This is a genomic window from Mycobacterium sp. E1715 (genome assembly GCF_001667625.1).
Classification (GTDB): domain Bacteria; phylum Actinomycetota; class Actinomycetes; order Mycobacteriales; family Mycobacteriaceae; genus Mycobacterium.
On the sequence record NZ_LZJJ01000450.1, the window covers coordinates 1 to 48,689 of the forward strand.

Here is a 48,689-nt window from a genome sequence, read left to right on the forward strand (position 1 = left end):
CGCCGCAACTCGGCCGCCTCGCGCCGCCCGAGGCGGCGAATGGGTGCACCGCAGGTAACCGGTTGGAGACCGACAGGTCACGCCAGATCACACAATGCTTCCATTTCGGCGTGGCTCGGCAGGTAATCACCGGTCAGGGCGGCATTATTGCGATCATGCCTGACCTGACCCGCCGGGCGGTGCTGCGGATGGGAGCCAGCGCCGGCCTGGGAGCCGCCGGCGTGTTCGCCTTGAGTGGCCTGCTCGATCCGGTCAGGCCGCAGGCCGCGACGCTGCCGCAGGCTCCGGCCCCGTTCGAGCCGTCCGCGGCGAGCAGCAACCTGCCGACGAAGCTCACCGGTTCGTTCGTCTCCGCCGCCCGCGGCGGCGTGAAGACGAACTACGTGATCGCCCTGCCACCCGGCCATACCGGGACACTGCGCCCCGTGATCGCCCTGCACGGCAAGGACGGCGACGCGAACATGATGCTCGACTGCGGTGTCGAGCAAGGCCTGGCCCAACTGGTCAAGGAGGGCAAGCCGCCGTTCGCGGTGGTGGGCGTCGACGGCGGCAGCGATTCCTATTGGCACAAACGGGCCGACGGCACCGACGCCGGCGCAATGGTGCTCGACGAGCTGTTGCCGATGCTGTCCACGATGGGTTTCGACACCTCCCGGGTGGGTTTCATGGGCTGGTCGATGGGGGGCTACGGGGCGCTGCACCTGGGCGCCAAGCTGGGGCCGGCGCGGACCGCGGGGATCTGCGCGATCAGCCCGGCGCTGTACAGCTCGTTCGCCGACAGCGCCCCCAAGGCGTTCGACAGCAACGACGACTGGACGCAGAACAGCGTGCTGGGCGTGCCGGCGCTGTCGCAGATTCCGCTACGGGTGGACTGCGGCACCTTCGACCGCTTCTATCCCGCCACCCGCCAATTCGTCAGCCAACTCAAAACGCCACCGGTAGTCAGCTTCACGGTCGGCGGACACGACATGACCTGGTGGCGTCTCATGTTGCCCGGCGAGCTCGCCTGGATGGCGACCTAGCGGAGACCCCATGAGCGTCCGGCCCAGCGAACTCACCACCCGCCAAGTGGAGCGGGCGGTGAAGCGGACCGGATTTCGACCCGACATCGAGGGACTGCGGGCGGTCGCGGTCATCGCGGTGGTGCTCTATCACGCGGGCATCCCTGGCGTCAGCGGCGGATACATCGGCGTGGACGTGTTCTTCGTCATCTCCGGCTACCTCATCACCGGCCTGTTGTTCCGGGAGGCGTCCTCCACCAACACCGTTGCGCTGGGCCGCTTCTACGGCGCGCGGGCTCGTCGCCTGCTGCCGGCCGCCGCGGTCGTCGGCGTCCTCACCGCCCTCGGCGCGGCCGTCGTGCTGCCGCCGCTGCAAGCGCGCAGCGTGTTCCTCGACGGCATCGCCAGCGCCCTGTACGTCGGCAACTACCGGTTCGCCACCCAGGGCACCGATTACCTGACCCCGCACCTGGAATCGCCCTTCCAGCACTACTGGTCGCTCGGCGTGGAGGAACAGTTCTATCTGGTGTGGCCGGTGCTGATCATCGGCACCGCCTGGCTGGCGCGGCGCCTTCCGGCGCTGCGGGGCGCCACACCGTATGCGGTGGTCCTGGGCCTGGTGGGGGCGGCGTCGCTGACGGCGGCCGTGCTGTGCAGCCGCACGTCGCCGTCCTGGGCGTTCTTCTCCCTGCCGACCCGCGCCTGGGAACTGGCGGCGGGTGGCCTGCTGGCCCTGTCGATTCAGCAGTGGCACCACCTGTCACTGCGCACCGCGTCGATCGCCGGCTGGGGCGGCCTGGCGCTGATCCTGCTCACCTGCACGCAATTGGACGCGCACACCCCCTACCCCGGCACCGCCGCGCTGCTGCCCGTGCTGGGCACCGCGCTCGTCATCGGCGGCGGCAGCGTCAGCCGCGGCCTGGGGGCCGGCCGGCTGCTGTGCCGGCCTGCGATGCGCGCGATCGGCCGGATCTCCTATTCCTGGTACCTGTGGCACTGGCCGGTGCTGTTGCTGATGCCCGCACTGCTGGGTGAGCCCGCAGGCCTGCCCGCCCGGCTGACCGCGACGGCGGTGTCCGCCGGGCTCGCCATCATCACCTTGCACCTGGTCGAAAACCCGGGCCGGTTCGCCGCCGCCCTGCGCCGGTCGGCGAGGACCAGCCTCGCCGTCGCCGGGGCCGCCAGCGCGGTCGCGGCCTGCGCCTGCGTGCTGTTGCTGAACGCGGTGCCGGTGCCCGTCGGTCATGGGGCGGCCGCCCCGCGGGCCAACATCGTCGCGGTTCCGCCCAGCTCCGCCCCCACCGTCAGCGCACAAGAGGCGGCGGTCCGAGCGGCGTTCGCTCAGGCGCGCGCGGCGGTCGCCGCGTCGGCGAACCTGAAAGCCGTGCCCGCCAATCTCGACCCCCCGCTCGCCAAGGCGTCCGCCGACAAGGCCGCGGTCTTCGTCAACGGGTGCGTGCGCTCCTGGCGCGAGGTCGGGCAAAACGAGTGCGCGACGGGCGATCTCGCGTCGCCGACGACGGTCACCCTGATCGGCGACTCACACGCCGCCATGTGGGACCCGGCCTTTGCGCAGGTCGCCGAGCAGCGCCACTGGCGGTTGGAGACGCTGGCCAAGGTGACCTGCCCCATCCAGGACCTGCACATCGTCAGCCCGTACCTGGGCCGCGAGTACACCGAGTGCGAACAGTGGCGCGGCCAGGTCGTGGCCCGGGTGGCCGCCGAACATCCGCGCCTGGTGGTGGTGGACATGAGCCGGCGTTACGCCGCGGACTTCGGTTTCACCTCCTACGACCCGGCGTGGATCGACACCCTGGGCCGCACCGTCACGCAATTGCGCGGCACCGGCGCTGCGGTGTTGATCCTCGGGCCCGCCCCGGATCCCCATTCGTCGCTGCCCGCCTGCCTTTCCGCGCACCTCGACGACGCCGGCGCCTGCGCGCCGACGCGGTCCGCCGCGGTCAACGACGACGGCATCGCCGCCGAGCGTGCGGCAACCACGGCCGGCGGCGGCCAGTACGCGGATCTCACCGACCTGTTCTGCACCCCCGAGCGCTGCCCGATGATCGTCGGCAACACCCTGGTGTTCCGCGACGACAACCACGTGACGACCGAGTACGCGCAGTTGCTGGCGCCGGTGATCGGCGCGCTCGCGGACCGGGCCCTGGCGGGTGGGTGAGCGGAAATGAACTTCTGGTGGTTGACGAACGTCATATCAGCGAAGGGTTTTGGGAGGTTGTAGGGGATGACTCCGCTGCTGCTGGCCTGCATTGCGGCCGCCGCTCCAGTCGCCGGGTTCGGCTTGCTGAATTTGCAAGCCCGCCTGGAGCGATGGGACTACGAGCGCCACGCCGAGGACTGAACCCCAGTCGTAAATCCGCGTGGCCGCGCCCGGACTCTGCGCGCTTTTGCTGATGTTTTGCCGCTCACCGCGGCCGCATGCTGGCTAACATGATCGACATCGATTCGTCGGCGGACATGCCGCTGCTGGACTGGAGCGAGCAGAGCTTGAGCGAGCTGCCCACTGGGACGGTGACGTTGCTGCTTGCCGACGTCGAAGGCTCGACCCGGCTGTGGGAAACCCAGTCCGACACCATGACGGCGGCCCTCGAGCAACTGAACCAGACCGTCAACGGCCTGGTCGCCGCCCACGGCGGGGTGCGGCCGGTCGAGCAGGGCGAGGGCGACAGCTTCGTGATCGCCTTCGCCCGCGCCAGCGACGCCGTCGCTTGCGCCCTGCAGATCCAACTGTCCGTACTCCCGCCGATCCGGATCCGAATAGGCGTGCACACCGGCGAGGTCCAACTGCGCGATGCCGGCAACTACGCCGGGCCCACGATCAACCGGACGGCGCGGCTGCGCGACCTCGCCCACGGCGGGCAGACGGTGCTGTCCGGGGCCACCGAACCGCTGGTCGTCGACCGGCTACCGGCCGACGCCTGGCTGATAGACCTGGGCGTGTACCCCTTGCGGGATCTGCCGCGCCCCGAACGCGTCGTGCAACTCAACCATCCCGGCCTGCGTGCGGAATTCCCGCCGTTACGCACCACGAACGCCGTTGCGGCGTCTCATCTTCCGGTCCAATTGACCAGCTTCGTCGGCCGTGGCGACCAGATCAGCGACATCGGACAGATCCTGCGGGACAACAGGGTGGTCACCCTGACCGGCGCGGGCGGAGTCGGAAAGACACGGTTGGCGGTGCAGGTCGCGGCGCGGGTGTCCGACGAGTTCCCCGGCGGGGCCTGGTTTGTCGATCTCGCCCCGGTCACCAACCCCCTCGTCGTGCCCGTCACCGTGGCGCGCACCCTGGGCCTTGCCGATCAGCCGGGCCGCTCCACGATGGAAACGGTGGCGAAATTCGTCCGGGACCGCAAAATGCTACTGCTGCTGGACAATTGCGAACACCTGCTGGATGCGAGTGCCGAGCTGATCGTCGCCCTGCTCGATGCCGGGCCGGGCGTCACCGTGTTGGCGACCAGCAGGGAACCGATCGGCATGGCCGGGGAACTGACCTGGCGGGTGCCGTCGCTGACGGTCGACGGCGAGGCCCTCGAGTTGTTCGCCGATCGTGCCCGCCGCACGAGACCGGATTTTCAACTCACCGAAGACAATTCGTCCGCGATCGCTGAGATCTGTCAGCGCCTGGACGGCATGCCGCTGGCGATCGAGCTGGCCGCCGCGCGGACCCGCACGCTGTCGCTGACCCAGATCGTCGACGGGTTGCACCACAACTTCCGCCTGCTGGCCGGGGGCGCGCGCACCGCGGTCCGCCGCCAGCAGACGCTGCGCGCATCCATCGACTGGTCCCACGCCATGCTCACCGAGCCGGAACGCATACTGTTTCGCCGGCTGGCGGTGTTCATGGGAGGGTTCGACCTGGATGCCGCGCACGCCGTGGGCGCCGACGCCGGGGTCGAGCACTTTCAGCTCATCGACCTGCTCGGGCTCCTGGTCGACAAGTCGCTGATCGTCACCGAGGAAATCGACGGCATGATGCGCTACCGGCTGCTGGAGACCGTCCGGCAGTACGGCCTGGAAAAGCTGGCCGAGTCGGGTGAAGCCGAGGCCGTGCGCATTCGCCACCGCGACCACTACACCGCCGCCGCGGCGGAGCTGGAATCGCGGATGCGTGGTGACGGCTCCCCGCTGGTCCCCTGGGCCGAACTCGAGATGGCCAACCTGCGGGCGGCCCACGCCTGGAGTTGCGACGCCGGGGAGTTCGACCCGGCGCTGCGGCTGGTGTCGGCGCTGCAGCGGGTCTGGCTGACGCGTGGCCGGTTTCGCGAGGGCGTGACGGGGTTCGATGCCATCTTCAGCGACGAGCGGTACCGCGACGCGGACGTCGCGCCCCAGGTCTGGGTGCGGGGGGTCGCCGACGCCGGGCTGCTCGGGGTCTGGTCCTCGGTCCCGTTCAGCCTGCAGCGCGCGCAACAGGCCCTGGCTACCGCGCGCCAGCTCGGCGACGAGGCGCTCGTCGTGCACAGCTTGATGACCTGCGGCATGTTGGCGGTGGGCAACCCCACGTTGGCCGAACCGTACTTCACCGAGGCGGCGGATCTCGCACGCACATCGGGTGACCTCGCCGCGCTGGCGCAGCTGCGCGCCTACCAAAGTTTCACGTGTGCCGTCGGGGGTGACATCATCGCCGCGCAGGCGGCGGGCGAGGAGGGACGAGACCTCGGCGACGCGCTCGGCGACAGCTTCGCGTCCCGTTACAGTCGTACGTTCCTCGGCAGCACGCTGGCAATGCGAGGCAGGCTGACCGAGGGCCTCGAGATGTCGCGTTCGCTGGTCGAGGAGGCGCGAGCGGCCGGGGACCGCCCCATGGAGGTCTTCGGTCAGATCATCTGCGCGCAAGCGCTCGCGTCGATCGGCGATGCCGTTGCGGCGCGCACCGCAGCGCACACCGCCCTGGAAATCGGCGCCGCGCTGGGCGGTTTCCACGAGGACTCGGCCTATACGTTCCTGGCCATCGCCGAACTGGCCGCCGGTGACGCCGCGGCGGCCAGACAGGCCTGCGACGCGGCCTGGCGGTCCACGTATCCGTTGAAGGAACTTCTCAACCGGTGCACGGTGCCCATTGCCGACGCGGCGCTGGGCTGTGGCGACCTGGCCGCCGCCCGACGCTGGGCGGACGACACCGTCGCGGTCGCGCCGGGATCGCAACGGATGCTGGCGCTGACGTCGCGCGCCCGGGTCGCCGTCGCCCAGGGCGAGCCGCAGCAGGCCGAAACCGATCTGCACGACGCCGTCGCGGTCGCCGAGCGCACCGGCGGACACGTGTTACTTCCGGACGCCCTGGAGGGTCTCGCGGCGCTGGCCGCCGACTCCAACCCCGAGCACGCGGCCCGGCTTTTCGGTGCGGCAAATGGCATGCGGCAACGCCATGGCTCGGTGCGCTTCAAGGCTTTTCAACCGGCTTACGACGCGGCGCTGTCAACGGTTCGGGAAACCCTGGGGCAGGACGACTTTGAAGCCGCGTGGTCAGCGGGGCGTGCCCTGTCCACCGCGGAGGCCATCGGTTACGCGCAGCGGGGTCGCGGCGCGCGCGGGCGACCGGCCAGCGGTTGGGAGTCATTGACGCCGACCGAGATCGACGTGGTTCGCCTCGTCAGCGAAGGGCTGCCCAACAAGGACATCGCCGCGCGAATGTTCATCTCCGCGCGCACCGTCCAATCTCATCTGACGCACGTCTACGCCAAACTCGCCGTGTCGTCGCGGGTGCAGCTCGCTCAGGAAGCCGCCCGCCACACCTAGGCCGACAGCTGGGTCCGGATGAGCGGCGCGATCTTGTCCGCCATGTATTGGTGCCCGGCGTCGTTCGGGTGCACGCCGTCCGCGCCGATCAGGTCGGGCCTGCCGACGAACCAGTGTTCGGCGATCGGGTCCACCCACGTCGCCCCCGCGGACCCGGCCGCCGCGGCGAGCGCGTCGCGAATCAGCAGGATCGGGAGGGGCACGTCTGCCGTCGGCCACGGCGGCCCGATCACCAGAAACCGCGCGGACGGCGCCAGACGCCGGGCCAAATCGAATGTGCTGCGGGCTTTTTGACCGATCACACCCGGATCGATCGGCTCGTCGTTGCGCGAGCCGAAAAAAACCACCAGGACATCGTCGGCCTGCACGGCCCGGGAGGTCAGGTCCTCGAACACGCTGCCGTGGTCACCCGGCATGCCGTAACCGGCCCGGCCCTCGGCCGCCACGTCGGCCGAGATCCGCTCGCCCCGCGCGGCGAGCCCGTCCCACGCGCGGGCGGGCCACGACCTCGAGCCCAACCCGCCCTCGCCGGTGCCGGTGGTGTAGGAATCCCCGACGACCGCCAGATGGTTCAACCGGAAATCCAGGGTCAGCGTGTCGTAGGTGCGCACCTGGGCGGGATAGGCGATGCCGACGCCGACCAGAAAGGTCAAACCGATGACGAAGGTGGCCAGACGACTCACTACTACCTCCCTCCCCCGTCAACGGCATCGTCATGTGCCACTGCGTTCCATCGATTATCGCCCGCGATTCGCGGCGGGGCGCTAAGACAACCCTCACACGGCGCGGGCTGAAACCTTTTCCAGCGAACGGTCGATCGGATGGACCTTGCCACCCGCGGCCTCTTCGGGTTCGCTTCTCGCGGTGACGGCTTTGACATCCACCATCTTGCGCATCCAACGACGCGCGGGCTCTTCGACGAAGTGATACATCGCGATCGAGATCAACACGGCGATCGCGAGCAGGCCGATGACGTTCCACTTCCACGGATTGTCCTGTGGCCTCAGCTCGAATTGCTCGACGGACCAGCCCCAGGCGGTGTGCACCAGCTCGTGAACCATGTACAGGCAGAACGAGATCTGCCCGCCGTACACCATCAACCGCGTTGAGAGCGCCCTCGGCAGGCTCCCGACGCCGATCGCCAGCGTGATCACCAACGGAATGAACAGGATGTCGACCACGCCGCCGCTGTCGTTCTCCACGACGCCGGAGATCGGGTGCGCGTCAAACCAATACAGGACGCCCACCATGGCGGCCAGGAGAAACAGGGACAGGTACCCGGCGACGCGGCGGCCGCGATCGGTCAGCCGCAGCCTGCGCACCGCGGCGCACGCCAGCGCGCCGGCGACGAATTGCGTGACGATCCGCGGCAGCCAGCTCCACGGGGTGTAGAAGTGGCCGCTCGCCAGCAACATGACCACGGGCGGCAGCGCCGCCGCGAACGCGAGCACCATCAGGCTGCGCGCCCGCGTGGCCTGCTTCATCCGCAGGATGACCAGCACCAGGAGGCCGAAGAGCAGGTACGCCAGCCATTCGGCGCTGATCGACCAGGCCGGCCCGTCCCAGCTGGAGTCGTCGAAGAACGGGACGAACCACAGCTGCACCAGCAGGATCTGGCGGACGTAGCTGATCGCGGTGAGCTGACCGGCGTCGGGCGACGGCACATGGCCGACGTGCAGCGTGAAGATCACCCACAGGGCGGCGAGGTGCAGGGTGACCAGGTACACCGGCCACACCCGGGCCAGCCGCAGCCACAGGAAGTGCAGGGTGGCGCGCGTCGACCACGACCGGCCCATCCGGTCCAGGTAGTTCCAGGTCAGCACGAACCCGCTGAGGATGAAGAAAAGGTCGACGCCCTGGGCGCCGCAGTTGAGCACGGGCGCGAGGGCGTCGCGGAAGTCGGGCCCCACGTCGCCCAGCATCGGCCGGAAGTGGAAGAGCACTACCCAGAGCGCGGCGACGATGCGAAGTCCCGTCAGGGCCTTGATCTCTCCCCTGATCTCTGCGCCGCGCACGATGCTCTTTCCGCCTGGACTTCACGTTCGCCTGGTAGCTCGGCTGACCGGGCGACCTCGCGCTGTCACAAGTCCCCGCCTCGCAACCGGTAGCCCTGGCAGCCTAGCAGCGCAACCGCCGTGACGCCCGGACGGTTGTGGTGTGGCACGCGGACTTTCGCGGCGAATCGGCCCCGGACCAACTTTGCTCGTATCGGCGCGGAATGGCGGCGAAAATCGCTTCTTAACAAAACGTTAGATGCGGCTTTCACCCTCCTTAAGCTTGCGGTTTAGCGTCAAAGCCATAGCGAGCGCCACGGAGAGTGAGGGGTGCCCATGACGATCGCCGATGTCCTGACACGGGATCAGAACGGCATCTTCCAGTGCGGCGGCGCATGGGTTCGGGCTCACCGCCGCCAATTGGCGACCGTGGTGACGATCCGGGGGGAAATAAGCGCCTGCAATGCGGATCAGGTCGGCGAGCACATTCGGCGTTTCATCCTCGGAGAGGACCGCGTGGTGCTCGACATGGGCGACGTAAGCGAATTTGCTACGGCGGGCATTTCACTTCTGGAAACCTTCGATGACGCGTGCCGCGCCGAGGGGGTGCAGTGGACCTTGGTGGCAAGCCCGGCGGTCGCCGAACTGGTGGCTGACGGCGGGTTCTCCGGCAATTACTCGGTGCCCGAGGCGCTGCACGACCTGGCCGACGCGATCGCCAGCCGCCGTCGCATGGCGTTGCCGCTGGTCAGGATGTCTTAGCGCGCCGCTCACGGCGCTGCCTGGAGATTCCCACCACCGCCAGCACCCCTGCGCTGGTCAGCAGCAGCAGGGCCAGCAAGAGCAGCTGCGGGTCATACACCGTCGACGTGGTGAACGGCTGCCCGTCCGCGATCGGCGCCACCGCCACGGTGTGGTGCGACCGCGCCCAGCTGACTCCCGCGCCGATCAGCGCCGCGCAGGCCAGGGCGAGTTCGACCAACGCCCTGTTGCTCCGGTAGCGGGCGCTCACTGCGCGGACCCGGCGTCGTCGTCACGGTCGAAGTCGGTCACGTCGGCAGGCTCGACCCGCTCCTGGACCAACGGGGTCAGGGCCGCGCGGAGCTCACGGTGCCGGCGCGCCCACGCCTGCGCGTAGCGCGCGCCGGTCAGCTTCAGGCCGATGCCGATGCGGCCGCGCGGCACCCCGACCAATTCGCCGAGGGCCCGCGCCGACTGCCACCGCGCCAACTCCTTGCCGGAGGCTTCGTGGTTCTCCGGTTCCGGGTACACCTTGAGGATCTCGCGCACCAGGATGGTTTCGGTGCCCTGGCGCAGGGCGTCCTCGGTGAGTTCGACCGAGACGTGGATCCGGGCCGCCTTCACCTGCAACCCGACGAACCCCGATACCAGGACCAAGAAGATCAGCGGGATCAGGAACGACACGGGCGCACCGCTCCAGATTTCGATCAGGATCATCGCGCCCGCGGCCACCGGGCCCCACAGCACCCAGATCCAGCTGGCGCCCGGTTCGTAGAACAGCGGCTTGCGTTCCGCGGCCGTCGACTCGGAATTCACAGCAAGCCCCATCTCACGAAAGCCAACCCGCCACGTCGGCGGCCCAGTAGGTCAGCACAATATCGGCTCCGGCCCGGCGAATGCTCGTCAATGACTCGAGAGCCGCGACCCGCTCGTCGATCCAATTGTTGGCGGCCGCAGCGCAAATCATGGCGTACTCCCCCGAGACCTGGTAGGCCGCCACCGGCACCGGCGACACCTCCGCCGCGGCGGCCACCACGTCGAGGTAACCCAGCGCGGGCTTGACCATCAGGATGTCCGCGCCCTCGTCGAGGTCCAGCCGGATCTCGCGCAGCGCTTCGCGGAAGTTGCCCGACTCCTGCTGATAGGTGCGCCGGTCGCCGGACAGGCTGGAGCTGACCGCCTCGCGGAACGGGCCGTAGAACGCCGAGGCGAACTTCGCGGCGTAGGCGAGGATGACCACGTCGGTGTGGCCCGCGGCGTCCAGGCCGTCGCGTATCGCGGCCACCTGGCCGTCCATCATCCCGCTCGGGCCCACCACGTGCGCGCCCGATTCCGCCTGCGCCACAGCAAGTTTCACGTAGCGAGCCAACGTGGCGTCGTTGTCCACCCGGCCCCTGGCGTCCAGGACGCCGCAGTGGCCGTGGTCGGTGAATTCGTCCAGGCAGGTGTCGGCCATCAACACCGTCGCATCGCCGAGATCCTTGGCCAGGTCGCGCAGGGCGAGGTTGAGGATGCCGTCGGGATCGGTGCCCGCCGACCCCGTCGCATCCTTGTCTTCGTCCCGGGGCACCCCGAACAGCATCAGCCCGCCCACCCCGGCTGCGACGGCGTCGGCCGCCGCGCTGCGCAGCGAGTCGCGGGTGTGTTGCACCACGCCCGGCATCGACGCGATCGGCCGTGGTTCGTCGATACCGTCGGCGACGAACATCGGCAGCACCAAATGCCTTGGCTCCAAAGATGTTTGCGCCACCAGGCGACGCATCGCGGGGGTGGAGCGGAGCCGGCGCGGACGCTGCCGCGGGTAGGCCATGGGCTAGCTCCTCTGGTGGCGGCCCACTAGCGCCTGCGGCTCTTCTTACGCGGCGGTGGCAGCGCGCCCTCGGCGCGCAACCGGGCGGCGTGCTCGGCCAGGGCATCGACCAGCGGGCCGACGGCGGCCGTCTCGGGCTGCACGTCCACCCGCAGCCCGAATTCCGCGGCGGTCTCGGCCGTCTTGGGACCGATGCAGGCGATGATCGTCCGCGCGTGCGGCTTGCCGGCGATGCCGACCAGGTTGCGCACGGTGGAGCTGGAGGTGAAGCACACCGCGTCGAAGCCGCCGGTCTTGATCATCTCCCGCGTCTCCGCCGGCGGCGGCGCGGCCCGCACCGTCCGGTAGGCGGTGACATCCTCGATCTCCCAGCCGCGCTCGCGCAGTCCCTCGGCCAGCGTCTCGGTGGCGATGTCGGCCCGCGGCAGCAGCACCCGGTTCACCGGGTCGAAAATGCTGTCGTAGTCCGGGAAGTCGTCCAGCAGGCCGAGTGAGGACTGTTCGCCCGCAGGCACCAGCTCGGGGCTGATGCCGAACGCCCGGACCCGGTCGGCCGTCGACTCGCCGACACAGGCGATCTTGACGCCCGAGAACGCCCGCGCGTCCAGACCGAACTCGCCGAACTTCTCCCACACCGCGCGCACCGCATTGGTGGAGGTGAACACCACCCACTGGAAGCGGCCGTCGACCAGACCCTTGACGGCCCGCTCCATCTGGGCGGGGCTGCGGGGCGGCTCGACGGCGATGGTCGGCACCTCGATCGGCAGCGCGCCGTAGGACGTCAGCCGCTCGCTCATCTCGCCGGCCTGGTCCTTGGTGCGCGGCACCAGCACCGTCCAGCCGTACAGCGCCCGGCTCTCCCACCAGTTCAGCTTCGCCCGGCTGGCCACCGTCTTGCCGATGGTCACCACCAGCGGCCCGGTCAACGGGCCCGCCGGGTCCGTCCCGCCCAGGACGGCCGAGTCGGTCAGACCGCCCAGCGTGGTCTCGATCGACCGCTGCTGGCAGGTGGTGCCGTGCGCGGTCACCACGCACGGGGTGCTCTCGGAGAGCTCGTGCTCGATCAGGGTGCGCGCCGCGTCGGCCAGATGCGACGTGGTGGCCTGCAGGATCAGCGGGCCGGGCGCGGCGGCCAGAGCGTCCCAATCCACGTTCGGGTCGCGCACGTCGGCGACCGTGTGCGACGAGCCCAGCGGCAGACCCGCGTAGCTGGGCACGGCGCCGGTCGGCGCCAGGCCGGGCACGATCTCGATGTGCAGGTGGCTCCGCGCGACGGCGTTCACCTCGGTGATCACCGCGTCGACCGTCAGCGGGTCGCCGGCCACCAGCCGCACCACGTCGGCGCCGGCACGGGCCTCGGCGGTCAGCGTCTTGGCCACCTCGGTCGGCTCGCCGAGCGCCGGGCGGACATCCGGACCGGCCGATATCACCGCGGGCTGCTCCGCTCCGCCGGTGGGCGCGTCACCGTTGCCGGCGGCGGCCTCGGCCGGCGCCGGGCCGGAGACGGGTGGTAGGTCCTTGCCGATCAGCGCCAGCACCGGCTCCGGCACGTCGGGGTCGGTGAACACCAGGGCGGCGTTCGCCAATACCGTCGCGGCCCGGGTGGTCAACAGACCCGGATCGCCGGGTCCGGAACCCACGTACGTGATGCGGCCGGGTCTCGGCTTACGCCCTCGCGTCGTCATTGTCGCTCCCACGTCACTCGCAATTAATTTCCTCGGTTCGGGTCCTGCCGCGCTTCGGCCATCAGCTCTCGGGCGCCGAGTTCGAACAACTCCGCGGCGACCGATACCCCCAGCTCGCGCGCCCGGTCGGCGGTGCCGATGCCGGACGCGCGTATCACGTCGGACCCGTCCAGCGCCGCCACGCAACCGCGCAGCGACAGCTCTTCGAAGACGCGGCCGTCCTCATCGATGGACTCGACCACCTCGGCGATCGCGCCCACCGGTGCGGAGCAACCCGCCTCCAGTTCGGCCAGCAGGGCTCGCTCCGCGGTGACCGACGCGCGCGTGTCGGCGTCGTCCAACTCCGCCAGCACCGCCGCCAATTCATCACCCGCGCGGCATTCGACGGCGAGCGCGCCCTGAGCCGGTGCTGGCAACATCTGCACCGGCTCTAACGTCTCGGTGACATCGTCGAGGCGACCGAGCCGGGCCAGTCCGGCCCGAGCCACCACGATCGCGTCGAGATCACCATTGCTTACCCTGTTCAACCTGGTATCTAGGTTGCCTCGTAGGGGGCGGATTTCCAAACCGAGACCCAATGCCCTAAGCTGCGCGGCCCTGCGCGGGGACGACGTGCCCACCAGCGAACCCGGCGGCAACTCCCCGAGCACCAGCCCGTCGCGGGCCACCACCACGTCGCGGGGGTCGTTGCGGGGCGGTATCGCCGCGATCGTGAACCGCGGGTCGTCCGCCGTGGGCAAATCCTTGTGCGAGTGCACCGCGGCGTCCACCCGGCCGTCGTCCATGGCCTCGCGCAGTGCGGTGGTGAAGGCGCCGACGCCCAGGGTTTCGATGGGCGCCGACGAGCGGTCGCCGGCGGTGGTGATGATCACCAACTCCGCGGGGTGACCGTTGGCGATCAGGGCGTCCCTGACGACGCCGGCCTGGGTGGTGGCCAACAGACTGCCCCGGGTGCCTATCCGGATCACATTCGCCAATCGGCTACTCGGCGGTGGGTTCTTGCGTTCCGGCGTCGAATCCCGTTGCTATGACGGGCAATTCGCCCGCAGCGACGGCGTCGACGGCGGTCTGGTCGAGTTCGAAGAGTTCGCGCAGCGCTTCGGCGTAGCTATCGCCGCCGGGGGCGCTGGCGAGTTGTTTGATCCGCACGGTCGGCGCGTGCAGCAGCTTGTCCACCACCCGCCGCACGGTGCGCGCCACCTCCTCGCGGTGGGCGCTCTGAAGGCCGGGCAGCCGGTTGTCCAGGCGCAGCAGCTCCGCCTCCACCACGTCGGCGGCGCGCTGGCGCAGCGCGGTCACCGTCGGGGTGACCTCGGCCATCCGCTGGCCGGCCAGGTAGGCGGCCACTTCGGCGGCCACGATGTGGCGCGCGGCGTGCACGTCGGACGCGGCGGCGTGCGCCGACGGCTCGTGCTGCACGCGGTCCACGTCGACGACCCACACACCGGGCAGGCCGGCGACCGCCGGATCCACGTCGCGCGGCATGCCCAGGTCGCAGATCACCAGCGGACGCGTCGACTCGTCGCGGCGGGCGGCGGCCAGCGCGTGGTGCACGTCGGCCAGTGTGATCACCGGGCTCACCGCGCCGGTGCAGCTGACCACGACGTCGGCGTCGGCGACCGCGTCGGCCAGCCGGTCGAGGGCCATCGCGTCGGCCTGCACACCGGATTCGCGGATCTTGCGGGCCAGCCGCTGCCCCCGGGACAACGACCGATTCAGGACGTGCACCCGCCGGACACCGGAGCGGGTCAGGTGGGCCGCGGCCAGGGCGCCCATCGCGCCGGCGCCGACCAGCGCGGCGGTCTTGCCCTCCAGGCCGCCCAGCCGGCGCTCGGCCATGTCGAGGGCGACCGACACCACCGAGGCGCCGGCCGCATCGATCGCGGTCTCGGAATGCACCCGCTTGCCCACCGACAGCGCCCGTTGGGCCAGCTCGTGCAGCACCCGCCCGACGGTCCGATTGCCTTCCGCGGTGGCATACGCGCGGCGCACCTGGCCGAGCACCTGCTGCTCACCCACCACGGCGGAGTCCAGCCCGCTGGCCACCGCGAACAGGTGCTCGACGGCGGCCTCGCTGTACCGGACGTACGCGTATTTGGTCAGGTCCCCCATCGACATTCCGGAGTGATCCGACAGCACCTGCCCAATGGCCGCCAACCCGCCGTGGAACGCGTCCACCACTGCATAGACCTCGACCCGGTTGCATGTCGACAGCACCATCGCCTCGGTCACCAGCGGCGACTGCAACACTCGGTCGACGATCTTGCCCTGATCGGATTCGTCGATGCTGAGTTGTTCCAGGACGGAGACCGGCGCACTGCGGTGCGAAACCCCGAAGAGCAAGACGCTCACGGCAGCATCACCTGGCCAGCTCCCTTGCTTCCTCCAGTAACTGAACTGGTTTCCAAGGTAATCGTTTATCAGGTGGGCTACCAAATAATTGCCCGGTGGTCCTCATCTCCCCAGATCCGCGCGCAGCCGCGGCTCGTCGAGGTCCCAGTAGCTGTGCTCGCGGCCGTCGAGCAGGATCACGGGCAGCCGGTCACCGAATTCGGCCCGCAGCGCCGGGTTGCCGGCGGCCGCGGCGGCGTCGACGTCGGTCGTCGACAGGTCGAAGCCCAGCTCGGACGCCAGTTCCTCGAGCCGGTCGTGCACCCGCACGCAGAGGGTGCAGCCGTCGCGAGTCAGCAGTTCCACCTGCGGCCGTCGGGGGGCGTCGGTCATGGCCATCAGTCTGGCACCGGTGACTTGTGGGGACATCTGGCCGGCGTTACTTTCCGGTCATGGCCCTGCGAGTTGACCCGGCGGTGATGCAGAGTCACGCCGTTTCCACCGCCGGCGCGGCAGAGCACCTTTCGAGCCGCCTCGCTCAGCTGGACGATCAGGTGGGGCAGATGCTGGGCGGCTGGCAAGGCGCGTCCGGGACGGCGTATTCCTCCGCGTGGGAACTCTGGCATCGGGGCGCTCGCGAGGTTCAGCTGGGGCTGTCGATGTTGGCGCGCCTCGTGGGTGAGGCCGGCGAGGGCTATCAGGCCAACGAGGCCGGGTCCGCCGCGGCGGAGCGAGCGGTGCGCGGTGGCTGAGGCGTTTCGGGTGGATCCGCAGGCGTTGGCCGACTCGGTGCAGCGGATGGCCGACTTTCAGCGCTACGCCGAGGACATGATCACCGAAATCGATTCCCGCGTAACGCGTTTGCACACCACGTGGACGGGTGAGGCCGCGGCCGCGCACGCCGAGTCGCATCAGCACTGGGTGCGCGGCGAGGCGATGATGCGCGAGGCGCTGGCGCAGTTGAAGAAGGTTGCCGCGACCGCGCACGGCAACTACACCGGGGCGATGTCGACGAATCTCGGCATGTGGTCGTGACCAGATGGCGCCGCTGGCGTGTGACGCGACTGCGCTAGACCGCGCCGGTGCCACGGTGCTGGCCACCGGCGAGTCCATGGGATCGGTGATTTCGGCGTTGACGGCGGCGCTGGCCTGCAGCGCGGGCACGAGCTTCATGGCCACCGAGACCGCCGCGGGCGGCGGCACCATGGCAATGCTGTTGGCGGAGGCCACGCCAACACTCGACGATCAACGCGAGCAAAGCTCTCAGGAAGTCGACTCCGCCTACACCACAGATGCGAGCGGACATTGTCGAGTGTGCAGCTAGCTTCACGCTCGGCGCCGAGTGTGCGGCTAGCTTCACACTCGACAGCGCGGCATAGCCGACGCCCCGCGGCACAACCGCCGGATAGGGTTGGATACCGGGACCCACTGGGTCGCCAGGCAACACAGCGATCTAGGAGGTTTGGCGATGACTTCCTCTGACCCCGTCGACGGAGACGTCAGTCGCGCTGACCTGGAGTCGCTGGCCGCCGACGCCAGCGCGGCCCGTGCGCTGGAGGACCTGCAAGCCGAAAAGGCCGCCACCGACGAGGACCGGCCCCAGCCGCCGATCGACCTGACCGCGGCCGCCTTCTTCGACGTCGACAACACCCTGGTGCAGGGCTCCTCGGCGGTGCACTTCGGCCGCGGGCTGGCCGCGCGCAACTACTTCACCTATCGCGATGTGCTGGGTTTCATCTATGCCCAGGCCAAATTCCAGGTCCTCGGCAAGGAGAACAGCAACGACGTCGCCGCCGGCCGTCGCAAAGCGCTCGCCTTCATCGAGGGCCGCTCGGTCGAACAGCTGGTGACGCTGGGCGAGGAGATCTACGACGAGATCATCGCGGACAAAATCTGGCCGGGCACTCGCGAGCTGACGCAGATGCACCTCGACGCGGGCCAGCAGGTGTGGCTGATCACCGCCACCCCTTACGAACTCGCGGCGACCATCGCGCGGCGGCTCGGCCTGACCGGCGCCCTGGGCACCGTCGCGGAGTCCGTCGACGGGGTGTTCACCGGCCGGCTCGTCGGCGACATCCTGCACGGGACCGGAAAGGCGCACGCCGTGCGGTCGCTGGCGATCCGGGAGGGCCTGAACCTCAAACGCTGCACGGCCTACTCCGACAGCTTCAACGACGTGCCCATGCTCTCGTTGGTGGGCACCGCCGTCGCGATCAACCCGGACGCACGCCTGCGCACACTGGCCCGCGAACGCGGTTGGGAGATCCGGGACTTTCGCACCGCCCGCAAGGCCGCCCGGATCGGGGTCCCGTCGGCGTTGGCGCTCGGTGCGGCCGGTGGTGCACTGGCCGCGGTGGCTTCCCGGCGGCAATCGCGCTGATAGGCTGCGCCGCTGAGACCTATTCGAGCGGAGAGCGACAGCGCTATGACAATCCCCAAGGGAGCCGAAGGGCTCATCGGCAGCCATTACCGGGCGCCGGATTACTTCCTCGTCGGCCGCGAGAAGATCCGGGAGTTCGCCCTCGCCATCAACAACGACCATCCGACGCACTTCAACGAGGCCGACGCCGCCGCGGCCGGATACGACGCGCTGGTGGCCCCGCCCACGTTCCTCGCCATCGCGGGCCGGCGCGTGCAGCTGGAGATCTTCACCAAGTTCAGCATTCCGATCAACATCGCGCGGGTCATGCACCGCGACCAGAAATTCAAGTTCCACCGGCCGATCGTCGCAGGGGATAGGCTTTACTTCGACACCTATCTAGACTCGGTCATTGAGTCCCATGGCGCCGTGATCACCGAGATCCGTAGCGAGGTCACGGACGCCGAGGGCAAACCGGTCATCACCAGTACAGTCACGATGCTGGGGGAAGCCGCAAACAACGATGCCGACCACGAAGCAACCGTCGCGGCAGTCGCGTCCATATCAGCGGGAAAGTCCATATCAGCGGGAAAGTAGGTTCGAATCAATGACGTCACAGGGGGAAAGCGGTAGCACGCAACTGAAGCCGCCGGTCGAGAAGGTCCGGTCGCACTACGACAAATCGAACGAGTTCTTCAAGCTCTGGCTCGACCCGTCGATGACCTACAGCTGCGGCTATTTCGACGAGAATCCGGACCCCCAGAACCTGACCAAGACGCTGGAAGAGGCGCAGTACGCCAAGCGCAAGCTCGCGCTGGACAAGCTCAACCTCGAGCCAGGCATGACACTGCTCGACATCGGCTCCGGGTGGGGTTCGACGATGCGGCACGCGGTGGCCGAGTACGACGTCAACGTCATCGGCCTGACGCTCAGCGAAAACCAGTACGCCCACTGCGTGGCCGAGTTCGACAAGATGGACAGCCCCCGCCGCAAAGAGGTGCGGATCCAGGGCTGGGAGGAATTCCCTGGCGACGTACCGATCGACCGCATCGTGTCGCTGGGTGCGTTCGAGCACTTCGCCGACGGCGCCGGTGACGCCGGGTACGAGCGGTACGCCACCTTCTTCAAGAAGTACTACGACCTGCTGCCCGACGACGGCCGCATGCTGCTGCACTCGATCGTGGTGCCGTCCGCCGAAGAGGGCAAGAAGATGGGCTTGCAGGTGAACATGACCCTGCTGCGGTTCATCAGCTTCATCCTCAAGGAGATCTACCCGGGCGGGAAGCTGCCTCAGGTCGACCTGGTCGACAAGTACGCGACCGACGCCGGTTTCAAGATCGAGCGCCACCACTTCATCGGCAAGAACTACGTCCCGACGCTGACCGCCTGGGGCGACGCGCTCGAGGCGCACAAGGAAGAGGCGATCGCGCTGAAGGGGCAGGAGACCTACGACATCTACCTGAAGTACTTGCGCGGCTGCTCGGACCTGTTCCGCGACGGCTACACCAACGTCTGCCAGTTCACGATGGTCAAGTAATTCGCCCGAAAAACGCCCCGGAAGCCATTGGCTCCGGGGCGTTTTCGCGTCGGCACCAAGCCGGATAGCGAACCGGGCGGGGCCGGTAAACGAAAAGCGTCAGCCGAAGAAGATGTTGCGACGGCCGGCGAGCAACCGGTACAGCGTCTGCTGGATGGTCTCGCGCACCTGATCGGTCAACTCGAAGGTGACCATCGGGTCCTCGGCGTCGGACGCGGCGTAGTCGTTGGTGTAGATCGGCTCGCCGAACGCGATGCGCCACTTCGACGGCAGCGGCACCAGGCCCGCCGGCCCGGCCAGCGGGAACAGCGGCGTGATCGGGAAGTAGGGCAGCCCGAAGAGCCGCGCCAGCAGCTTCACGTCGGTCAGCATCGGGTAGATCTCTTCCGAGCCGATGATCGAGCACGGGATGATCGGCGCCTTGGTGCGCAGCGCCGCGGTGACGAATCCGCCGCGGCCGAACCGCTGCAACCGGTAACGGTCCTCGAAGCGCTTACCCAACCCCTTGTAGCCCTCGGGGAACACGGCGGTCAGTTCGCCGGCGGCGAGCAGCCGGTGCGCGTCCGTGGTGCAGGCCATGGTGTGGCCGGCCTTGCGGGCGGCTTCACCCACGACGGGCAGGTCGAACACCATGTCGGCGGCGAGCAGCCGCAGGTCGCGCTGCGCGGGGTGCTCGTCGTGGACGGCGACCGACAGCATCAACCCGTCGAACGGCAAGACCCCGGCGTGATTGGCCACCACCAGTGCGGCGCCCTCGCTGGGCAGGTTTTCGACACCACTGACCTCCACCCGGAACCACGACCGGAAGAAGAACCTCAGCAACGGCCGCACGATCGCGCTGTTGAAGTGCGGATCGAAACCGAACTCGTCGACGGTGTAGTCGCCGGTGAGCCGCTGGCGCATGAACCCGGCCACTGCGGCCACGCGCTGGGCGAAGTCGTTGAGCGGCACCTCCGACGAGCCGGCGCCGGCCGCACGCCGATGCTCATCGATCTCGCGAACGACGGCGGCGATCTGCTCGGCCGACGCCCGACCATTCGGATCCGAGAGCAAGGAGGGATGCTGGCGGGCGGACTCCGCGCGCTGATCGGCTCTCCGGCGTGCTGCTACCCGACCCCGATTCGTATGCAGCGGAATAACATTCGCTCTGCTTTCACCCGCCACGATTCCTACCTGACCCCACCCCACGGAATTGGATTTCGGCTGCCCCAGCGCTGAGCTAGGGATATGGCGCGACCTTCCAAGGAGCGTACCCGATGCGGATCGATAATGGGAGTCATGCCGCGGCCGCGAACGTAGTCGTCGAAGGCCTCGGCGGTCGTCCATTTCGGCTGATAGCCCAGCTCCGTCCGCATCCGGGTGGTGTCCATGACGCGGCCGTAACTCAGGTAGGCGAACTGATCGCGGCTGATCTCGTTGTAACGGTTAGCCCGTCTCAACGAATCGAGCGCCCACACGCCAAAACCGGGCACTGGCAACGGAATCCGGCCGGCCCGGCGGATCGCTTGCGACAGCATGATGATGCCGTCGGCGCCGATGTTGAACGTGCCGGCCTTGCCGGCCATCGCCGCGCGATCCAGCGCGCCCAGCGCATCCTGCTCGTGGAGCAACTGCAGCCGCGCGTCGCGGCCGAACATCGTCGGCACCAACGGCCCGGCCAGGTACCGCGACAGCGTGGTGTCCATAGCGGGTCCGATCATGTTGGCCAGCCGCAGGATCGTCACCGCGATATCGGGCCGACGGCGGCCCAGTCCGCGGGCATAGGCCTCGATGTCCAGGCTGTCCTTCGCGAAACCGCCGCGCAAGGGCCGGCGGCTCGTGCTGTCCTCGGTGAACATCACCGGATCGTGCGCGCTGGACCCATACACCTCAGACGTCGACTTGAGCACCACGCGCCGCACCGAGGGCGCCTTCTGACAGGCGGCGAACAGCTGCATCGCACCCATCACGTTGATTTCCTTCAACGCCGCGGTGCCCCCGGACCGCGGGGCGTACGACGCCGCGGCCGCGTGCACCACGGTGTCCACCTCGCCGTTGCGAATCACTTTGGCGATGAACGGGTTACGGATGTCGGCGCGGACGAACTCCGCGCGCCCCATCCGGCGGAGCATGTCCTTGCTGGGCGCGATCGCGTCCACGGCGATGACCGCGTTGATCATCGGGTTCTGCGCGAGCCGGGCCGTCAGGTAGCCGCCCAGGAACCGGCACGCACCGGTGACCAGCACCACCTTGGGGTAGTGCACCGTGTTGCTCGCGGTGTCGCCGGTTCCGGCGCCATCCCCACTCGACTGATCCACCCAAACAGCCTATCGACTCGGCAGAGACCGCAGCGGATGCCGCGGGCGGGCCTACTTGCCGAGTTTTCTGCGCTGCACCCGAGTGCGGCGCAACAACTTGCGGTGCTTCTTCTTCGACATGCGCTTGCGCCGCTTCTTGATTACTGAACCCATGAACTCCGCTATCTGACCCGTGACCTGTTTGCAGGATTGACCCGGACACTTTACCCGGCGGGACGCACCGAACACCAAACGGCGTCGGCGACCACCGAGCGAAGAGCGAAGTGCGGTTTCGGGTCAGCCCGCGTCGAAGTAAGACGTCTCCAGCATGTCGTGCACCGCCTTGGCGTGTACCCGGAAAGACCGCCCGACCCGGACCGCGGGCAGCTCGCCGTTGTGCACCAGCCGGTACACCGTCATCTTGGAGACCCGCATCAACGCGGCCACTTCGGCGACGGTCAAGAATTGTGTCCTGCCCTGCTGGCCCTCGCCGGAACCGGTGTCCCGCTTACCAGCAGAATCGCGCGCCGATGGCCCGTTCGTAGACGTCATCGCAACCCAATCGTGTCAGGCACCCGCAATGCCAGCGGCTTCCCCTCCGCTGGCACCCACACGTGCATACAAAGAGGAGAATAGCGGGACTAATGGGGTTACTGGTACTGGTGGGGGACAATCAGTTCAAATTTCTTGGATTACTCCGATGTAATTCTTAGCTGCTCAGAGCGCGTTTTGGCGGCCTGAACGGCCGCGTCGACGGCCGTCCGCAGGCCGCCCCGTTCCAGTTCCCGCAGCCCCGCGGCGGTCGTGCCGCCGGGTGAGGTGATGGTCGCCCGCAGCTGCGTCGCCGTGGCGTCCACGCGCAGCCCCGGGGTCTCGCCCTCCCCCGGCCGCCTGTCGGCGTCCATCCGTTCCAGCAGCATCGCCGCGGATCCGGCCATCGTCTGCGCCGTCAGGTCGGTGGCCACCTCCCGGCTCAGCCCGGCGGCCACCCCGGCGTCGATCAGCGCCTCGACCATCAAGAAGAAGTAGGCCGGGCCTGACCCCGACAGCGCGGTCACGGCGTCCATCTGGGCCTCGGGCACGGTCAGCACGCCACCGACGGAGTCGAACAGGGCCGATACCCCCTCGAGTTGCGGGGCGGTGACGAACCGGCCCGTGGCCAGCGCGGTCACCCCCGCGCCGACGAGCGCCGCCGCGTTGGGCATCGCCCGGACCACCGGCGTCCCGGCGGGCAGCTTCGATTCGAAATACGAGATGCCGATGCCCGCCGCGACGGTGACGAACACCTGCTCGGCGGTGTCGCTCTCGGACGCCGCCGCCGCCCGGGTCAGCTCCGCCAGCACCGGCTCCACGTCGGTGGGCTTCACCGCGACCACCACGAAGGACGCGTTCTCCGCCGCGTCGGCCACCGAGGTGATCAACACCGAATAGGTGTCGGCCAGGTACTGGGCGCGCTCGGGCACGCGTTCGGCCACCACCAGGTCTTTGACCTGCCGGCCCGCGCGCAGCAGACCCGACAGCAGTGCCTCCCCGATGCTGCCGCCACCGATGATCGCGATTCTTGCCATGCCCGACAGCATCGCAGACACCGGCGTCTAACCAGCGGCAGGGACCAGCGCCAGTTGACGGGCTTGCACCACGAGGCGGCCCAGGCTGTCGACGACGGTGTGGTCCTCGTCGAACCAGTCGTGCCCGATCTCCGTGCAGGTCGCGATGATTCGCAGCCACCCGTCGGCGGGCAGCCCGCGCAGGAAGGCGGTCAGTTGGACGGTGGGCGCCCAGCCGGTGCGTTCCACGGCGAAGGTCACCGGCGCCGACAGATCCCCGCACATCAGCGCGAACAGGGCGTCCGGGGCGACGTCGCGGGGGCGCGCCCACATCTGGATCACCGGCGGGCCCCCGTCGGCCGTCGGACCCAGCGTCGACAGCACCGGTCGGACGTCGCAGCCCTCGCCGAGGTGCACCAGGCCGGCCAGCGGGTGGCCCGGCCCGATCGGGGCGATGTCGTCGGGCGGCTCGGGCGCCATCAGGTCCACCACCGGGTTGGCCGACAGCAGGGGCTTGGCGTCACCGTCGGGCGGAAAGTGTTCGGGCTCGCCGAGGTTGACTACGGCGTGCACGGCGGTCCGATCACCCTGGGTGAGCTCGACGTCGACGACGCTGATGCGGCGGCCGCGCTTGCGGATCGACGTCACCAGGTGCATCGGCCCCGGATCCGGGGCCCACAGGAAGCTCGCCGACACCGCGACCGGCTGCTGAACCGGTTCGAACTCGCTCGACGGCCCACCGCAGGCGGTGCGGGCGGCATTGGCGCAGAGCGCCAGCATGGCGCCGCCGTGCACCTTGGGACCGATGGTCCAGTGCTTGTCGAGCTCGCCCTCGAAGACGCCGGGGCCGACCTCCCGCAATGCCATCGCGGTGGTGAATAACGCGTTCATGGTCTCCTGGGTCTGTCAGCGCAGCAGGTGCGTGCGGGCGAACTGCAGCGATTCGGCGAGCATGCTCTCGCGCTCATTGGCTGAACGCGCGCTGGACGTGGAAACTTCCAGGATGACGTGGCCGGCGAAGTGGCTGCCGGCCAGCATCTGGCACACCTCGGCGGTGGGCTGGGTGCCGCGCCCGGGCACCAGGTGCTCGTCGGCGGGCAGGCCGCTGCCGTCGCACAGGTGCAGGTGCACCAATCCGCCGCCCATCCGCTGCGCCATGTCCAGCGAGTCGCTGCCCGCGGTCGCGGTGTGGGACAAGTCCAGCGTGTAGTGGGCGTGGTTGCCGTCCAGCGGGTCGTAGGAGGGTGCGAACGCCGAGATCGCCGGGCCGGGGCCGCCGCCCCGCCTGCGCATCCGCTCCAGCGATTGGCCCGAGCCGAAGAACCGGTCCGCCCGGAACGGGAACATGTTCTCCACCGCGATCAGCACGTCACTCGAGGCTTCCAGCTCGGCGACCTGGTCGCTGAACCCCTCGGCGTAGCGCCGCTGCCAGCGAAAAGGCGGATGCACGACGACGGTCTGCGCGCCGAGTTGTTCGGCGGCCCGCACGCTGCGGTCCAGCTTGGGGATCGGGTTGGCGCCCCAGACCCGCTGCGAGATCAGCAGGCAGGGCGCGTGCACGGACAGCACCGGGACGCGATAGCGCCGGGACAGCTTTTCGATGGCGTCGATGTCCTGGCTGACCGACTCGGCCCACACCATCAGCTCGACGCCGTCGTACCCGAGCCGCGCGGCGTACTCGAACGCGGCCTCGGCCCGCAATGGGTACACCGAAGCCGTTGAGAGTCCGACTTTGATAGCTGGGCGCAACGGTCTGTGTGGTCCCCGGTCCGCCTAGCCCGACTGCAACGACAGCGCCAACGGGCCCAGGGTGATCAGCGCCCCCACCGCGACCGCGATCAATGTGCTCGCGATGTCCTCGGTCTTGCGCACCACCCGGACGCCGACGACCAGGCCGAGGATCACCAGCACCGAGAGCACCAGCGCCACGATGCTGTTCCAGCGCCACAGCTCGTCGAAGGCGACGAACAGGCCGGCGCCGAAGGCCACGGCGAGGATCGACTGGAAGACGACCAGGCTGCCGCGCCACAACGCCTCGAACCTGCCCGGGCCCGCGTGGGCGTCGGTCGCCGTGGCCACCCCCTCGGTCGCGCCGTCGGGGGGGTCCTCGTCGCGCTCCTCGTGCGGCAACAAACCGGCGGCGAACGGGTCCTCCGCGTCCTCTTCGTCCTCGTCGGCCTCGGTCTGCAGGTAGGAGCGCACATAGGCGGAATCCTCCAGCGCGGGCTCGGCGTCGCGGACCTCCGAATCCATCACGTCCACCGGCAGATCGGTGTAGTGGTCCAGCGGATCGGGATTCATGTCCTCGGCGCCCGATTGCCCGATGCCGTTGGTCTCCCCCGCCTCGCCGTGGCTCATCGGGCGCGGGTACGCGCTGCGCTCGGGGCCGGAGGCCTTCTTGGGCTGAGACGGCGACTTGGGCCAACGCGGCTCGGGCTGCGACCAGTACGCGGCCGCGGGCTTGTCTTCGGTTTGCTGCTCGGCCTCGGTTTCCTCGGCGGCCGGCCGTTCGGCCGTGCGCGGGTCCTCGTCGTCGTCACGGATGATCGGGATCTCACCGGTCAGCTCGGCGACGGTGACCGCGTCGCTATCGCCGCGCCGCCTGCGCCTGCGCCGCGTGACCGCGGGGGCGCCGATGGTTCCGTTCCTGGCCAGAAGTTCGGCCACCGAGATCGGCCGAGTGCCGGGGCTCTCGGTCTCGGAGTGTGGTCCGGTCATGCTTTGTCGCCTCTCGATCGGTTGCCGTCCCGATCACCTGCCTGCCCTCCAGCATCGCGCACGGATCGCTTCATGAGGGGCGTTCCGTCGGCTTCGCTGTCGAGTTTGCGCAAGATGAGACCTTCCCGTAACGCCCACGGGCAGATATCCACCGATTCGATCGACAGCGCTCGCATACTCGCCTCCGCCACCAGCGCACCCGCCACGATCTGTGGCGCGCGCTCGGCGCTCACCCCTTCCAGTTCTGCCCGGTCAGCGGTCGTCATCCTAGAGATGAAAGATATGAGTTGCCTGAGGCCGTTTGCTGTGAGCGTCCTCTTCACCCGCGGTCCTGCAGCCGACGGCGCCGCGCCCGTCAGCCGCGCGAGCGAGCGAAACGTCTTCGACGTCGCCACCGCCAGGTCGGGCGCGCCGGCGTCGAGCACCTGCTCGCTGGCCTCGGCGAGCTCGGCGTCCAGCCAGTCCCGCAGCATCCCGACCCTGCGCCGCCCGGGCGGGTCGTCGGGTAGCCATTCGCGGGTCAGCCGGCCGGCGCCCAGCGGCAAAGACAGCGCCACCTCGGGCTCCTCGTCGACGCCGCTGGACATCTCGAGCGAGCCGCCGCCGATGTCGAGGTTGATGATCCGCCCCGCGCTCCAGCCGTACCACCGGCGCACCGCCAGGAAGGTCAGCCGCGACTCGTCGACCCCGCTGAGCGCCTCCAGCTCGACGCCGGTTTCCTTGCGGACGCGGGCGAGCACGTCGTCGGAGTTCACCGCGTCGCGCAGCGCCGAGGTGGCGAACGCCATCAGCTCGGCGCACCCGGAGCTGTCCGCGATCTTGGCGAACTCGTCGATCGTGGAGATCAGCTTCTCGGCGCCGCGCTTGGTGATCTTGCCCGAGCTGTCGATCGACTCGGCCAATCGCAGCGTGGCCTTCGTCGAACTCATGGGCGTGGGATGCCCGCCACGGTGCGCATCAACCACCAAGAGGTGAACCGTGTTGCTGCCCACGTCGAGCACGCCCAATCGCACGGGAAACAACCTAGTCGGATACGGGTGGGCCGCGCGTTGCGGCCCGCTGGGGACGTTGCCGATCTTGATCCGTCGGGCCCCGAGTGTCAGCGGGCCGAAGAGCCGGTTTTGTCGACTAACGTGGACGCCGTGGCGAATTCCTACCCTGAGCCGGGACACGAGGTCGAACTGGACTTCGCCCGTGAGTGGGTGGAGTTCTATGACCCGGACAACCCCGAGCACCTGATCGCGGCCGACCTCACCTGGCTGCTGTCGCGGTGGACTTGCGTGTTCGGCACGCCCGCCTGCCACGGCACGGTGGCGGGCCGCCCGGACGACGGCTGCTGCTCGCACGGGGCGTTCCTGTCCGACGACGACGACCGCGCCCGGCTCGACGACGCCGTGCAGCAGCTGACCGACGAGGACTGGCAATTCCGCGAAAAGGGCTTGGGCCGCAAGGGGTATCTGGAGCTCGACGAGCACGACGGGCAGCCGCAGTACCGCACGCGCAAACACAAGGACGCCTGCATCTTCCTGAACCGGCCCGGCTTCCCCGGCGGCGTCGGATGCGCCCTGCACAGCAAGGCCCTCAAGCTCGGCGTCGCGCCGCTGACCATGAAGCCCGACGTCTGCTGGCAGCTGCCGATCCGGCGCAGCCAGGAGTGGGTGACCCGGCCCGACGGGACCGAGATACTCAAGACCTGGGTCACCGAATACGACCGCCGCGGTTGGGGTTCCGGCGGCGCCGACCTGCACTGGTACTGCACCGGCGACCCCGGCGCCCACGTCGGCGCCAAGCAGGTGTGGGAGAGCATGGCCGACGAGCTCACCGAGCTGCTCGGCGCCAAGGCCTACGCGGAGCTGGCGGCGATGTGCAAGCGCCGCGGCAAGTTGGGGCTCATCGCGGTGCATCCGGCGACTCGGCTCGCCGAGTAGCACCAGTCTTGTTGTAGGACAAGAGCATTCGCTGCGCGCTGGCGTGCAGGTACGCCTCGACCGCCGCGGCGGCCCCCGCCTCGTCGCCCGCCAGCACCGCGTCGGTGATCGCGCTCAGCCCGGCCACCACGGGCGCGGCGTCGTCGTAGGCGGCGGTGAGCTCGTGCTCCCGGCCGCCGAATGCGTGCTCCACCCAGCGATACAGCAATACCAGCGCCCGGTTACGGCTCTGCTGGATGAGCACCCGGAAGTAGGCCAGGTCGGCGGCTTGGCGCGCCTGCGCACCGTCGGCCTCGCGCATCGCGGCCAGCGCGTCGCGCAGTGCCCCGGCGTTCTCGGGGCCGCCGTGCCGCGCGGCCGAGCGGCCGATCAGCGGGCCCAGGGCGGCCCGGATCTCGAACAGCTCCACCAGGAATTCGGGCCCTAGCTTGCGGACCAGCGCCTCCACCACCGCGGGGTGGGTGAGCGCCTGCGGGTCCGCGACCACGTTGCCGCTGCCGTGCCGGGCCTCGATCAGACCCATCTGTTGCAGCCTGGCCAGGCCCTGCCGCAGAGACGTGCGGTTGACGCCGAGCCGCTCGGCCAGTTCGCGCTCGGGCGGCAACGCCGTGCCCGGCGGAAACGCGCCGTCGAGGATGGCATCGGCGATCGACGCGGCGACCTGTTCGTCGACGCGCTGACGATCCACCGGACGAAGCGGACTTGACTGGTTCATTGGCTCAACCAATATAGTGGACGAACCCACGGGAGGTGAGCAATGGACGACGACACGCGATCGGCATCGGCGCCGCGCTGGCGCGGCAAGGCCGGCCGCCTGGAAGTCTGGTACGCCACGCTGTCGGATCCCCGGACCCGCGCCGGACTGTGGGTGCACTGCGAGACGGTCGCCCCGCTCCGGGGCGACGCCTACGCGCACGGCTGGGCCACCTGGTTCCCCGCCGACGGCCCGCCCCGCACCGAGCGGTTCGGTCCCGCGCCCGCCCAGCCCCCGTCCGGCCCCTGGTGGTTCGACGCCGCGGGCGCGCGGGTGGGCGACAAACAGCTGACCGGGCGCGCCGGCTCAATCGCCTGGGACCTGTCCTGGGCCGAAACGGGCGCACCGCTGTGGACGTTTCCCCGCGCGGCCTGGGACCGCGAGCTGCTGCCGGGCGCCCAGGTCGTCCTCGCCCCCACCGCCGACTTCGCCGGCTCGCTCACCGTGGCCGACACCGCTTTGCGCCTCGAGGGGTGGCGCGGCGGGGTCGCCCACATCTACGGGCACGGCAACGCCAAGCGCTGGGGATGGGTGCACGCCGACCTCGGCAACGGCGATGTGGTGGAGGCGGTCAGCGCCGTCTCGCACAAGCCGGGGTTGCGCAGGCTGGCCCCGCTGGCGTTCGTCCGGTTTCGCATCGACGGAAGGGATTGGCCCGCAGGTCCATTGCCGTCACTGCGGATGCGGACCACCCTCGGCGTGGCGCACTGGCAGCTGGAGGGACGCATCGGCGGTCGGCGGGTGCTCATCCGGATCGACCAGCCGGCGGAGAAGTGCGTGAGCCTGGAATACACCGACCCCGACGGCGGCAGGGCGGTGTGCACGAACACCGAACAAGCCGACGTCCACATCGAGATCGACGACCGGCAATGGTCGGTACTGGGCACCGGGCACGCCGAGGTGGGCCTGCGCGGCGATGCGGCACCGGATGTCAACGAAAGGATCCCGACATGAGCTTTCTGCTCGACCCACCACTGCTGTTCGCCTCCGGCGTGCTCATCGAGCGGCGGCTGCCCGCCGACCAGCGCGACGTTGCGGAGGCCGCCACCCTGGGCGTCTTCTTCGGCGGGTCATTCGGGCTCTACAACAACGTGCCCGGCCTCGGGGTGCTGTGGCGCCCCTTCCGCGCCCGCAACGGCCGCGACTTCATGTGGAACAGCGGCATTTTCCGCGTGGACACCGCCAAGGCGGAGTGGCCCCTGCACGCTGCGGCGGGCGCCATCTTCGCCACCTACCCGTTCTTCATCAAGCTGGGCCGCCGCCTCGCGCGGCTGATATGAGCCTGGTCGGCTCGTTCGGCACCGCGCTGCTGCCCGAGGAACTCGGCGGCCCGGCGGCCTCCGAGCTGACGCAGCGCGTCGAGCGCTACCTGCGGCAGCTGCCGACGACGTCACGGGTGGCGGCGCGTGCCGGGCTGCTCACGCTGGCCGCGGCCAGCTACGTCACCACCGGCCGGTCGATGTCGCGGCTCGGCCCCGACCGACGCGAGCAGGTGCTGCGCCGGGTCGCCGCGCTCAGTCCGGACGCCGGCGCGGCCGTCGAGGCATTGAAGGCGATCGCGTTGCTGGCCAACGGCGCGGAAACCTATGCGCCCGAGCTTCTTTCGCACGCGAGCCAGCACGGGACGGCCCGGCCGGATGCGGCGTTGAACATCGCCTCGTCGGCCGAGAGCCGCTCCGTCGTCACCGCCGACGCGGTGATCGTGGGGTCCGGAGCCGGCGGCGCGATGGTGGCCCGCACCCTGGCGCGGGCCGGACTGGACGTCGTCGTCCTCGAGGAGGGACGCCGCTGGACCGTCGGGGAATTCCGGACCACCCATCCGATCGATCGCTATGCCGGGCTGTACCGCGGGGCCGGCGCCACCGTCGCCCTGGGGCGCCCGTCGGTGGTGCTGCCCATCGGCCGGGCGGTCGGCGGCACCACGGTGGTGAATTCCGGCACCTGCTACCGCCCGCCGCCGGCGGTGCAGCGGCGCTGGCGCGACGACTTCGGGCTCACCCTGGCCGATCCCGACCGGCTGGGCGAGCGCCTCGACGACGTCGAGCGCACGCTGCAGGTCGCCCCGGTGCCGCTGGAGATCATGGGCCGCAACGGCCGGCTGCTGCTGGACGCCGCCACCACGCTGGGCTGGCGGGCGGCGCCCATTCCGCGCAACGCACCGGGCTGCGAAGGGTGCTGCCAGTGCGCGATCGGGTGCCCGCGTAACGCCAAGTTCGGCGTGCACCTCAACGCGCTGCCGCAGGCGTGCGCGGCGGGCGCGCGGATCATCTCCGAGGCCCGCGTCGAGCGGGTGCTGCACCGCCGCGGGCGCGCCCGCGGCGTGCGGGCCCGCCGGCCCGACGGCACGGCACTGGACGTCCTGGCCGACACCGTCATCGTGGCGGCCGGCGCCACCGAGACGCCGGGATTGTTGCGGCGCAGCGCTTTCGGCTCGCACCCGCGACTCGGCCGCAACCTGGCGCTGCATCCCGCGACGATGCTCGCGGGGCGCTTCGAGGACGACGTCGTCGCCTGGCACGGGGTGCTGCAAAGCGCCGCGGTACACGAGCTGCACGAGTCGCACGGCGTGCTGATCGAGGCCACGTCCACCCCGCCCGGAATGGGTTCGATGGTGTATCCCGGCTACGGCGCCGAGCTGCTCGGCTGGCTGGACGCCGCGCCCCGGGTGGCCACGTTCGGCGCCATGGTGGCCGACCGCGGTGTCGGGTCGGTGTCCACGGTGCGCGGTGAGACGCTGGTGCGCTACAACATCGCCCCCACCGACGTCGGCAAGCTCGTGGTGGCGATCGAGGCGATGGGCCGGCTGTTGTTCGCCGCCGGCGCGACCGAGGTGCTCACCGGTCTGCCCGGCGCGATGACGGTGACGTCGCTGCCCGCCCTGCGGGATGCGTTGCGGCGCAGCGATCCCCGAAGCCTGCACCTGGCCGCCTTCCACCCGACCGGCACGGCCGCCGCGGGCGCCGACGATCAGTTGTGCCCGGTCGACGAGGCGGGGCGGTTGCGCGGCGTGGACGGCGTGTGGGTGGCCGACGCCTCGATCCTGCCGAGCTGCCCGGAGGTCAACCCGCAGGTGTCGATCATGGCGCTGGCGCTGGGCGTGGCCGACGAGGTGATGGGTGCCCGGTGATCGTCGCCATCAACGCCGGCCGAAACGTACGCCCGGGCCGGGCGGCGTCGACGCGGGCGTCCGGTAGAGCACGCGGAGCCGCCCTCGCCTCCGGGGCGTTCGTCGTCCAGGCCGCGGGCACCGACAGCGGACCGAGTGAATCCGCGTCACCCATCCCGGCGGACGGGGCACCGACCCCGCACGCCGGGTGAAACGGCCATGCGGGCCGCGCGTTTGGGTCTGTCGGCATGTCCCTCATCCGGCGCCGGAAAGCGTTTGGGCCCAATCCAATAGCCCATCCACGTCGAGCTGGGGCTCAATCCCGGCGGTACCCGCGAGTCCCGGCGCGGCCAGCGGAGCCCCCAATGCGCCGGTCGGGCTGGGTATCGGCGTGACCGTGGCGATGCTGACGGTGCCGAAGACGTTGGTGATGGACGCGCCCGCGGGGCCGGCGATGGCGGTGGCCGTGTTGCCGATGGTCTGGACCGCGACCTGTTCCGCCCCGACGACGGGGAGTGTGGCGGAGCCGTTGACGAGGGTGACCAGGACCTCCTGGAACGATCCCGGGGTCAGGACGAGCGGGCTGGACCCGGCGGTGACGTCGACGCCGCCAGGGACCAGAACACCACCCTCGGAACAGTCGATCAGCGTGTGAATTGTGCTGCCGGGGTTGACGATAACGGATCCGAAGCTGATGAGGTTGGTGCCGGAGCCCGTGATGGTGATCGAGCCGCTGTTGAGGTACATGCCCGTGTTGGTGCCGATGGCGATGGTGCTGCCCGGTGGGGCGGTGACCGTTTCGCCTGGCGCGACGGGCGTGGCGGCGGTGGCGGTGTGCATCGTGGCATTGGCCGAAGCCAGCTGCCGGGTGGCGTTGCCGGTGGCCTGCGCCGCCAGCGTCTGGGCCTGGGCGCCCTGCCCGGCCGGGTTCGTGGTCCGCGGCGGCTCGTCGAACGGGGTCAGCCTGCTGGCGATCTCGCAGGCGGCGGAATAGCCGTACATCGCGCTGGCGTCTTCGACCCACATCTGCAGGTATTGAGCCTCGGTGGCCGCGATCGCCGGGGTGTTCTGACCGAAGAAGTTGGTCGCGATCAGCGCCAGCAATTGCGCCCGGTTGGCAGCGATCACCGGCGGCGGCACGGTCATCGCAAACGCCGCCTCGTACGCGGCGCCCGCCGCGTAGGCCTGCACGCCGGTCTGCGCGGCCTGCGCGGCGGCGCTGGACAGCCACTGCACGTAGGGTGTGGCCGCCGCCGTCATCAGCAGCGACGACGGGCCGGACCATGCCTGGCCGGTCAGACCCGCCAGCTCGGTCGCGTAGCCGGCCGCGGTGGATTCCAGCTGCGCGGCCAACGCTTCCCAACCCGCCGCGGCCGCGAGCATCGGCCCCGCCCCGGGCCCGGAGTACATCAGCCCGGAGTTGATCTCCGGAGGCAGCGACGCAAAGTCCATGTCGGCAGTCCTCTCCGCGGCGGGTGGGCCCGATTTTCAACAGCCATAGAATAATTTTTCAACGGCGATAGAATAACGTGCCTGGCGGTCGAGTACCAGCAAATGTCGTAAACGGCGCGTGACAATCAGGCCGCAGGCGGCCGCCGCGAAATGCCCGGGAAGCTAGGCGGTTACGTCTGCGGATCCGGCGCGGCCGCGTGCCGCGGCTGGTGCAGCAGCGCACGAACCAGCGGGCGCGGCCCGACGGACCGAAGCATCTGGCTGGCCGGGCGGACCCGGACCCGCTTCGGCCACCAGAACCAGCGGCCCATCAGCGTCATGATCGACGGCGTGATCAGCGTCCGAACGACGAAGGTGTCGAACATCAGACCGATACCGATCGTCGTACCGAACTGACCGATCGCCCGCAGATCGCTGGAGAGCATCGCGGCCATGGTCACGGCGAACACCACACCGGCCGCGGACACCACCGGGCCCGTCACGCCGACGCCGCGGATGAGTCCGGTGTTCAGGCCGGCCCCGATCTCCTCCTCGATCCGCGACACCAGCATCAGGTTGTAATCAGACCCCACCGCCAAGAGCACGATCAGCGCGAATTCCGTTGCCACCCAGTGCAACTGGAAGTGGCCCAGATGCTGCCAGATCAGCGTCGAGAATCCGAACGCCGCTCCCAGCGACAGCACGATCGTGCCGACGATGACGCCCGCCGCGACCAGAGCGCGGGTGACGATCACCATGATGATGAAGATCAGCACGATCGACGCCACCGCGGCGATCAGCAGGTCATACCAGGCGCCGGTGGCGATGTCGTTGAATGTCGCGGCGGTGCCGCCGAGGTAGATGTCGGCGTTCTCCAGCGAGGTGAGCTTCAGCGCCTCCTTGGCCGCGTTGCGCTCTTGCTCGACGGACTTGATGCCTTCCGCGGTTGCCGGGTCCAGGGAGTGAGTGATGATGAAGCGCGCGGCCTTTCCGTCGGGCGACACCATCAGGCTCAACCCGAACTGGAAATCGGAGTTCTGGAAGATCTCCGGCGGCAGGTAAAACAGGCTCTCCACCCGAGCGTCGTTGAACGACTTACCCATCACAGCATTGGTGTCGGTGAGCCGGTCGAACTGGTCGATCAGACTGTCGAACGAGCTGTAAATGGTCAGCGTCGTATCCCGGATCGCCTTCGACACGGCGATGTTCTCCGGAATGATCGCCAACAATTCGCGCGTGGCCGCGGCCGTGTTGGTGAGATCGCTGGTGAGGGCGTGGAACTTCTCGGCGAGCTGATCAAACCCGTCCAAGGCGTCGAACAGGCTACGCAGCGACCAGCACATCGGGATGTCGTAGCAGTGCCTCTCCCAGTAGAAGTAGCTGCGGATCGGTCGCCAGAAGTCGTCGAAATCGGCGATGTGGTCGCGAATTTCGTCGGTGATGGCGGCGGTCTCCGCCGTGGTTTTTGCGCTGTCGTCCGTCGCGTTGGCGAGCTTCTGGGTGATCGCGTACTGGCGTTCCAGCAGGGAGATCTGGGTGTCGAGGAACCCGGTGATCTTCTTGATGTCGCCGACGCGGTCTCTCAGGTAGTTGAGGTTGTCACGGATCGGCGCGGTTTGCACGCTGAGCTGGAACGGAATTGACCCGTCTTCGATCGGTGGGCCGAGCGGTCGGGTGATGCTCTGCACCCGTTCGATGCCCGGCACCCGGAAGATGGCACCGGCAACCTTGTCCAGCACCAGCATGTCTCGGGGATTGCGCAGATCGTGGTCCGATTCGATCATCAGCAGGTCCGGGTTGAGACGGGCCTGGGTGAAGTGCCGGTCGGCCGCGTCGTAGGCCTGGACCGAGGCGGCGCTATGCGGCAGGTAGTAGAGGTCGTTGTAGCGCGGGGTGAAGCCGGCGAGACCAAGGGCGCCAACGATCGCAAGGATGACGGAAATGGCGAGGATGGGCGCCGGCCAGCGCACGATGGCCGTCGCCAGGCGGCGCCACCGGGTGTAGTTGAACTTGCGCTTGGGGTCCAGAAGACCGAAGCCACTGGCGACTGCGATGAGAGCGGGCGTCAGCGTGACCCCGGCCGCCACCACCACCAGCAGACCGATCGCGCACGGGAACGCCAGCGAACTGAAGTAAGGCAGCCGGGTGAACTTCAAGCAGGCCAGCGCCCCAACAATGGTCAGACCCGAGCCCAGGACCACCTTGCTGACACCGGCGAAGGTGTCGTAATAGGCGGCTTCCCGGTCCAGACCGCGTTCACGGCCCTCCTGGTAGCGGCCCACCATGAAAATCGCGTAATCGGTACCCGCCGCGATCGCGAGTGAGGTCAGCAGGTTCACGGCGAAGGTCGACAACCCCATGACGCCGGTTTCGCCCAGCAGCGACACCACGCCGCGGCCGGACAGCAGCCCAATGAAGAGGATGAACATGGTCAGCAACACGGTGCCGATGGACCGGTAAACGAACATCAGCATGATCGCGATGATGACGACCGTGATGATGGTGATTTTGGCCAGGCTCTTGTCACCGACAACGATCACGTCGGCGGTCAGCGCTCCCTGGCCCGCGACGTAGGCCTTGACGCCGGCGGGCGGCGTGGAGTCCGCGACGATCTTGCGCACCGCGGCAACGGATTCGTCGCCGACCGCCCCTCCCTGATCGCCTTTGAGGTTGACCTGGACGTAGGCGGCCTTATGGTCGTAGCTCTCCACACCTGAGGACGTGAAGCGCTGTCCCCAGAAGTTCAGCGCGTGCTCGACGTGTTCGTGGTCGGCCTGGATCTTTTTGACTAGGTCGTCGTAGAACCGGTGCGCGTCCGGGCCGAGCGGTTTATCACCGACCAGGGTGACCAGGACGAGGTTGTCGGAGTCGTACTCCTTGAACTTCTCGCCGATGTGCTTCATCCCGGTGACCGACGGTGCGTCGGACGGCGAGAGCGGAACGGAGATCTCCTCGGCAACCTTCTCCAACTGTGGGACGAAGACGTTGACGCCGACCGCGATCAGCACCCAGCAGAAGACGATCGGCAGCGCCAGGACGCGGACGGCGCGGGCGATACGCGGCTTGTGCTCGACTTCGGTGGGTTGTGCGACGGGTATTTCGTCGGTGTCGCTGGTGTTGTCGGTCATGCGGACTTGTCCAGGCAGGAGACCTGCGCATTGCGCGTCTCGGCTTGCCGTTGATCGACCAACTTGCCGTCGACCGTGATCCGGCAGCCGATGGAGGGGCTGTCACCTTGCGCGACGACGTAGGCGAAGATGCCGGGCATCTGGGCGACGATCGTCGTCGACCACGGCAACGTGGTGAAGTTGGCCTTCTGCGGTTGCGCGTCGGCATCCATCCAGTTGACGACGCCGGTGGTCCCGGCTGGCCCCAGGATTTCGTAGACGGCGGTCTTGGCGGCGTAGGGCGGGGTCGCGTCCCGCGGATCGGGCTTGGGCAGGCCGGGTCCCGGGAAAACGCCGTTGAGGCGGTCCACCGCGACGCCGCCGATGATCACCGCCACCACCACGACCACGGGAACCCATGCCCGCTTGAGAAGCGTCAACACCGTTCCCCCCGATCACGGTCGACCAATGGGCTGATGCTAAGACAGTTCACCCGTTCGAGCATTTCGTCGCGCGCCACGGCTACCCCGAACGTCATGGCTGCCGAATTAATTCCTTCGGCTGCGCCGACGTGTTCGGGGCCACGTCGCCGCCCGGGCCGTGACCACACCGCTCGCCGAAAGCCGCCTTGGGCCACTCGCCGCCGCCGGCCGGCATCACGGGCCTGGAACGGCCTGCGCCGCAGGACATTTCGCTGCCGGATGCCGGCCCGGCGCCTATTGGCCTGCCGCGCCGTCGAATTCATCGTGATCGCCGCGACGGTCGTGTCGAACCGCGCCGCGATCGACATCCGCCGACGACCGAGTTAGTTTGAAAAACTAATTCGCTGGCGCCGGCGATTTCCGGTTGAATTGCGCACTTGGCATTTCTGCGAAATGCGGAAACGGGCAGCGATTGAGGGCCCCCGCGCGTACCCTGACGACATGGCTACCAAGGTCAGGACCTGCGTGCATTGCGGCCACACGTTCGATCCCAACGACCGACCGCGCGACTTGTCCGACCCGGACTGGCTTCCGGCCGCTTCAATTTATTGTTCGCATGAATGCAGTGACCAGTTCCATTGCGAAATGTCGCATTGCTGCTCGACCCGTGCGAAAAAGAAGGGTCAGCGCGAGGGCGCCAGGGCGGCGCGATAATCCCGCTTCCCCGCCAGATCGGATATGGTGTGACCGCCCAGCTAGCAACTGTCGTCTGCGGGAGCAACCGATGGAGTTAACGACAATTCTGTGCAACCACGCCGAGGCGCAGAACAACTTGTTGTACGTCATGGGCGGCGGCGTAGACCGGGCGGTCATTCCGGCGGGACGCTCAGGGCCCTTCACGGTTTCGTTGGCCCTCGGAATCATCGCCGAGGTCCCGTGGACCGCTACCAACGAAGAGCACACCGTCACCGTCGACCTGGCGGACGAGGACGGCCATCCGGTCGAGGTCGACAAGGGATTCGGCGAGCGGGAACCGTTCCGGGCGCATTTTCGATTCAACGTTGGCCGACGGCGCGATGTTGAGGACGGCGAAACCCAGTCGGTGGCGTTCGCGGTCAATATGCCCGTGCTTCAGTTGGAGAAGCTGGGGACGTACGTCTTCACCGTCACAATCGACGACGACGCCCGGCGCCGTCTGCATTACCGGTTGGTCGGCCAGACGGACGTGACCATCACGACGAACGAACCAACCAGCCGCGGACCACTCATCCCCAGGGTCTAGCCCTCCAGCTTGTAGCCCAGTCCCCGCACGGTGACCAGGTGGACCGGGTTGGCCGGGTCGGCTTCGATCTTGGACCGCAGACGCTTGACGTGGACGTCGAGCGTCTTGGTGTCGCCGACGTAGTCGGCGCCCCACACCCGATCGATCAACTGCCCGCGGGTCAGCACCCGCCCGCTGTTGCGCATCAGGTACTCGAGCAGGTCAAACTCCTTGAGCGGCAGCGTGATCGTGTCACCGTTGACCGAGACGACGTGGCGCTCGACGTCCATCCGCACCGGCCCGGACTCGAGCACACCGTCGCTGATCTCGGAGTCGTCGTCACCGCCGCGGCGGAGCACCGCGCGAATCCGGGCGATCAACTCGCGCGCCGAATACGGCTTGGTCACGTAGTCGTCGGCGCCGAGTTCCAGCCCGACGACCTTGTCGATCTCGCTGTCCCGCGCGGTCACCATGATCACCGGCACGCTGGAACGAGCACGCAGCTGCTTGCACACGTCGGTCCCCGACATGCCGGGCAGCATCAAGTCGAGCAGCACGATGTCGGCGCCGCCACGGTCGAACTCGGCCAGTGCGGCCTGTCCATCCGTCACGACGGTGGCCTCGAAGCCCTCCTTGCGCAACAGGAATGCCAGCGGATCGGCCAGCGACTCCTCGTCCTCCACGATCAGCACACTGGTCATCAGCGCGACTCCTCATCGCTTTGCTCTGCATTGTCGTACGCGCGGGTCATCTACTCAGTTCTTCCTCTCGTTGTAACCTGTTGGGCCGCACGTCGCGACCCTGCGGTTGCTCGGGTTCTTCGTCGTTGTCCTTATAGGCCGGAATCGACAGCGTGAACGTGGAACCGGTGCCCGGCTTGCTCCACACCCCGATGCTGCCGTTGTGATTGGCCGCGACATGTTTGACGATGGCCAGGCCCAGCCCGCTGCCGCCGGTGGCGCGCGAGCGTGCCTTGTCCCCCCGGAAGAACCGCTCGAAGACCCGCTCCTGATCCTCCAGCGCGATCCCGATGCCCCGGTCGGTCACGGCGATCTCGATGTTGTCGCCACGGCGGCGGCGGCTGATCGAGACCGGTGAACCGGGTGGCGAATAGGCGATCGCGTTGGACACCAGGTTGGCCAGCGCGGTGACCAGAAGCGTCTCGTCGCCCAGCACCCGGAGGCCGCTGGGCGCGTCGGTGCGAACCTCGATCTGGGCGTTGTCGGCGGCCACCTTGTGCCGTGAAATCGCCTCGGACACAACGGTATCCACGTCGACCTCGGTCACGTTGGGCAACCGTTCGGCACCCTGCAGCCGGGACAGCTCGATCAGCTCGGCGACCATGTCCCCCAGCCGGTTGGCTTCGACGAGCACCCGCTCGGCAAACCGGCGAACGGTTTCGGAGTCGTCCGAGGACGCCAACAGCGCCTCGGCGAGCAGGGCCATGGCGCCCACCGGGGTCTTGAGCTCGTGGCTGACGTTGGCCACAAAGTCGCGCCTGGTCGCCTCCATGCGCGCGTAGTCGGACTGATCGTGGGCGAACACCACGGCGAACCGCCGGTCTTCCTCGCTGAGCAACCGCGCCTGGCCGTGCACGGACAGGCCGGACCGGCCGGCCGCCCGTTTGGCCGGCCGCAGGTCGAACTCCACGTCGACGCCGCCGAGCGCCTGCTGCGCCGCTTCCCACGCCTGGTCGTCGAGCTGGCGGTCGCGCACCAGGCCCAGCTCCCTGGCCCGATCGTTGAGGTAGACGACGTCGCGGTGAGAATCGACGACCGCCACCCCGAGCGGCATCAGCGCGACGATGCGTTGCAGCATTTGCGCGACCGTTATCCCGGTCCACTCGGTGCTGACCCGCTGCCTGCGATGAGCGGCTTTCGGCGACAGCCGGGTCCCGGCTGCCACACCTATGGCCAGCCCCAGCACGGACAAGACCCCGGCCAGCAACAGCGCCGAGAACACAGTCACATAGCAAATCCTACAAATCTTCGGAAACGCTGCCCTAGCGGAACGAGGCCAAAATCGGACAAGTCACACTTTTCGCTTCAGGTGTTCCACTCCCGTTAACGCGATGTTCGGCAAACAGGCCTTTGAAACTCGCTTTGGGCCGGTGGCCGGTTTTACCGGCGCCCCTGGCTGGCAACCGCCGCGGCGCCCGCGGCGGCGGCCTCCGGGTCGAGGTAGGTGCCGCCCGCGACCACCGGCCGCAGGTCGGCGTCGAGGTCGTAGCGCAGCGGAATCCCGGTCGGGATGTTCAGCCCGACGACGTCGTCGTCGGACATCTGGTCGAGGTACTTCACCAGGGCCCGCAGCGAGTTGCCGTGCGCGACGATCAGCACCGTCTTGCCACTGCGCAGGTCCGGGACGATGACGTCGGTGAAATACGGCAGGAAACGCACGACCACGTCGGCCAGGCATTCGGTCAGCGGGCCGCCCCCGATGTCGGCGTAGCGGGGGTCGGTGTCCTGGCTGAACTGGCTGCCCTTCTCGATCGGTGGCGGCGGCGTGTCGTAGCTGCGCCGCCAGGTCATGAACTGCTCCTCGCCGTAGCGGTCCTTGGTCTCCGCCTTGTTGAGGCCCTGCAGCGCCCCGTAGTGCCGTTCGTTGAGCCGCCAGCTGCGCCGCACCGGAATCCACAACCGGTCGGCGGCGTCGAGGGCCAGGTGCGCGGTGGTGATCGCGCGGCGCAGCAGCGACGTGTAAAGGACGTCGGGCAACAGGTTCTGCTCGGCCAGCAGCTCGCCGCTGCGCACCGCCTCGGCCCGGCCCTTCTCGGTCAGGTCCACGTCGACCCATCCGGTGAACTGGTTGCTTGCGTTCCATTCGCTCTCGCCGTGGCGGAGCAGCACCAACGTGCCGGTATCTCCCATGCCGGCTAGCTTATTCGTCGTCTTCGTCGATCAAATGAGCGAACGCCTGCAGGTTCTTCAGCGACTCGCCGCGAGACACCCGCCAGTCCCACTCTTTTTGGATCGACGAGCGAAATCCCAACTCCAGCAACGTATTGAAGTCCGCGTCGACCGCTTCGAGCACCTGCCCGAGCACCCGGTCGATCTCGTCGGCGTCCACGGACGCGAGTGACATGCGTCCCACCAGGTAGATGTCGCCGACGTTGTCCAGCGTGTAGGCCACGCCGTAGAGGCGGCGGTTGCGCCTGAGCAGGAAGCGGTAGACCCCCTCGTGGTTCTCGTCGGGCCTGCGGCACACGAACGCCTCGATGCGCACCGAGTGCTCGCCGACGCTCAGGATGGTGTTGGTCTTGAGCTTGCGCTCGCCGGGCAGCTCCACCACCAGTCCCGACCGGCCGCCGTGCGCGCCGTCGTGTTTCGAGTACACAAGACCGCTGGCCTGCAGCGCGTCCTCGATCACGCGCTCGACCGTGGGGCTCACGCGCCGACCCCGCGGCGCTCGGCGGTGTACCCGCTGATCGCGCGGCGATAGCTGGTCAGCAGCGCGTCGGTGGTGTTCTCCCAGGAGAACGTGGCCGCGTGTGCGGCGGCGGCCCGGCTCATCGCCTCGGCCTGCGGCGCCGGCAAGCGCAGCATCCGGTCCAGCGCGTCCGCCCACCGATCGACGTCATGGCCGGCCACCAGCGTGCCGGTGATCCCGTCCCGCACGGCCACCGGGAGACCGCCGACCGCGGCGGCCACCACCGGGGTGCCACAGGCCTGGGCCTCGACGGCGACCAGGCCGAACGACTCCGAATAGCTCGGCACCGCGACCAGGCTGGCGGCCTGGAACAGGGTGGCCAGGTCCGAGCGGGACTGCGGGGGCAGGAAAGTCACCCGCGCGGCGATGCCGAGTTCGTCGGCGAGCCGCCGCAGCCCGTCCGGGGAGGCCAGGCCGCTGCCCGACGGGCCGCCGGCGACCACGATGCGCACGCCCGGCAGTTTCGCGGCGGCCCGCAGCACGATGTCGGGGGCCTTCAACGGCTGGATTCGCCCGACGAACGCCACCACGTCCTCGTCGAGCGGCAGCCCCAGGGCGGCCCGGGCCGCGCGGCGCTCACCCGGGCGGAACACCTCGAGATCGACGCCGGGGTGGACCACGTCGATGCGGGCCGGGTCGGCGCGGTGGATCGAAATCAATTGCCTGGCTTCGTCATCGGTGTTGACGATCAGCCGGTCCGCCTCGTCGACGACCTGCTGCTCGCCGACCGTGCGCAGCGGCGGCTCGGGCGCGTCACCCGCGGCCAGCGCGGCATTCTTGACCGCGGCGAGCGTGTGCGCGGTGTGCACCAGCGGCACCGCCCAGCGGTCGCGGGCCAGCCAGCCGACCTGTCCGGACAGCCAGTAGTGCGAATGCACGATGTCGTAATAGCCCGGCTCGTGCGACGCTTCGGCGCGCAGCACCCCCGCGGCGAACGCGCACAGCTGGGTGGGCAGGTCGTATTTGTCCAGCCCCTCGAACGGCCCCGCCACCACGTTGCGCACCAGCACGCCGGGCGCCACCCGGGCGACGGGCGGGTCGGCGGACGCGGTGGCCCGGGTGAAGATCTCCACCTCGATGCCGCGGCGCGCCAGGTGCAACGCGGTCTGCAGCACGTAGACGTTCATGCCCCCGGCGTCGCCGGTGCCCGGCTGCGCCAGGGGCGAAGTGTGCACCGCCAACACTGCGACGCGGCGCGGTTTCAGCCGGAAGACGTCATCGTGCCGCACTCTTTCATCTTTACAGGACGTTCGGCCCACGAGCCCAGCGCCCAGGACACGGCTTCGCGTTAAGCGGAAGGCTCGTCGGCGGAGACGTCGCGCAGCCGCGGGCCCAGCGCCCCCGCGCGGCGCATCGCACCGAGCGGGTCGGCATACAGCCCGCCCAGCGACACGGTTCCGGCGCCGGCCTCCTGCACCCGGTTCCCGAAGACGGTGACGCGGATGTCGCGTGCCGGCAACACCGAGTGCTCGGCGAACGCCACCTCGACGTGCTCCATGCCCTCGGGATACTCGGTGAAGGCCTGGCCGCCGACTACCAGCTCGTCGGGGTTGAGCATGTCGCGCAGCAACGCCACGGCCTGCCCGAGCACCCGGCCCCGCTCGTTGAGCAGCTGTTTCGCCTGCTCGTTGCCGCCGCGGGCCAGCCGCAGCAGATCGTTGATGCCGGCCGCCGACGCGTTCGGGCGGCCCGCGGGCGCGAACGGCAGGATGCGCAGCCGGCGCGCGGCGGTCAGGACCGCCTCGTCGCTGACGGTGGATTCCAGCTGGCCGGTGCCGCCCAGCAACTCGGAGTGGGCGGGCAGGGCGGCGATCGTGCCCGGGCCGCTGGCCGGGCAGTGCACCCGCCCGCCGATCACCAGTGCGTAGCCCACGGTCTCACGGGCGTAGACGTACAGGCTGGTGGGCGAGCTGGGCACGAATCGCCGCAGTCCGAGCAGCAGCTCGGCCCCGGCCATGGCGTCGACGTGCGAGGCCACCGAGACGGGCAGTCCCAGCGCATCGGCCAGCACGGGGCCAACCGGCGCCTGCCGCCAGCCGAGCCGCGGGTGGTCGACGTGGCCGGTCGCGCTGTCGACCGTGCCGCCGATCGCGACGCCGACCCACAGCGGGCGCCGCCGATGCCAGCGCTGCAGGTAGCGGGCGGCGCTCTCGGCCAGCGTCGCCAGGGCGGGCCCGGCGGGGCTGAGCGGTGTCGGCGTCTCGACGGTGTCGAGCGTGCGACCGAACAGGTCGGTGGCCACGATGCTGGTGGTGCGGGCGCCGATGTGGATGCCCAGCGTCACGAACGGTTCGTGGTTGACCTCGACCGGCACGCGGGGCCGACCGATCGCGCCGGAGACGGCCAGGTCGGCGCGTTCCCGCAGCAAACCGGCCTCGAGCAGGGCGATGACCTGGCGGTTGACCGTCGCGATGCTCAGCGAGGTGACGCCGGCGATGACGTCACGGCCGACGGGGCCGCGCAAGCGGACGGCCCGGAAAACCGAGGCCGCCGCCGAGTCGGCGATGTGCAGGGCCGGCGGCACGATCTGACGCCGCACCGACCGGTGGCCCTTGTAGGTGGCACGGGTGGGCGAATGATGAGTCTGGGTGAGGGTATTCGAGCGCACGAGCGTCCTTTGTCCGAGTCTTTGTTGGCCGTCACTGGCCACACCTGAAAGTCAGGAGCGGCAAAGTGCGCGACAACAACACGCACCCGCCGCGCAGAGACACGCGGTGGTGGTGCTGGACAGGGCGCTGAGGTGCACCTCGAAAATTTAGCACGCTCACTAAGGTTGTTTCTATGACTGGAAATGTCAGGAATGAACGCGTCGCCGTGGTCACGGGGGCCAGCTCCGGAATCGGCGAGGCGACGGCCCAGACCCTCGCTGCGCAGGGCTTTCACGTGGTCGCGGTCGCGCGCCGGGCCGACCGCATCAACGCCCTGGCGAGGGAGATCGGCGGAACCGCCATTGTGGCCGACGTCACAGACGACGCCGCGGTCACCGCGCTCGCCGACGAGCTGAGCCGGGTCGACGTGCTGGTCAACAACGCCGGGGGCGCCCGCGGCCTGGCGCCAGTCGCCGAAGCCGACTTCGAGCATTGGCGATGGATGTGGGAGACCAACGTGATGGGCACGCTGCGGGTCACCCGCGCGCTGCTGCCCAAGCTCATCGACTCGGGCGACGGGCTGATCGTCACGGTTACTTCGGTTGCCGCACTTGAGGTTTACGACGGGGGCGCCGGTTACACGGCGGCCAAACACGCGCAGGGGGCGTTGCACCGCACGCTGCGCGGTGAGCTGCTGGGCAAGCCGGTTCGGCTGACCGAGATCGCGCCGGGCGCGGTCGAGACGGAGTTTTCGCTGGTCCGCTTCGACGGCGATCAGCAACGCGCCGACTCGGTGTACACCGGCCTCACGCCGTTGGTGGCCGCCGACGTCGCCGAAGTGATCGGCTTCGTGGCCTCGCGGCCGCCGCACGTCGACCTCGACCTGATCGTCATGAAGCCGCGCGACCAGGCGTCGGCCACCCGCTTTAACCGCCGGGGCCAGTCCCCGGACTAGGCGAGGTGGTGGTCGTCGTCGGCGTGCCGGACAGGCTCGGGGCGGTCGACGGCGTCACCGGCGCGGTCACCGGGATCTGGGTTGACGGCGGGTGCGCCGTGGGCGGCGGCAGCGCCGACATCGCGACCCAGGTGTCCCAGTCGACGGCCCAGTCCCAGATGTCGCCGTCGGAGTAGGACAGCTGGATCGAGCTGCCCGTCACCTCGACCGGGTCGCCGTACATCGCGGACTGGTAGTACTGCTCCGCGTCGCCGGTCGACAGGTTGATGCAGCCGTTGGTGACGTTGGTGTTGCCCTGCGCGCCCGCACTCATCGGATTGGCGTGGATGAACTCGCCGTTGTTCGAGATCCGCACCGCCCACCGTTCGTGCACGTGGCTGTAGCCGGCGGCCGGGTTGGACATGTAGAAGTCCGCGTACTTCTCGGTGACCACGTGGATGCCGTTGCGGGTGACGTTGCGCGCCTTGTCGGCCTCGCCGTAGCTGCACGGGAAGTCCATGATGACGCCTTCGTCCCTGACCACCTGGATGCGGTGCGACGAGACCTCGGCCTTGACCACCTGCCGGCGACCGATCTGGATGTTCAGCGAGATGTCGTCGGCGCCGTAGGCGCTGTCGCCGAACGGCAGCCCATACAACTTGGCGTCGACGTTGACCGTGGTGCCCGCCGGGTAGTACTCGCGGGTGCGGTAGTGCACGCGGGCGCCCTGCGCCTCGTCGGGCAACCAGGCCCAACTGCCCTCGACGGGCGGGTTGGTGGTGACGGTCAACGCCTTCTCGACGGCGGCCTTGTCGGTGATCGGCGCGTCGAACTGGATGATGATCGGCGCCGCGACCCCGACGGTCTGGCCGTCGGCCAACTGGAATGCCCCGCCGATCTTCTTGGTGGGCGTCACGGTGGTGAACTTGCCCGTCACCGGGATGGCCTTGCCGTCGTGCCCCACGGCCGAGCCGCTCCAGGTGTAGGTCGCGTCGTAGCCCAGCGGCTCGGTGGTGCTGTAGACGGTGCGGTCGGAGTTGAACTTGCCCGCCACGGCCTTGCCCGCGGAATTGGTCAGCGTCACGTACTGGAACCAGCCGTCGCTGATCTCGACGCTGATCGGCGCGATCGGTACCACGTTCTCGGTCGCATCGGCCGGCTGGAACTTCAGCTTCGGCGCGGGCTGCTCCTTCTTCTCGGCCTGCTTGGCGGCCGGGCCGCCGCACGCGGCCAAGACACTGGGGGCGAACATCCCCAGTCCGAGGGTCGCCAAAGCCACGCGCCGGTTGATCGGCTGCGGGTCGCGCGACGTGCTCACGAAAGTCAAAGATACCGGGCAAAATCCACCAACTCCGCCGCGACAATTCGGGCGTCGGCGGATTCGGAGCTATAGCCTGCAGCCGAGCAGGACCGGCTCCGGTTTCAATGTGACACCAAACACATCACGAACCCCGTCGCGGATGACCCGGGCCAGCGCGATCACCTCTTCGGTGGTGGCCCCGCCGCGGTTGGTCAGCGCCAGCGCGTGCTTGGTGGACAGCCGGCACCGGGCCCCCGGATCGTCCGGATATCCCTTGGCGAAGCCGGCCCGCTCCACCAGCCAGCCGGCGGCCAGCTTGACGCCGTCGGGGGCCGGGTAGTGCGGAACCGGGCCGCGGTCGTCTCCGAAAGTGTGGGCCAGCCGCTCGTAAACCTCGGGTGCGACCACCGGGTTGGTGAAGAATGAACCCACGCTCCAGGTGTCGTGGTCGTCCGGGTCGAGCACCATGCCCTTGCGGCCCCGCAGCGTGAGCACCGCCCGGCGCACCGCCCGTGGGTCGGCCCGCTCGCCGCCGCTCACGCCCAACGCGGCCGCCAGCTCCCCGTAGCGCAGCGGCGCGCTCTGGCCCGAGGCGTCCAGCGCGAACTCGACTTCCAATACCACCCAAGGGGTTTCGGGGCCGGCCTGCTTCAGCACGCTGGTGCGATAGCCGAAGCCGAGCTCGCCGCCCGGCACCCAGCGCACCTCCCCGCTGTCGCGGTCCAGGATCCGCACGCGGGTGATGGTGTCGGAGACCTCGGCGCCGTAGGCTCCGACATTTTGCACCGGGGTGGCCCCGGCCGAACCGGGAATCCCGGACAGGCATTCCAGCCCGCCCAGACCATGCTCGATGGCGGCTACCACGACGTCGTCCCACACCGCGCCCGCCTCCGCGCGCACCAGGGTGTTGTCGATCGTGATGCCGCTGTTGGCCAACCGCACCGCGGTCAGGTCCGTCAGGCTGTCCGCGATCACCAGGTTGGACCCGCCGGCGAACACCAGCACCGGGGAACGTTCTCCCCCACGGCTTTCGGCATCCAGCTCCCGCACCACAGCGATCACCTGGTCGGTGCTGGCGCAGGTGATCAGGCGGCGGGCCACCGGCCCCACCCGCAACGTCGTCAGCGGCGCGAGCGACACTGCTTCGGCGACCTGCGCGCCGGCGAACGTCGGACCGGCGTCGCTGGATTTCATGGCCCGTAACGGTAGCCTCACCTGCTATGCCGCGTTCATTCGACTTGTCGGCCGACTACGACGGCAGCGTTGAAGAGGTTCATCGGGCGTTCACGGACGAGACCTATTGGCGGGCACGGCTGGCCGGATCCGGCGTTGACATCGCCACGCTGGAATCGATGCGGGTCGGTGGCGAAACCGGGGACGACGACACCGTCGAGGTCGTCACCGTGCAAGTGATCCACAGCCACAAGCTGCCCGGGATGGTCACGCAGCTGCACAGCGGCGATCTGCGCATCCGGCGAGAGGAAGTGTGGGGACCGGTCGCCGACGGCACCGCGCAGGGCACCGTCGTCGGCTCGATTCTGGACGCCCCGGTCAACCTGACCGGCACCGCGACGCTGTTGCCGATCCTGGAGACGGGCGGCGCCCGGCTGACGTTCCGGGCCACCGTCCAGGTGCGCGTCCCGATCATCGGCGGCAAGCTGGAGAACATCATCGGCACCCAGTTGGCCGAGCTGGTGGCGGCGGAGCAACGGTTCACCACGGAGTGGATCGCCAAAACGGTATGAGGGCGGCGAGCCTAAGCTGGCGCCCATGCGAATCGCGCTGGCCCAAATCCTCAGCGGGACCGACCCGGCCGCCAACCTAGGGCTGGTCCGCGAGTACAGCGCGCAGGCCGCCGACGCGGGTGCCCAGTTGGTGGTGTTCCCGGAGGCGACCATGTGCCGGTTCGGCGTTCCGCTGGCGCCCGTCGCCGAGCCGGTCGACGGGCCGTGGGCGACGGGTGTGCGACGGATCGCGACCGACTGCGGAATCACGGTGATCGCCGGCATGTTCACGCCGGCCGGGGACGGCCGGGTGAAGAACACGCTGATCGCGGCCGGTCCGGGCAGCCCCAACGAGCCGAACGCGCACTACGACAAGATCCACCTCTACGACGCCTTCGGCTTCACCGAGTCGCGCACCGTGGCCCCCGGCCACGAGCCGGTGGTGATCACGGTCGCCGGCGTCCGGGTGGGGTTGTCCGTCTGCTACGACATCCGCTTCCCGGCGCTGTACACCGAGCTGGCCCGCCGCGGCGCCCAGCTGATCGCCGTGTGCGCGTCGTGGGGCTCGGGGCCCGGCAAGCTCGACCAGTGGACGCTCCTGGCGCGGGCCCGCGCCCTCGACTCGATGAGTTACGTTGCGGCGGCCGGCCAGGCCGACCCGGGCGCACCGCTGACGGAGTCGGGCGCGCCCACCGGGGTGGGTGGCAGCCTGGTGGCCTCGCCGTTCGGTGAAGTCGTCGCGTCGGCCGGGTCCGGGCCGCAGTTGGTGGTGGCCGACATCGACGTCGACCGGGTCGTCAAGGCGCGCGAGAGCATCGCGGTGCTGCGCAACCACTCAGATTTCGCTCAGCTCGATAGGGCAGAATCAGTCGGGTGACGAACCCACAAGGACCGCCGAACCAGGACCCTTCGACGTGGGGCCGTCCCGGCAACCAAGGCCCGTTCGGTC

48 protein-coding genes and 1 pseudogene are annotated in these 48,689 nt (G+C 69.1%); 18 read left to right on the plus strand and 31 right to left on the minus strand.

Annotation, left to right across the window (positions count from 1 at the left end):
- Nucleotides 1–146 precede the first annotated feature (146 nt).
- From A9X03_RS22335 to A9X03_RS22345, 3 genes are all read left to right on the plus strand, one after another.
- Nucleotides 147–1,022: an esterase family protein gene (locus tag A9X03_RS22335; protein WP_197499192.1), complete on the plus strand. Its 876-nt coding sequence runs from the start codon at nt 147–149 to the stop codon at nt 1,020–1,022.
- Between the two features lie 46 nt (nt 1,023–1,068).
- Nucleotides 1,069–3,180, plus strand: a complete 2,112-nt coding sequence (locus A9X03_RS22340) for an acyltransferase family protein (RefSeq protein WP_197696126.1) — start codon at nt 1,069–1,071, stop codon at nt 3,178–3,180.
- Nucleotides 3,181–3,440: 260 nt separating this feature from the next.
- The gene (locus tag A9X03_RS22345; protein WP_082974558.1) at nt 3,441–6,758 is read left to right on the plus strand and encodes a LuxR C-terminal-related transcriptional regulator; all 3,318 of its coding nucleotides are present in this window, start codon (nt 3,441–3,443) and stop codon (nt 6,756–6,758) included.
- Here A9X03_RS22345 and A9X03_RS22350 read toward each other — a convergent pair.
- A complete protein-coding gene (locus tag A9X03_RS22350) occupies nt 6,755–7,441 on the minus strand; it encodes a GDSL lipase (protein ID WP_067756009.1) in 687 nt (228 codons plus the stop codon). The genes A9X03_RS22345 and A9X03_RS22350 overlap by 4 nt on opposite strands.
- A 93-nt stretch (nt 7,442–7,534) precedes the next feature.
- Nucleotides 7,535–8,773: an acyltransferase gene (locus A9X03_RS22355; protein ID WP_067756007.1), complete on the minus strand. Its 1,239-nt coding sequence runs from the start codon at nt 8,771–8,773 to the stop codon at nt 7,535–7,537.
- A 315-nt stretch (nt 8,774–9,088) separates the two neighbouring features.
- On the opposite strand from A9X03_RS22355, the gene A9X03_RS22360 reads away from it, so the two are divergent.
- Nucleotides 9,089–9,514 carry an STAS domain-containing protein gene (locus tag A9X03_RS22360; RefSeq protein ID WP_067756028.1) on the plus strand — a complete coding sequence of 142 codons (426 nt, stop codon included), beginning with the start codon at nt 9,089–9,091 and terminating at the stop codon, nt 9,512–9,514.
- On the opposite strand, the gene A9X03_RS22365 is transcribed toward A9X03_RS22360, so the two are convergent.
- The 7 genes and pseudogenes from A9X03_RS22365 to A9X03_RS22395 form a co-directional block, all read right to left on the minus strand.
- On the minus strand, nt 9,501–9,764 hold the full coding sequence (locus A9X03_RS22365) for a hypothetical protein (protein WP_067756004.1): 264 nt from the start codon (nt 9,762–9,764) through the stop codon (nt 9,501–9,503). The two genes, A9X03_RS22360 and A9X03_RS22365, sit on opposite strands and share 14 nt — an antisense overlap.
- Nucleotides 9,761–10,273: a DUF3093 domain-containing protein gene (locus A9X03_RS22370; RefSeq protein WP_082950516.1), complete on the minus strand. Its 513-nt coding sequence runs from the start codon at nt 10,271–10,273 to the stop codon at nt 9,761–9,763. The genes A9X03_RS22365 and A9X03_RS22370 overlap by 4 nt, the downstream gene beginning before the upstream one ends.
- 49 nt (nt 10,274–10,322) lie before the next feature.
- Nucleotides 10,323–11,303: a porphobilinogen synthase gene (hemB, locus tag A9X03_RS22375; protein ID WP_082950512.1), complete on the minus strand. Its 981-nt coding sequence runs from the start codon at nt 11,301–11,303 to the stop codon at nt 10,323–10,325.
- A gap of 26 nt (nt 11,304–11,329) precedes the next feature.
- Nucleotides 11,330–12,988 carry a uroporphyrinogen-III synthase gene (locus A9X03_RS22380; protein ID WP_068018096.1) on the minus strand — a complete coding sequence of 553 codons (1,659 nt, stop codon included), beginning with the start codon at nt 12,986–12,988 and terminating at the stop codon, nt 11,330–11,332.
- Nucleotides 12,989–13,011: 23 nt separating this feature from the next.
- Nucleotides 13,012–13,956 carry a hydroxymethylbilane synthase gene (hemC, locus tag A9X03_RS22385; RefSeq protein WP_068018098.1) on the minus strand — a complete coding sequence of 315 codons (945 nt, stop codon included), beginning with the start codon at nt 13,954–13,956 and terminating at the stop codon, nt 13,012–13,014.
- A gap of 13 nt (nt 13,957–13,969) precedes the next feature.
- Nucleotides 13,970–15,340 carry a glutamyl-tRNA reductase gene (locus A9X03_RS22390; RefSeq protein ID WP_067889020.1) on the minus strand — a complete coding sequence of 457 codons (1,371 nt, stop codon included), beginning with the start codon at nt 15,338–15,340 and terminating at the stop codon, nt 13,970–13,972.
- Between the two features lie 7 nt (nt 15,341–15,347).
- Nucleotides 15,348–15,712: pseudogene (locus tag A9X03_RS22395) on the minus strand (glutaredoxin family protein).
- Between the two features lie 59 nt (nt 15,713–15,771).
- Here A9X03_RS22395 and A9X03_RS22400 point away from each other — a divergent pair.
- The 6 genes from A9X03_RS22400 (at nt 15,772) to A9X03_RS22425 (ending at nt 19,215) form a co-directional block, all read left to right on the plus strand.
- Nucleotides 15,772–16,071: a WXG100 family type VII secretion target gene (locus A9X03_RS22400; RefSeq protein ID WP_067889017.1), complete on the plus strand. Its 300-nt coding sequence runs from the start codon at nt 15,772–15,774 to the stop codon at nt 16,069–16,071.
- Nucleotides 16,064–16,354 carry a WXG100 family type VII secretion target gene (locus tag A9X03_RS22405; RefSeq protein ID WP_068018091.1) on the plus strand — a complete coding sequence of 97 codons (291 nt, stop codon included), beginning with the start codon at nt 16,064–16,066 and terminating at the stop codon, nt 16,352–16,354. Before A9X03_RS22400 ends, A9X03_RS22405 begins: the two co-directional genes overlap by 8 nt.
- A 4-nt stretch (nt 16,355–16,358) precedes the next feature.
- Nucleotides 16,359–16,643 (plus strand): hypothetical protein, encoded by a 285-nt coding sequence (locus tag A9X03_RS30690; protein WP_067757712.1) that lies wholly within the window; start codon nt 16,359–16,361, stop codon nt 16,641–16,643.
- Nucleotides 16,644–16,787: 144 nt separating this feature from the next.
- Nucleotides 16,788–17,699 (plus strand): HAD family phosphatase, encoded by a 912-nt coding sequence (locus tag A9X03_RS22415; RefSeq protein ID WP_067757709.1) that lies wholly within the window; start codon nt 16,788–16,790, stop codon nt 17,697–17,699.
- Between the two features lie 45 nt (nt 17,700–17,744).
- Entirely contained in the window at nt 17,745–18,275 is a 531-nt protein-coding gene (locus A9X03_RS22420; protein ID WP_067757706.1) for a MaoC family dehydratase N-terminal domain-containing protein, read from the plus strand.
- A gap of 10 nt (nt 18,276–18,285) precedes the next feature.
- The gene (locus tag A9X03_RS22425; protein WP_067757703.1) at nt 18,286–19,215 is read left to right on the plus strand and encodes a cyclopropane mycolic acid synthase family methyltransferase; all 930 of its coding nucleotides are present in this window, start codon (nt 18,286–18,288) and stop codon (nt 19,213–19,215) included.
- 99 nt (nt 19,216–19,314) lie between these two features.
- Here A9X03_RS22425 and A9X03_RS22430 read toward each other — a convergent pair whose 3' ends face one another.
- From A9X03_RS22430 to A9X03_RS22465, 9 genes are all read right to left on the minus strand, one after another.
- Nucleotides 19,315–20,403 (minus strand): lysophospholipid acyltransferase family protein, encoded by a 1,089-nt coding sequence (locus A9X03_RS22430; protein ID WP_197694440.1) that lies wholly within the window; start codon nt 20,401–20,403, stop codon nt 19,315–19,317.
- The gene (locus A9X03_RS22435) at nt 20,385–21,512 is read right to left on the minus strand and encodes an SDR family oxidoreductase (RefSeq protein ID WP_067757697.1); all 1,128 of its coding nucleotides are present in this window, start codon (nt 21,510–21,512) and stop codon (nt 20,385–20,387) included. The genes A9X03_RS22430 and A9X03_RS22435 overlap by 19 nt, the downstream gene beginning before the upstream one ends.
- Before the next feature lie 51 nt (nt 21,513–21,563).
- A complete protein-coding gene (locus A9X03_RS28755; protein ID WP_003402602.1) occupies nt 21,564–21,665 on the minus strand; it encodes a 30S ribosomal protein bS22 in 102 nt (33 codons plus the stop codon).
- A gap of 123 nt (nt 21,666–21,788) precedes the next feature.
- Nucleotides 21,789–22,043: a cell division/environmental response transcriptional regulator gene (locus A9X03_RS22440; protein ID WP_046185670.1), complete on the minus strand. Its 255-nt coding sequence runs from the start codon at nt 22,041–22,043 to the stop codon at nt 21,789–21,791.
- Between the two features lie 140 nt (nt 22,044–22,183).
- Entirely contained in the window at nt 22,184–23,059 is an 876-nt protein-coding gene (gene proC / locus A9X03_RS22445; protein WP_197694439.1) for a pyrroline-5-carboxylate reductase, read from the minus strand.
- A gap of 27 nt (nt 23,060–23,086) precedes the next feature.
- On the minus strand, nt 23,087–23,929 hold the full coding sequence (locus tag A9X03_RS22450; RefSeq protein WP_067757691.1) for a thioesterase family protein: 843 nt from the start codon (nt 23,927–23,929) through the stop codon (nt 23,087–23,089).
- 15 nt (nt 23,930–23,944) lie between these two features.
- On the minus strand, nt 23,945–24,787 hold the full coding sequence (locus tag A9X03_RS22455) for a sugar phosphate isomerase/epimerase (protein WP_067757688.1): 843 nt from the start codon (nt 24,785–24,787) through the stop codon (nt 23,945–23,947).
- Between the two features lie 24 nt (nt 24,788–24,811).
- Complete coding sequence (locus A9X03_RS22460; RefSeq protein ID WP_068018082.1) at nt 24,812–25,756, minus strand: hypothetical protein; 945 nt, start codon at nt 25,754–25,756, stop codon at nt 24,812–24,814.
- A complete protein-coding gene (locus A9X03_RS22465) occupies nt 25,753–26,769 on the minus strand; it encodes a Ppx/GppA phosphatase family protein (protein WP_067306251.1) in 1,017 nt (338 codons plus the stop codon). The genes A9X03_RS22460 and A9X03_RS22465 overlap by 4 nt, the downstream gene beginning before the upstream one ends.
- 120 nt (nt 26,770–26,889) lie before the next feature.
- Here A9X03_RS22465 and A9X03_RS22470 point away from each other — a divergent pair, with 120 nt between their 5' ends.
- Nucleotides 26,890–27,684, plus strand: coding sequence for a hypothetical protein (locus tag A9X03_RS22470; protein WP_067757682.1), 795 nt, complete (start codon nt 26,890–26,892; stop codon nt 27,682–27,684).
- Here A9X03_RS22470 and A9X03_RS22475 read toward each other — a convergent pair.
- Complete coding sequence (locus A9X03_RS22475) at nt 27,647–28,399, minus strand: FadR/GntR family transcriptional regulator (protein ID WP_068018079.1); 753 nt, start codon at nt 28,397–28,399, stop codon at nt 27,647–27,649. The genes A9X03_RS22470 and A9X03_RS22475 overlap by 38 nt on opposite strands.
- Before the next feature lie 42 nt (nt 28,400–28,441).
- Here A9X03_RS22475 and A9X03_RS22480 point away from each other — a divergent pair, with 42 nt between their 5' ends.
- The 3 genes from A9X03_RS22480 to A9X03_RS22490 are packed head-to-tail and all read left to right on the plus strand — an operon-like array spanning nt 28,442 to nt 31,565.
- The gene (locus A9X03_RS22480; protein ID WP_068263021.1) at nt 28,442–29,392 is read left to right on the plus strand and encodes a hypothetical protein; all 951 of its coding nucleotides are present in this window, start codon (nt 28,442–28,444) and stop codon (nt 29,390–29,392) included.
- Nucleotides 29,389–29,718 carry a hypothetical protein gene (locus A9X03_RS22485; protein ID WP_067757671.1) on the plus strand — a complete coding sequence of 110 codons (330 nt, stop codon included), beginning with the start codon at nt 29,389–29,391 and terminating at the stop codon, nt 29,716–29,718. Before A9X03_RS22480 ends, A9X03_RS22485 begins: the two co-directional genes overlap by 4 nt.
- Nucleotides 29,715–31,565, plus strand: a complete 1,851-nt coding sequence (locus A9X03_RS22490) for a GMC family oxidoreductase (protein WP_068263026.1) — start codon at nt 29,715–29,717, stop codon at nt 31,563–31,565. The genes A9X03_RS22485 and A9X03_RS22490 overlap by 4 nt, the downstream gene beginning before the upstream one ends.
- On the opposite strand, the gene A9X03_RS30920 is transcribed toward A9X03_RS22490, so the two are convergent.
- The 4 genes from A9X03_RS30920 to A9X03_RS22505 all read right to left on the minus strand — a co-directional run bounded on the left by A9X03_RS30920 (nt 31,516) and on the right by A9X03_RS22505 (nt 36,522).
- Nucleotides 31,516–31,803 (minus strand): hypothetical protein, encoded by a 288-nt coding sequence (locus A9X03_RS30920; protein ID WP_082950513.1) that lies wholly within the window; start codon nt 31,801–31,803, stop codon nt 31,516–31,518. The two genes, A9X03_RS22490 and A9X03_RS30920, sit on opposite strands and share 50 nt — an antisense overlap.
- On the minus strand, nt 31,800–32,996 hold the full coding sequence (locus tag A9X03_RS30695; protein WP_068263030.1) for a PPE family protein: 1,197 nt from the start codon (nt 32,994–32,996) through the stop codon (nt 31,800–31,802). The genes A9X03_RS30920 and A9X03_RS30695 overlap by 4 nt, the downstream gene beginning before the upstream one ends.
- Nucleotides 32,997–33,166: 170 nt before the next feature.
- The gene (locus tag A9X03_RS22500) at nt 33,167–36,103 is read right to left on the minus strand and encodes an RND family transporter (protein ID WP_068263035.1); all 2,937 of its coding nucleotides are present in this window, start codon (nt 36,101–36,103) and stop codon (nt 33,167–33,169) included.
- Nucleotides 36,100–36,522, minus strand: coding sequence for an MmpS family transport accessory protein (locus A9X03_RS22505; RefSeq protein WP_197499033.1), 423 nt, complete (start codon nt 36,520–36,522; stop codon nt 36,100–36,102). Before A9X03_RS22505 ends, A9X03_RS22500 begins: the two co-directional genes overlap by 4 nt.
- Nucleotides 36,523–37,288: 766 nt before the next feature.
- Between A9X03_RS22505 and A9X03_RS22510 the strand changes: the two genes are divergently transcribed.
- Complete coding sequence (locus A9X03_RS22510) at nt 37,289–37,786, plus strand: hypothetical protein (RefSeq protein WP_067757656.1); 498 nt, start codon at nt 37,289–37,291, stop codon at nt 37,784–37,786.
- On the opposite strand, the gene regX is transcribed toward A9X03_RS22510, so the two are convergent.
- The 6 genes from regX to A9X03_RS22540 form a co-directional block, all read right to left on the minus strand.
- Nucleotides 37,783–38,466 carry a two-component sensory transduction protein RegX gene (gene regX / locus A9X03_RS22515; protein ID WP_007167631.1) on the minus strand — a complete coding sequence of 228 codons (684 nt, stop codon included), beginning with the start codon at nt 38,464–38,466 and terminating at the stop codon, nt 37,783–37,785. The two genes, A9X03_RS22510 and regX, sit on opposite strands and share 4 nt — an antisense overlap.
- 46 nt (nt 38,467–38,512) lie before the next feature.
- On the minus strand, nt 38,513–39,733 hold the full coding sequence (locus A9X03_RS22520) for a cell wall metabolism sensor histidine kinase WalK (protein ID WP_156746637.1): 1,221 nt from the start codon (nt 39,731–39,733) through the stop codon (nt 38,513–38,515).
- Nucleotides 39,734–39,885: 152 nt separating this feature from the next.
- A complete protein-coding gene (locus tag A9X03_RS22525) occupies nt 39,886–40,635 on the minus strand; it encodes a phosphoglyceromutase (RefSeq protein ID WP_067757650.1) in 750 nt (249 codons plus the stop codon).
- A 10-nt stretch (nt 40,636–40,645) separates the two neighbouring features.
- Nucleotides 40,646–41,155: a YbjN domain-containing protein gene (locus A9X03_RS22530; protein ID WP_067757647.1), complete on the minus strand. Its 510-nt coding sequence runs from the start codon at nt 41,153–41,155 to the stop codon at nt 40,646–40,648.
- Nucleotides 41,152–42,453, minus strand: coding sequence for a D-inositol-3-phosphate glycosyltransferase (gene mshA / locus A9X03_RS22535; RefSeq protein WP_231975437.1), 1,302 nt, complete (start codon nt 42,451–42,453; stop codon nt 41,152–41,154). Before mshA ends, A9X03_RS22530 begins: the two co-directional genes overlap by 4 nt.
- Nucleotides 42,454–42,482: 29 nt before the next feature.
- Complete coding sequence (locus tag A9X03_RS22540) at nt 42,483–43,733, minus strand: ROK family transcriptional regulator (protein ID WP_231975438.1); 1,251 nt, start codon at nt 43,731–43,733, stop codon at nt 42,483–42,485.
- 242 nt (nt 43,734–43,975) lie between these two features.
- Between A9X03_RS22540 and A9X03_RS22545 the strand changes: the two genes are divergently transcribed.
- Nucleotides 43,976–44,737: an SDR family NAD(P)-dependent oxidoreductase gene (locus tag A9X03_RS22545; RefSeq protein WP_067757634.1), complete on the plus strand. Its 762-nt coding sequence runs from the start codon at nt 43,976–43,978 to the stop codon at nt 44,735–44,737.
- Here A9X03_RS22545 and A9X03_RS22550 read toward each other — a convergent pair.
- Entirely contained in the window at nt 44,709–46,043 is a 1,335-nt protein-coding gene (locus A9X03_RS22550) for an Ig-like domain-containing protein (protein WP_068263048.1), read from the minus strand. The genes A9X03_RS22545 and A9X03_RS22550 overlap by 29 nt on opposite strands.
- A 60-nt stretch (nt 46,044–46,103) precedes the next feature.
- Entirely contained in the window at nt 46,104–47,210 is a 1,107-nt protein-coding gene (locus tag A9X03_RS22555; protein ID WP_067757629.1) for a UDP-N-acetylmuramate dehydrogenase, read from the minus strand.
- A gap of 26 nt (nt 47,211–47,236) precedes the next feature.
- Between A9X03_RS22555 and A9X03_RS22560 the strand changes: the two genes are divergently transcribed.
- Nucleotides 47,237–47,761, plus strand: coding sequence for a DUF2505 domain-containing protein (locus A9X03_RS22560; protein ID WP_067757623.1), 525 nt, complete (start codon nt 47,237–47,239; stop codon nt 47,759–47,761).
- A 25-nt stretch (nt 47,762–47,786) separates the two neighbouring features.
- On the plus strand, nt 47,787–48,617 hold the full coding sequence (locus A9X03_RS22565; protein ID WP_067757620.1) for a carbon-nitrogen hydrolase family protein: 831 nt from the start codon (nt 47,787–47,789) through the stop codon (nt 48,615–48,617).
- Nucleotides 48,618–48,689 lie beyond the last annotated feature (72 nt).

Bases quoted from the DNA above. Each gene is read 5' to 3' on its own strand.
- A9X03_RS22345 (WP_082974558.1), top strand. From the start codon at position 3,441: ATGCTGGCTAACATGATCGACATCGATTCGTCGGCGGACATGCCGCTG.
- A9X03_RS22360 (WP_067756028.1), top strand. From the start codon at position 9,089: ATGACGATCGCCGATGTCCTGACACGGGATCAGAACGGCATCTTCCAG.
- hemB (WP_082950512.1), bottom strand. From the start codon at position 11,303: ATGGCCTACCCGCGGCAGCGTCCGCGCCGGCTCCGCTCCACCCCCGCG.
- A9X03_RS22380 (WP_068018096.1), bottom strand. From the start codon at position 12,988: ATGACGACGCGAGGGCGTAAGCCGAGACCCGGCCGCATCACGTACGTG.
- A9X03_RS22400 (WP_067889017.1), top strand. From the start codon at position 15,772: ATGGCCCTGCGAGTTGACCCGGCGGTGATGCAGAGTCACGCCGTTTCC.
- A9X03_RS30690 (WP_067757712.1), top strand. From the start codon at position 16,359: ATGGCGCCGCTGGCGTGTGACGCGACTGCGCTAGACCGCGCCGGTGCC.
- A9X03_RS22415 (WP_067757709.1), top strand. From the start codon at position 16,788: ATGACTTCCTCTGACCCCGTCGACGGAGACGTCAGTCGCGCTGACCTG.
- A9X03_RS22420 (WP_067757706.1), top strand. From the start codon at position 17,745: ATGACAATCCCCAAGGGAGCCGAAGGGCTCATCGGCAGCCATTACCGG.
- A9X03_RS22425 (WP_067757703.1), top strand. From the start codon at position 18,286: ATGACGTCACAGGGGGAAAGCGGTAGCACGCAACTGAAGCCGCCGGTC.
- A9X03_RS28755 (WP_003402602.1), bottom strand. From the start codon at position 21,665: ATGGGTTCAGTAATCAAGAAGCGGCGCAAGCGCATGTCGAAGAAGAAG.
- A9X03_RS22440 (WP_046185670.1), bottom strand. From the start codon at position 22,043: ATGACGTCTACGAACGGGCCATCGGCGCGCGATTCTGCTGGTAAGCGG.
- proC (WP_197694439.1), bottom strand. From the start codon at position 23,059: ATGGCAAGAATCGCGATCATCGGTGGCGGCAGCATCGGGGAGGCACTG.
- A9X03_RS22450 (WP_067757691.1), bottom strand. From the start codon at position 23,929: ATGAACGCGTTATTCACCACCGCGATGGCATTGCGGGAGGTCGGCCCC.
- A9X03_RS22460 (WP_068018082.1), bottom strand. From the start codon at position 25,756: ATGACCGGACCACACTCCGAGACCGAGAGCCCCGGCACTCGGCCGATC.
- A9X03_RS22475 (WP_068018079.1), bottom strand. From the start codon at position 28,399: ATGAACCAGTCAAGTCCGCTTCGTCCGGTGGATCGTCAGCGCGTCGAC.
- A9X03_RS22480 (WP_068263021.1), top strand. From the start codon at position 28,442: ATGGACGACGACACGCGATCGGCATCGGCGCCGCGCTGGCGCGGCAAG.
- A9X03_RS22485 (WP_067757671.1), top strand. From the start codon at position 29,389: ATGAGCTTTCTGCTCGACCCACCACTGCTGTTCGCCTCCGGCGTGCTC.
- A9X03_RS22490 (WP_068263026.1), top strand. From the start codon at position 29,715: ATGAGCCTGGTCGGCTCGTTCGGCACCGCGCTGCTGCCCGAGGAACTC.
- A9X03_RS30920 (WP_082950513.1), bottom strand. From the start codon at position 31,803: ATGAGGGACATGCCGACAGACCCAAACGCGCGGCCCGCATGGCCGTTT.
- A9X03_RS30695 (WP_068263030.1), bottom strand. From the start codon at position 32,996: ATGGACTTTGCGTCGCTGCCTCCGGAGATCAACTCCGGGCTGATGTAC.
- A9X03_RS22500 (WP_068263035.1), bottom strand. From the start codon at position 36,103: ATGACCGACAACACCAGCGACACCGACGAAATACCCGTCGCACAACCC.
- A9X03_RS22510 (WP_067757656.1), top strand. From the start codon at position 37,289: ATGGAGTTAACGACAATTCTGTGCAACCACGCCGAGGCGCAGAACAAC.
- regX (WP_007167631.1), bottom strand. From the start codon at position 38,466: ATGACCAGTGTGCTGATCGTGGAGGACGAGGAGTCGCTGGCCGATCCG.
- A9X03_RS22525 (WP_067757650.1), bottom strand. From the start codon at position 40,635: ATGGGAGATACCGGCACGTTGGTGCTGCTCCGCCACGGCGAGAGCGAA.
- A9X03_RS22545 (WP_067757634.1), top strand. From the start codon at position 43,976: ATGACTGGAAATGTCAGGAATGAACGCGTCGCCGTGGTCACGGGGGCC.
- A9X03_RS22555 (WP_067757629.1), bottom strand. From the start codon at position 47,210: ATGAAATCCAGCGACGCCGGTCCGACGTTCGCCGGCGCGCAGGTCGCC.
- A9X03_RS22560 (WP_067757623.1), top strand. From the start codon at position 47,237: ATGCCGCGTTCATTCGACTTGTCGGCCGACTACGACGGCAGCGTTGAA.
- A9X03_RS22565 (WP_067757620.1), top strand. From the start codon at position 47,787: ATGCGAATCGCGCTGGCCCAAATCCTCAGCGGGACCGACCCGGCCGCC.